We start from the raw sequence: 57,671 nt of genomic DNA, 5'->3' as shown, positions 1-57,671 counted from the left end.
AATAAAAGCTCCACCGCAGCGGTGATGCCTTTCAGCAGAGAAAATGGCAGCAAGCCCTGCAGGCTGAGCTCAAGCTGTGAAGCCTCGGCGATACCACGGGCGGCGTATACACGCTGCAGCACCGGATGCACTCCGGCTAGTTGAATGTGTTCGGGAAGAGAGCGCTGGCTGATCTGAACCATGGAGTTATCGTCTGAAAAGAAGGGCAAGAATGCGCTTGCATCGCGCAAAACATAAGAGCGGCACAGTTTACCAGTGATGGGCGTTATTGTCCGGGGCTGTACGCTTGCCGGCACGCTCAGCAGATGCTCGCACGGGCCGGCGACGGCGGACTTATTCCTGCGGTCTTACTCTGACAAAACGGGCAAAACGAGGTAAACCATGCTCGGTCAGACCGTTGTAAGAAAACGTTACCTGCGCACCGAGCGGCGGCGGAGAGAAACGTTCGTCATCACTGAAACCGGTTCCCAGACGGAATTCGCGGCCATCGGCGGTACGCACCACCAACGCCCCCAGTGCGCCACGATATTTGCCTTCACCGGCAACATAGCCCACCACTTCAGCTTCATCGTCCTGACTCAGCTTCATTTTTAATAAATCGTCGCTGCGTGCGACCTGATACAACGACTGGCTGCGGCGCAGCATTAAGCCTTCACCGCCGGCTGCGGTAATCATCTGCAGTTTTTTTTCCAGCTCCTGCTCACTGCTGACTTTGCTTTGATCGAGTACTTTGAGTTGTGGATTCGCCTGTTGTGCCACCAGCGTGCGTAATACCCACAAACGCTCGGTAAAAGGTACTGCCATTTGCGGCAGATCGAACACCATGTATTTTACTTTCATCCAGTCGGCATCATTGGGGTGGTGACGCCTGACCAGTCCGCTGACAAAAGAGAACTGACCACGGCCCGCCCATAATTCACCATCGAGAGGATTTTTCGGTAAGGAAGAAAGAAACCAGGCCGGTGCATTAATCGGTCGGCCACTGCGGGTTAAAAGCTGATGGCCATTCCAGTAGGCGCGGACGCCATCCAGTTTTTCGCTGACATAATATTGCGCAACATCGATGCCTTTGCTGTACACCTTGGCCAGCATCAGCGGTGGCGGCACGATGTCCGAAGCCATCACCAGTTGTGGCCAGAGCCCAACCAGTAAAATAATCATCAGTGTTATTACATTATCCATGGCCTGTCCTCCCTGAACTCACCATCAGTCTTTACTGCATGCAAAATCAATCAACCAACTGCCACCGTCAAATACCAGCATTCGGCGTTATTTTCAGACTTTAAGACGAGATGCCCCTGCTTTCGCCTGTCCGCATCTGCACGCTTGACAGAATAACGCTGAACGCTAATCCTTGAGACTCCTTAATGTGCGTCAGTATTATGCGATTTTATTTACTCGGCCTTGGCAGCAATATCGACCCGGAACAGCATCTGTTGAAAGCACGCGAAGCATTAGCGTCTCTCGGTGTTATTTGTGCGGAATCAGCCGTGCTGAGAAGCGCTCCGGTCGGCGATACCTTTCATTTTGAATTTAAAAATCAATTGCTGATTCTGTCATCAGAATTATTACCCGGCCCATTGAAACAACGCCTGCAACAGATTGAAGTGTCCCTTGGGCGCGAGCCGAAAAATCCGTCACGCAAAGTCAAAGACCGTACCATTGATATTGATATTTTATGCACGGCAGCGACCGAAGCCGACTGCCGCCATGCCACACTGGAAGAAAGTTATTACCGCGAATTGCAGCAATTATGGCTTCAGGAAGTAAACGTCTGATCGTAGCGGTTGGCAACAAAGCGCCCGCCATCGACACGCATCACCGAACCGGTCACCGCCTCAGCCTGCAGTAAATAATCACAGGCCCGGACAATTGCTCCATACCCCAGCTCTTCACCGATCAGCGATTGCGACAGCACTTTTTTGCGGTACGCCTCATCATGCTCCGGTAAAAACTGAATCGGCCCGGGCTGAATCACATTGACCCGCACTCTGCCGGCCAGACGCTGCGCCATGCTCAGGGCAAAATTCTGCAACCCGGCTTTGGCTGCGCAATAAGCGGAAAAACGCTGGTTGGGAATATCGGCGTAAATATCACTGATACACACCATCGACGCAGCCGGATTCCATACGCTGCTCAGCGCTTCGGTAATCATCGCCGGTGCCAGAACATGCACGCGCTGGTGCATTTCATGATGGGCAATCAGATCGCTTGCCGCAGCATCGGGTACAAAGCAGGACGCGTTATGAATAACCGCAGCAAAATTTCCCAGTGCCGGTAATTTAAGGGCCAGCTGACGGATATCTTCACTGTCGGCCAGATTCGCCTGCAGACAGGTCAGCGCAGGATGAGCGACTAATTCATTCGCGCTGTTGTAGTGCGCAACAACCTGCCAGCCCTGTGCCAGATAATGTTCGGCCAGAACTTTACCCAAACGCCGGCCGGCCCCGGTAATCAGAATACGTTTGCTCATGATTTTTCCACGCACAAAAACAACAAAGCCGGTACGTTAACCGGCTTTATTGCAGCTGTCACGGGCAGCGGAAATTACTGCGCGTGCAATACCCGTTCGTTAACAAAGTGCGCTTTAACCTTTTCCGCATCGTTCAAGGGTAAATTACGATTTTTTCGTGACAGCCACAGCTGAATACCGTCGTCGTAATGCGGCGATGCCGGATTACCGGACTGCCCACCGGCGACAATCAGATTCAGCGGTTCCGGCTGACTGAAATCGACGATCATACGCATCGCCGGAATATTCCAGACGGCATAATCCGAGCCTAAATCGTAGCCTGCCACATTCAGCGTATTACGGTTACCACCAGCCGGATACGGTCCGCGGTCGGTATATTCCGCCAGACTTTCCACCGCCGCGGCTTTCAGACCGGAGAGAAACGGCAGCATATGCGTGGTTTCAGTTTGCCAGTGATAAAACGCCAGATCTCCCCAGCGCCACTGGCTGTCATCACTACCCAATTGCTGTTGCAGATAAGGCCAGGTCGCCGCCAGTGCGCGGGCAATAATCTGCCCCGGTAATTCGGTATCAGCGGTATTTATATCATCCCAGAATGGTACCCAATTGCTGCCTTGTGTGCGCCCAAGTAAATGATCCTGATAACCAGAATAAGCACGGCCATTCATCGCCAGAAAGGCCTGCCACAGGTGGCCGTCTTCTGGCCCCAGTTCGTCCATGAAAATCGCACGGATCAGATTGTGTTCGAAACCACCCCACACCGCCGCGCTGCGCGAGCCTTCCGCCATTTCACCATCAAATTCATGAATAATCTGCAGCGCCTTATTGGCAGCCTCCTGCTGCTGTTCGGGCAGCGCATTGACGCCGTCACGGATCATGTTCTGCCACGGTTCAGTACCCCAGAGCTGCTGCACCTTGGCAACCAGAATATCGCGCCGGTCGGCCTGCATGGCTTCCATGCTGGCATAGTCGTGGCCACCGCCGTGCTGCGTCAGCATTTGCATAATGCGCTCAGAACGTTCCGGGTAATACCAGGAGCTGGTCAGACGCGGGCTGTAATCAGCTGCCACCGTGCGGTTATTACCCGTACCTGAATAACCACTTTGCGGATTACGTGAACGCGGTGTATCGGCACCGCCCCAGTACCCCTGCCAGTCGTACTCGCCGCTCCAGCCAGGGCTTGGAAAATGACCGCTTCCGGCTTTGCGTTTGGGATAATTCCCCGTCACCTGCCAGGCCACATTGTCTTTGTCACCATAAATCACGTTCAGATGAATAAAGCCGACGCCATTTAATGCCTGCTCGGCCTCATCCATGGTTTTGGCTTTACCCAGATTAAAAAAGGAATCGATGGTGTTATCCGGAAATTGCGCCGTCCAGCTTAATGCCAGACCGAATTCCGAGCTGGCCGGAATGGCGATCATTTCGTGTTTGGGTTTGCCCTTAATCGCCGCATTCAGCAATGGTCCATGGCGTGTGGACTGCACTTCAATAGTGACCGGTTTTGCACCTTTAACCTGAATGGTTTCACTGCGGCTGCTGACCGGATACCACTGTTCCTGATACAGATATTCGGTTTTGCCATCGCGCTCGCGCAATTTCTCCAGAAACACGTCCTGGGTATCCGCCATCACCATGGTTTCACCCCAGCCAATATGGCCGTTGTAGCCGGCAACCAGTGCCGGAATGCCCGGCAAGGTAATGCCCACACCGCTGTATTCCGGGCTTTTTACCCCCATCAGCATCCAGGTCGACGGATGCGATAACAACAGGTGGGTATCGTTGGCGACCAGGGTCGCACCGGCGGCGGTTTTATCTTTATGCACGCCCCAGTTATTGGAGGCGGCAATACCCTGACCGTTAATCCGCTTCAGCTTCTGCTCAACCGCGGCCAGATATTCCAGTTGCTCTTTAACAGCAGCCACCGGGCTTTCAGCGCCGGATAAATCCACACCAGCGAGCTTGTTGGCTTCTGCCAGATCAATGGGTTCATCCGGATAAATCGGCGCCAGATACGCGGCTTTTTCGACACCCAGTTTTTCTGCCAGCTGCAGAAAACCAAGCTCTTCATGCAGGTTAAAACCCACGCCCAGATTGAGCATGACAAACAATCCCAGCGTATTGGCGGGCTGCCAGGCTTCCGGCTGATAATCGTTAATCATCAGCTCCAGCGGCAGACGATCACGGTGGCTGTTAATGTAAGCGTTCACCCCGGCGGCAAAGCCTGTGAGGTGCTGTTTCAGCTGCGGGCTTAATGCGGCATAGCGCTCTTCGATAATCTGCGGAATACCCAAAGTGCGCATGTAGATATCCATATCCAGCGCGATATCCCCGGTCATCTCAGCGAGACGGCCGCGCGCCAGCAGATTCATCGACACCATCTGCGCCAGACGATCTTCTGCCATGGCATAACCAATGCCGAAGGTCAGGTCCTGCAGACTTTGCGCCTCAATAAAAGGCACGCCGTAGTCATCGCGGCGGATACTGACGTCTTCCTGCAGACCGCGAACCTGAACCACGCCAACAGAAGGATCGAGATTGCGCTCGCTGATCCAGTCAAACACCTGACCACAGCCGGTTAAGGTTAATAAGGTGGTGGTTGCCAGAAGCAGCATAAACAAGGCCTGACGCAGACCCGGGCGTTTTTTATATTTTTTATTATTCACGGTAATACCTGATGCCGCCGCAGCGGTTCATAAGAAAAGATGAGAACGCAGCAGATTATGACGGGCGGGCCAGAGAGCGAACAGGGACTTTTGTGCCAAACGGGGGCTGAACGGCGGGCAATAAAAAAGCCCAAATGCGAACATTTGGGCTTTCTCATCAATTTTGGTTGCGGGAGCAGGATGGTTATGAGCCCGACGAGCTACCAGACTGCTCCATCCCGCGACAATTGCTTCACTACTTTCTGACGTTACAACCAACAGAAGCGGTTGGTTGCGGGAGCAGGATTGGTTATGAGAATTACGACAAGAGATCATCACAACCATTCTTAAATTACACTAAACCATCAAAACCGCCGCTTTAAGCTACTTTCAAGCCCTGCCGTTTTCAGGTACAACTACATCCCAGAACGTCATTTATCGATTTTGGTGGCACACGGAACTCGCGATTCAGGCCGCCATCCAGGACCCTAGGGGTACGGAATTGGGCACAGAATCTCTCGCCAGCAGCAGCTCAGACAGACCATCAACCCGCCCCTACGCTGGGCATGCCGGGGAGCATCTGATCCCCTATTTCGAATGGGCCGATCGCCACAATCTGCTGACAGAGGCTCTGCTCGTCCATCAGCTGTTGGGACTGAACAGTACGAAAAGTGCCTCCTGTAACATGACCACTCTGGCAGCAGAGTTCACTCATCCGGGGTCACGTTCGATTCTGAATCACTGGCTCGACGAACCGGTGGTGGGCGCGCTGGTCCGATTCGCTGATGCAGCCAGCATGGACACTGCAATCCAAAAGCGATTTCCTGCGGTAGGCCATATGGGTTCAACGAAGCGCAATCGTGATGAATTCAAACATCCAACCCAACACACGCTGCTATTGCTGATCAATCCGTTGCATCACTCCACAGATCCAGACATCACGAGTCTTCGCCGTCAATTCAGGCTGTGGCTGACCGTTCAGGACGCCATTCGCCTGGTGGATCATGGGTACCATGGTGATCAGAAACTCGTTGCATTGATTAAATCATACGTTCTCGGCAGTGAGGACGGCGATAAATGGGCTGTTATTGACTCACTGCTAGCGCGTACAAGGATTGAGGCGACGCGATTCGAGAGCTCCTTTCATGGATTCAGTTTTGCTCTGAAGGCAGCCGCTGAATTCCAGCGCCGCACAGCAACCAATCATTCTGGTAAATTTGAGATGGACTTTCTCCATCGGGTGTTGGCGGTGGCTACCGGCGAACTGCATCCTCCAGAAGCAACACCCGGTTCAATCTCTACAACGCCTCCCAGCATTCTGGCCAGGTTACGCCAGCAACCCATCCTGCAATGGGTGATGACTCCCAGTAATGACGACTCTCCGGTAGAGATTCCACTGGCAGAACCGTCATCAGCCGATACGGATGCCCACGACGACGAGTCCGATCCGTTATTGCTGGTTCCGGTCGAACCTCGCGCGAGCCATGCCCGCAAAACGTTGTCGGCGAACAGTGTATTTTTGCAGACGGCAGCTGCGGCTAATTTCCTGCCATGGGAATGGGAAACACCTCTGCCAACTGAACGCGACGAGCTGCAGCAATGGATCAACACAACACTGAGCTCAACGCAGACGGTCGATGCACTGGGGGCCGCCATCTGCTGGCTGGCGTGTCACTCCGGGCGCTCATTAGCGCTGACGCTGGGGTTCAGCATTCAGGATAAACCTGACGAAGAATGGACCATCAGTCTTAGTAGTCGAAAGTTGCATAAACGGGTAACACGCCGCCAGAACGCCTGGAGGCCGACTGAGGAGCAGCGGGATCTGGTGGCGCCCTTTGTGGAGGTACTGGATTTTGAACTGCCAGCGCCGGTAACCGCTGCACTGCAACGGGCCGGGCTGCAGGAGTCTGCATCGCATCATTCGTTGCAGGATGTCTGGCTGGCACAGGCCCCTGATCTGACAGTGGAGGTGTGGTTGAACCAACAACTGCCAGCCCCCTTACAGCGTCTGACCAGCGGCAAACTGATGGGCTATAACGCTCTGAGCGTGTTTGAGCGCAGCGGCGATCATTATCTGGCCCGGTTATTGAGTGCTCACCCTCGTTCGGGTTTGCCGGGGGCCTGTGGTTATTCCGCCTGGGACATTAAAGCCATTGAACGCGGTACCGATTTAACGCCAACCGACTCATTACGCGACGCACCAACGGATACTCATGTACTCGGCAGTCTGCTTTCGGCTCAGGAGCCGCCATTGGTGAGTGCCATTGAGCAAGCCAACCAGGTGTTGCGCGAGCCTGCCGACTCACTGGCACAGGCACACAACCGCATCGCGATCTATGTGGTCACTGCGCTGTATGCTGCGACCGGCAGCCGTTATCTGAGCGATCCGTTCGAACAACCCGGCTGGCTGGATCCGGTGCGGGGTCTTGTATTTATTAACGATAAATCCGATGACGCCAGCCACGATGGCCGGATAGTACCGCTGCCCACTGGTATCTCTGCATTAGTTAAACAGTATCTGACCCATCTGGATCAGCTGGCCGCCGCACTGACGAACGTTCGTCCACGTCTGGCCAGCGCCATCCGGGGAATGCTGTCCGGCGAGGCGGCGGAACTGCCGCTGTTTTTTACGCTCAGCGAGGAGCTGTGCTGGAATAGTATGAATGCAAGCGAAGTACCTGGGGCTGATCTGTTTGACTGGCCATTGCCCAAAAATCTGTTTCGTCATCGCTATGCACAACAACTGCAGCGCTTAGATGTGCATCCAGAGGTAATTGACGGCTGGATGGGACATTCGGAGCGGCATGCACACACCTGGGGTGACCGTTCACCCCGCTGCTGGATAGATGATGCTGAACAGTACCGCGATGCCATTGAGCAGGCATTCAATGCGCTGCCGTTTTTAACCGAACTGCCAACCACGGCGATACCCGATTATTCAGCGGTGTCAGACGCTATATCCGGTGATACTCCTGAGCTCTGGACGCGTCGGCTATTTGGTGCAGAACAGCGTAAGCGACAACGCCGTATCGCACTGAACAAAGCAATTAAAACAGCGCGCGCTGAAATCGATGCAGTGGCCAAACAAAGGCCACTGTCAGAGTTGGGCGCCGATGAGATCCAGCGACTGATCGGACAAATGCTGTCGGGCAAACAGCAGATCGGCCACCATTTTGCGGCGGTGCGGTTAAATGTGCTGCGTAAGCGGCTGGCGCAAGATGGCGGTGATCATCAGTTCGTATTAAAGCGCTATCCGGTACCGGTATTGCGGGAACCTAATCCCCTGAAGCCCTTTGTCATAAAAAGCCTCGGATTATTGCCGCGACTGCAGGAATGGGCGCAGGGCATCACCAACATCAGCACAAAAACAGGCCGAAGCGATGCTGCCGTATTGGGGGGATTATTGCTGGCGATCCAGAAACGCATCGGCTATGGGCGTCTGTTGAACGATGTGATGCAGGGTTTGAATTTCCGCATCGTTCAGCATAAGCGGCGCAATTTTCTGGAATATTCTGAAGAGCTGGAACAGAACAACCTGTACGCGCCCGTGCAACGTCATGAAGTCAGTTACCAGGTGGCCAGCCTATTGGCGTGGGGCCAGGCTGGCAAAAGTCAGCCCGATCCGCTGGCGGGCGCTCAGCATCCTGCCGTTCTCGAATTAAAATCCGTGCTGGAATTGCCGGCTGACACCGAGATAACAACCGTCGTCAACGCTGTGGCAACCGTCGTTAATCAGGTCAATCTGATCACTCTGCCGGGCATGGTAGCCGCAGTTTTGAGCGGGCGAATTTTAAGCTGCGCGTTACCCATGCAGGATCAGATCCGACTGGAAGGCAAAAAGCCAGTCGCTATCCGTGCTGAGGCTAATGGTGTGGAGGATACCGATACCACGGATCCGGAATTATTCGTTCTAAGCGGGCGCTATGCGACAACCGATAACGACGCGCTGAAAGAGCACGCTAAACAATTCAAACGAGCACTTCAGGACTGCATCAGTCGCTATACGACATCTGACGCGCGCCGCATAGCCGATGAAATTCAGGGGATCATAAAATCGTTCGAGGGCAAGGTCAGTTCTGCCATGCTGCTTTTGGGCCATTGGCTATGCATTGTCATTCGGCGAGGAAAAGGACGCGGTAAGCGATTCCAGCCCCTGGCACAGTCCAGCGTTTCCACGTATTTCGGCACTCTAAATATGCCGTTTCTGGAGTTGGCATTTGATGTCGATCTGCTGTCATTGGATGAGGACGAGATCACTGATCTGTACCGCAGCATGCTGGAGTTCAAACGCATCCGGGATAATCAGATCGGTTATCTGGGAGACCGACTGTACAGTTTTCATCGGGTCGCCCGTAAGGCTGGGGTAACCGATCCCGATTGGGCTGAATTATCACTGGGCGATGAACAGCGACGGGTTCGGCCAGGGTTAATAACCGAGGCCGATTATCTGCACAGTCTGACGCTGATTAAACAGCAATACCCAAATGATGATCAGTGGTTGCTGCTGAGTTTTGTGCTGATGGCCTGCTACCGTTTTGGGCTGCGTAAAAATGAGGCATGTTTTTTATTGCGCAAAGACTGGTGCCAGAACGAAACACAACACTGGATTCTGGTGCGCAACAATCGTTATCGCCGGTTAAAAAATGACGGCAGCCGCCGGGCAATACCGCTGTTGTTTGACCTCACTCGGCCAGAAACTGAAATATTCGATCGGGTGATGGCGCGCTATGACGCCATCGCCGGCCAGGACCGTAATCAACCCATTCTGTGTGATGTGGTGAATGGCAACATTCAGCCCAGCCCGCTGATGGAACTGATGTCTCCCGCCCTGATCCGGGTGATCAGAGAGGCAACCGGCAACCCCACGCTGGTACTGCATCATGCCCGGCATGCGTTTCATAACCGCATGGCGAGTGTGCTGTTGGGACTGAGCACGCCGGCAGCGGATAAACTGATGGACGGGTTGGATGTGGAAGGAATACAACGATGCGTGTTGGGAAATCAGCATGATTTATCCCGCCGCTCCTCCATGGCGCTAGCGCGCCTGATGGGGCATCAGCACGTCACAACCGGTATGGTGAGCTACAACCATCTGTTGTTGGATTGGGCTGATCGGCTGGTACCAGCAGCATCGCTTCGGACACGAATTATTCCCGGCGCCTTGCAGACTGATGTATATGAAAGATACCAGCCACCGGTTCAGAACACGCCGCAAAGCTTGAGCTTTGAGCCGCCCACGTTGCTGAACATGTTAAAAATGCTGCGACTGGTATCGGTCGGCCGCTCGTTCACACAAGCTGGTGCGGCGTTGGGATTAAATCCAGAGATGGTCACCGCAACGGAGGCCGTATTTTTTAATGCCAACCGCAAAATGTGGTTTAACAAACGCGGGGAAGATACACGCATTACCGGTGAGGACCACCCGCATGCGTTGCTGCATTACATCAACCACGATGCCTGGACTCGAATGCTGGATAAAGCGGCCGCTGTGACGGCTGACGTTTTGTCAGAGATAGCGTGCGCGCCCAATCTGGATTCGCTGCCATCTCTGGTCGGCCGCCAACGGCAACTGCTGATGGCCTCGCAAGAGCATTATCCGCTGGTGAAAGCCGCACTCAGGATGTTTGAGGTTAATCCTCAGCACTACAGCGTGGCGGCCGCCAACGACAATGAAAAAATAACCCGGCAACTGACCGAGCAAGGCTTTACGGTAAAACCCATCGATAAGGCTTCATCCGCCAACACCCGATTAATACCGGATCCGTTCGAGATTATTGAAGACGGAGAATGCATCGGCATCCGCAGCCAATATGGGGTACTGATGATCCACAGGAATGATCAGGACTGCCTGCGCAACAGCAATGAGCTGGCGGTGGCGTTTTTGAGTGTAGGGGCTTGCATCGAATATAGGAAATAAGACATTTCATATCTGAATGAGACGTAGACTGGCAGCATAAGATCAGAGATTTAGTGCTTTATCAAACCGTCCATGAAAACGGGGTAGAACCCTTGTTTATGTTTCAAAATAAACTGGAAGGCGTTCAGTAAATCCTTGTCCTCCGTAGCCGATGCGAGATTGAGTATTTCAATCGTGCGAAACAAGGTAGATCGCTGCTTTTTGTAAAGTTGCACCATGAACGGCAAGTAGTTGTTGCCCGCAAACGCCATATATTGTTCACACATGTGCAGCAACTGATCGCTGTTCTTGCCGAGCACCGGATCAAAGGCTGTCACCGATTCGGGTTTATCCAGATACACCCTGACCGTTCCCGACAACACCGAAATCAAATGATCGGTTTGCTTTTGATGGTCACTCAGGTATTTCTCCAACAGTTTCTGCGCCGAACGATCCATCTTTAACAACAGCTTCATAAATATGTCGGCTGCGTTATCCAGCGTTCGCGCGTATTGGTGCCGGATCAGGACGATGACGAGCGCAAGCCGCTTATTGAGTTTGAGCTTCACGAGCTCAGCGTAGTCCAGGGCTTTGGCCTCATCAATGAACTGCTGGTGTTTGACTGGGGGCAACCCCAAATCCGTGGGCAGAAGCGTTTGCAGGGACGTCAACCATTCCAGGTATGGATGTTGCGAGGAGTTAATCGTTTGGGTTCACTCTTCAGAGTGCTCCAGCCAAAACCACTCAGCCCTGTACTGACGCGAAGAATATCGTTGATACGCTGCCGACTTTCGTCCGTTAAAAATCCACATAATTGATCGTAGTATCGGGTATTTACCTCCGCCCTGGCTGCCTGGCATATTCGCTCAAGCACGCTGTATGCCGGGAGTTCATAACGCTCCTTGACCAAATACTCCAAAGTAACATTGATGATGTCCGGCAGAGCTTCTTTGGTCGTCGCCGCATCCTGCGCCCAAACCTGTGCCAGCTCGGATGTTTTGATCGTATCGTAGGCTTTTATGTTGAGATGACGTCGAACCAATTTTACATGGCGATCTTTCGATCCTGAGGTGTAATAGGTTTGTAGATCGTTGAGTGTCACCCGGGAACGACACTGGTTTTTGATGTGTGCGATGATAACCTTTGGTATTTCACCCAGCGGAACAAAACGACCCAATCGCTGCGTCGTTTTTAGTTGAATCAGCAAACCCAGGAATGAGGCGCTGGTGCGCTTACAATGACGAAGAGCAAATTCCAGATCTTCGGCCGTGGGCGTGTAAACATCCCCCAATTCGTTTGGGGTGATGTCTGATTTTATGCGTGGGTAGGCTGTTTGATAAATAGCTGCCATCAGCTCATTTCTCTTCCTAATGGTTATCTAATTATGGAAACGGAACCTACGATTGAATCAACGACCACCGGTGTCTGACGAAATAAAGTGTTCTACAATGATCTTTTGATGGAGCGCCGCCATACCCACACCTAATCAAAACTTCATTCGCTGAATTCGCACCGCGTTAAAAATAGCCAGCAATGCCACGCCGACATCGGCAAAAACCGCTTCCCACATTGTGGCTAAGCCTCCAGCACCCAGTATTAATACGATGGCTTTTACACCGAACGCGAGGGAAATGTTTTGCCAAACAATGCGTTTGGTTTGTTTACCGATGGCGATGGCAGTGGGAATTTTGCTGGGTTTATCATCTTGAATAACAACATCGGCTGTTTCGATTGTTGCATCGCTGCCAAGGCCGCCCATCGCTATACCGACATCGCTCAGGGCAACGACCGGTGCGTCATTAACACCATCACCTACGAATGCAACGGTTTCATTGCGCGCTTTGATTTCTTTTACCTTGTTAACTTTATCTTCTGGCAGCAGATCACCAAAGGCATTCGCGATACCTAATTTCTGTGCGACAAATTGCACCACGGAATTTTTGTCACCGCTAAGCATGGTAATGTTGACACCGAGTTGTTTCAGCGTGTCTATCGTTAATTGCGCATCCTCTTTTATGCTGTCAGCAATGGTGATGTAACCCGCGAATTTATGGTCGTAGGCAATCGCAATGACGGTATACACAATCGAGGCCGGATCAATATCGTAGGCGACGGCGAATTTATCGAGCAGCCTGAAATTACCGACCAGTAACACTTTGCCATTCACGTCGGCTTTCAATCCATGACCCGATATTTCTTCAACATTGTTCAATGTAATGCTGCTATCGATATCGCCTACATATTGATGAATAGCGGTCGCTACCGGATGCGTACTCTGGCTTTCCAGCGCATTAACCATTTTCAGGATTTCATCGCGATTGAACTCGGGCTTCAGGTTGACCTCTTGTACTATAAAAACACCTTCCGTCATGGTACCGGTTTTATCCATCACCACGTTTTGAATGGTAGAAATGGTGTCCAAAAAGTTACTGCCTTTGAATAAAATACCGTTTCGACTGGCTGCGCCTATGCCGCCGAAATAGCCCAGTGGAATGCTAATGACCAGTGCACACGGACAGGAGATCACCAGGAAAATCAAGGCACGGTACAACCACTCACTGAATACATAAGTCTCCACAAATACGTATGGCACCACACAAATCGCAACGGCCAACGCAACTACAATAGGTGTGTATATTTTGGCGAATTTTCGGATAAATAATTCGGTAGGGGCTTTTTGTGCAGCAGCGTTTTGTACTAACTCTAAAATTCGGGACAGTTTGCTGTCGGTGTAGGCAGTGGTTACTCTGACTTGAGACACTGCATTGAGATTAATCATGCCCGCCAAAACACTATCACCTTTGGTTTTTGTGTCAGGTTTGCTCTCGCCGGTCAGCGCAGCGGTATTAAACGAGGCGGTTTCAGATAAGAGTTCACCATCCAATCCTAATTTCTCACCTGCTTTGAGTTGGATAATATCGCCAATGCTGACGGTCTCTGCTTTGAGAGTCATCGTTTGATTATTGCGTAACACGGTTACTTCGTCGGGGCGTTGATCAAGCAGGGTTTTAATATTGGTTTTTGCTCTTTTCACGGCGAGGGTCTGGAATACTTCACCGACAGAATAAAACAACATCACGGCAACACCTTCCGGATATTCACCAATAGCAAAAGCGCCGATGGTGGCAATACCCATCAATAAAAATTCAGAAAACACTTCACCTTTGACGATGCTCTCAACGGCCTCTTTCAACACGGGCAGGCCGACAGGTAAATAGGCGGCAACATACCAGCCAATACGTACCCAGCCCGTAAACCAGGTTTGTGGAAAATAATTATCCAGTGCTATTGCAATCAGCAGTGCAACGAAACTCAGTGCGGCAGGTAGAAATAGCCTGATATTGTTACCATCCTCACTGGCATGATCGTGGTCATGACTATCATCATTGGCATGCTGATCTTGATCGTCACCGGAACAACTACAGCTTTTCATGGGGCTATTTTTTATTAGCGCATCTGCTGTGTTATTGATTTTTGCTTCTTCTGTGCAACACATTTGTTTGCCCTGTTCGTCATATTGGTGTGTATGTTCCATAACGTTTCCTTTGCTTGAAAAAGCGATAAAAATTGAGGCGTCATTTCAAATCACTGATGATGATCGGCAGGCATTTAGTAATATCCCGATAGCAAAATAATTAATGTTTTAAAGCTAGTCATCGTCAATGCTCCTGTGAAAAAACCGGTTGATGACCGGGCAATCTGTGCCCCGGTCATCGGTTTTCATCTAATCGTACAATCAGCGCCAAACGTTGAGCCTTCGAAGAAAATTAATTCTTTGGCCTGGTCGCCCCAAATTTGCTATGAAGCCAGTGATATAAAACGGGTAACACAAACAACGTCAGCAGAGTCGAGGAAATAATCCCGCCGATAACAACGGTTGCCAATGGACGTTGGACTTCTGCACCGGTTCCCGTGTTCAGTGCCATTGGTACAAAACCAAGACTTGCTACCAATGCGGTCATCAGAACCGGTCGTAAGCGAAGAAGTGCGCCTTCGGTCACAGCCAACATCAAATCCCCTTTTTCGTGCCAGAGATCACGAATAAAAGCGAGCATGACGAGGCCGTTGAGTACGGCAACACCGGAAAGCGCAATAAAACCAATACCTGCCGATATGGACATGGGCATATCTCGAATGGCTAGCGCCAGCACTCCACCCGTGAGCGCCAAAGGCACGCCACTAAAAATAATTAACGCGTCTTTTAGCGAGCCAAACGCCATAACAAGAATGCCGATGATCAGCAGCAGCGTCAGTGGCACCACAAGAGACAGGCGCTTACTGGCCGATTCGAGTTGCTCAAATGTTCCGCCGTAATCCAGCCAATACCCTGCGGGCATATCCACCTTGTCGGCAATTTGCGCTTTAACATCTTGCACAAAGCCGCCCAGATCGCGTCCCCTTACATTTGCGGTCACAACCACCCGGCGCTTGCCATTTTCCCGGCTAATTTGTGCAGGCGCGGGAGAAATGTCGATGGTGGCCACTTCAGAGAGCGGAACGTAATCGCCGTTAGGCAGTGGCACCGGTAAAAACTTGAGCTTCTCGACATCGCGCCGCACAGCCTCAGGTAATCGCACGATGAGTTCAAAGCGCCGATCACCCTCATACAATATGCCCGCACTTTCACCGCCAACGGCAGCGGCGACCCAGTTTTGAAGTGTTGACACATTCAATCCATAGCGGCCCAACGCGCTTCGCTTAGGAATAATTGAAAGTGTCGGCAACCCTGTCACCTGTTCAACGCGTGCATCGGCCACACCTTCTACCTGATTCAAGGCTTCGAGTATGTCATTAGCGGTCAACACCAGTTGATCAAGGTCATCGCCAAACACCTTGATACCCAGGTCGGCTCTGACACCTGAAATGAGTTCGTTGAACCGCATTTGGATGGGTTGGGTGAACTCATAATTATTACCGGGTAATTCCTCAAGCGATTTTTCCATTTCCTCCACCAACTGCTCTTTGGTCTTATCGGGATTGGGCCATTCGGATCGAGGCTTCAAGATGACGTAGTTATCGGCAACATTCGGGGGCATTGGGTCGGTCGCAACTTCGGCAGTACCTATGCGTGCAAAGACCTTATCTACCTCGGGAAACGACTTGATACGCTGTTCGAGAATTTCCTGCATTTCGACCGCTTGTTCGAGGCCGGTACCGGGGATTCGCATGGCTTGTAACGCGATATCGCCTTCGTTAAGTTGCGGAATAAATTCGGATCCCAGCGTTGTGGCAAGCCACGTGCAAATGATGACAAGACCGGTAGCACCGCCAATCACAAACCAACGGAATTTAAATGCCAGCAACAATAAAGGCTTATACATTTGCTTCGCACTGCGAATAGCAACACCTTCTTGTTCACTGATTTTCCCGCTTAAAAAAACCGCGACCGCAGCTGGCACAACTGTGAGGGATAGAACCATTGCGGCGACAAGTGCCATCACGACCGTTGCGGCCATAGGGTGAAACATTTTGCCTTCCACACCGGTGAGGGAAAAAATCGGGATATAAACAACGGTGATGATCGCGACACCAAACAGACTGGGTCGAATCACTTCAGAGGTCGCCTCGAAAACCACGTCTAAGCGTTCGCGCAGACTTAGAGCCCCTTCGCGTTGGGCATGGGATAAACGTCGTATAGCGTTTTCCACAATGATCACGGTGCCGTCTACGATGATCCCGAAATCCAGTGCCCCAAGGCTCATTAAGTTTGCTGACACCCCGGTTTTTACCATGCCAGTTATCGTCGCCAGCATGGCCAGTGGGATCACTGCCGCCGTGATCAGTGCCGCACGCAAATTTCCAAGTAACAGGAAAAGCACCACAATCACCAATAAGGCGCCTTCCAGAAGGTTTTTACTGACCGTTGCAATGGCTTTATCAACTAAAGCCGTACGATCATAAACGGGTGTCGCAATAATGCCATCCGGGAGTGAGGCTTGAATGTCAATCAGCCGTGCTGCTACGTCTCGCGCCACCGTGCGTGAGTTTTCTCCGATGAGCATCATGGCCGTACCCAGCACGGTTTCAACACCATCCTGGGTTGCTGCACCGGTTCGAAGCTCTCTCCCGATAGCGATTTCTGCTACATCACTAATTTTGACAGGAACAGAATCCTGCTGCGCAACAATGACGTTGGCGATGTCATCCAAGGTTCCCAATTGGCCGGGCGAGCGCACCAGTAATTGTTGCCCATTGCGCTCGATGTAACCTGCACCACGGTTATCATTATTGGATTCAAGCGCTTCAACCAAATCTTCCATCGACACCCCGAAGTGCAGGAGTTTCTGTACATCTGGCGTAATGTGGTATTGCTTGTTATAGCCACCAATACTGTTTACCTCTACCACACCCTTTACCTGCGCCAACTGGGGTTTGATTATCCAGTCTTGAATTTCACGCAAGGCGGTAGAATCGTAAGGCTTACCGTCTTGTGTTCGCGCATCGGGAGCCGCTTGAACGGTATACATAAAGATTTCACCCAAACCTGTCGAGATGGGTCCCATTTCGGGTTCCATACCGGTGGGCAACACACTTTTCATCGATCCCAGTTTGGTGTTGATGAGGTTCCGGGCAAAGTAGATATCGGTACCTTCATCAAACACCACGGTAACCTGTGATAAACCATAGCGGGATAACGACCGCGTATAGGACAGGTTGGGTAACCCTGCCAACGCGGTTTCTATCGGGTAGGTAATCCGCTGTTCGGCTTCTAACGGCGAGTAACCTGGTGCAGCGGTATTAATTTGCACCTGGACATTGGTGATATCGGGCACGGCATCAATAGGGAGTTTTTGGTAACTCCAAAACCCGATGCCGACGATTAATAAAACAAAACTTAAAAACAGATAACGCCGCTCGATGGCTAAGCGTAGTAGTGAATCAATCATGCTACACCCCTTAGTGTTCGTGCTCGGCTTCAGATTTTTCGATGTCAGCTTTAATGAGATAGCTGTTTTGGGTTACGTACTCTGTATCTGGTTTCAGGCCAGATATGACCTCGGCATAGCTGTCATCTTTTCGGCCCACGATCAAGGGGATAAATTCGTATTTATTACCGTGTTTGACAAAAACCCCGGTGCGCCCTCCCAGGATTTGCAGAGCATCTATTTTTACCGCTACGTCTACGTTAAATTCATCGATAACAATACGTCCTTCTGCCATTGAACCTGGAGAGAGCATGGATAGGTCGTTGCTTAGTTTTGCGCGCGCAATGAGATACGGCTGCTCGTCACCTGCCGGGAGGAGGTGCTCAATTTTTGTTTTAACTTTTTGCTCGCCTATGCTCAGAAAAACTTCTTGCCCGATAGCAACAGAGGAACGTTGAGAGGGGAAAATACGCAACTCGGCCCACAAGTTGTCGAAGCTCGAAATTGAAAACAGTATTTGATCTCCTGTCACCTCGCCCGAATTAGCGTGCCGTTGCACAATCATCCCGGCAATGGGTGCGCGGATACTGTATTTCCTCAAACTCTCGTTGGCTTCAACTTCAGCCAGAAGATCACCGGCTGCCACCGTCTCGCCAATAGTTCCACGTACCGACGTTACAACACCGGAAAATCGTGCACGCACATGGCTGGTTTGTTCGGGAGCTGTGGTTAATCGCCCATAGGTAAGAATGGTTTGATGAAGTGTTTGTTCACCGGAGCGTTCCGTCACAATACCCACAGTTTGTGCCATGGCGTCTTCGATTTGACTGGTTCCCTCTTCATCCTCGTGCTTCTCATCGTTCCCATGGCCATGTGAACCGGACTCTTCTGTGTGTTCATCCTCTTGATGTTGGTGATCATCGCTATCCGTTGCTGCATTAGCCTTATAAATATCGGCAACGAAAAACACCAATAAAAGTGCCAGGATGAAAGCCAACGCCGGGGGGGATTTCAGCAGATTTTTGGAGAAGGGTTTTGCTAAATGTTTGTTCGATGTTTTCATGGGGTGGCCTCAATATTCTGTTCGTTCAAGGTGGAGCCAATCATTCGCTCCAGCTCTATTCGGGTTTCCTGCATGCGGGCAGCCGCTTCCACCAGCGCTTGCTGGGCATTCAGCAATTGGTTTTGCGCAAGGTTTAATTCCAGATAGCTGTAGCGTCCCCGGTCAAATGCATCAGCAGTACTGCGCATGACTTTCTTGAGGGATGGGAGGACCTGATCACGCAGCACATTCACTTCATCAACTGCTAATTGATGGGTTTCGTACGCGGCGATCAGTTGTGCTTCCAGCTGGATTCGTGTTGCATCTTTGTCCCATTCCGCTTGTTGTTGGTTGGCGGTAGCCGTAGCGATTGCCCCACGAGCTCTGCCGCTGCTCCCCAGGGGCATGCTCAGTCCAAACACTACAGCGGAGTCACCGCTTTCCTGAAGGCGGCGAACTCCCGCACTCCATTCCAGCGCCGGGCGACGTTCGCTTTGTGCCCGGCGCACTTCTGCCGAACGGACATTGATCTCAGCGGAGAGAAATGCCAGATCTGGATTGTTGGATAGTTTTTCCAACAAGGCAGGCAAGGTTGTTGTTGACGGGACGCCATATAGATCCGCTTTTGCGGCGGTAAAGTCCGGAGAGGTATCGGCCCAAAACGCACTCAGCCTGATCCGTTCCGTACTAACTCGCTGGCTAGCTTGTCGCAAGGCCAGTGTGGCGCGGGTTAGTGCGGCGTTGCCGCGCAAAAGCTCACTTTCGGCAGTGCCACCCGCTTGCACCTGCCGGGTAAGTGACGTCAGGGTCTGTTGAAGTAACTGATGGAATTCCTCCTGAAGCGTCAGTTCTTCCTGCGCAACCAGCAAACGGATGAACTGCTGTGTAACGGCAGTCACCACATCTAACGTAAGCACGCGCTGCGAGGACGCCAACTGTTGCTGGCGAGCGGTGACCAGATTGACCCTGGCATCACGTTGCCCGCCCAATTCGATGGCGGAAGAAAGGGAAATGGTTAGCTCGCTGGCTTTGGTTCCGCTCAATTCACCTGAGCCTGCCACATTCTCAAGATCAGTATTGACCCGCAGCCCGGGCCTGAGTGCAGCGGTTTGTTTTTCCCCGGCCAAAGCATTTAGCTTGAAGGTGTAACCCGCTAGTTGAGGGTTGTGTTGTAAGGTGGCGCGAACAGCCTCACCCAACGTCAGTGTGGATTCCGCAACAGCGGTTAGAGCAAAAGAACTACAAGATAAAGCAATAGCCGAAATGGCCATCGCTCGATGGAAAAGTTGCATAGAAAACTCCAGCCTAATTGGCAGTTCCAGATATCGGTGCAGGAGTCCTGAACGCGAATGGGGAACTGCAAAAACTACCCTTTTTACAAAGGGCCGTTAACGACAATCAGAATGGAGTTGCAGGAGGTGCGCGCAGCGGCGGAAGAATCCCCGCGCGACGATGGGGATGAGGAGCGTCTGTGTAAAAAAAGAATAAGGGGGTGTGCGTTACCGCAAGCAGTATAAAAATCACAGCCAAAAGTATTGGCAATGACGGGTCAAACTTAAGGAGTTTTGCCAGAACCGATTGGGATACTTCCACATCGATATCCTGATGCGATTCATCCGCTGTGTGGACTTCGTGCCCGCCTATCACATCGAGACGAGGGGAAATTGGTGGTTCCTGTCCATCAAAACAAAAGTGTGCATGCACGCCGGTCCAGCTGGTCATCAGCCAAAGCAGCAGCGTCAGAAGCACAAATGTTTTATAACCGGAACGAATTCTCACCTGTGGGGCACCTGATAGTGAAGCTCATTGAGTATATAGCAATCTGTTTGTCATAGCCACCGACCCAGTCCAGAGATACCCTGAACTGGGTCGGTGGCTATGCAATCTCACGGAATGACGATAAATTGAGTCATTTTTTCCATCAGCGTGAGCGCGGCATTATCGGAAAACTGCTGGCCCTCCTCGATGTATTCCCACACTGTTGCGTCACTTTTCCATCCGCCTTGCTTTTTGATTAACTCAAAATCTATCCGCTCCCTTGCCGCCGATGTGGACAGTCCACGCCGAAAGCTATGACTACTGAGGTCTGGAAGAAAGTCGAATTGACAAGCTTTGCCCAGATTTTTAAGCAAATCGTTAATTGCTCCTGGGTTCAGCGGCTTTGTTTGGACCTGACTCCATCGGTTGACCGGCCTGAAAAGTGGACCGTTGTTGATACCGGCAATGTCCACCCAATCCTTAATGGCTGTAGCAGGACAGCGGGTTCTACCCCGTTTTCACGGACGGTTTAATAAAGCACTAAATCTCTGATCTTGTGCTGCCAGTCTACGTCTCATTCTCGGGTTATGGAACCGTTCGATGTAGTCAAAAATATCCGATCTTGCTTCATCCTGCGTGCGGTAATTCTTCGGGTTGATCCGTTCCCGTTTCATCACACCAAAAAATCCTTCACAGGCCGCATTATCTGCACAATGACCAACCGCACTCATACTGCTTATCAGATCATGCCGCTTCAGTAATCGCTGATAGTCGCCACTGGTAAACTGCGAACCACGATCTGAATGTAAGATTGATGCACCGCCGCCCTGTTTTTGCCAAACGGCCATTTCAATCGCTCTCATCACCATTTGACGGTCCTGCCGGTGATACATCGACCAGCCAATAACCAATTTGCTGTACAGATCCAGCACCACGCACAGATACAACTTGCCTTGCTGAGTTTTGACTTCCGTAATATCAGTAACCCATTTGCTGTCAGGCTCCTGTGCCGTGAAATCCCGTTTCAGGTGATTCCGTACGCCATCAGGGCGCACGGATGAGCGGTTTGATCCACGGCCTTTCTTACGCGGCCAGCCTTGTAGCCCATGTTTAACCATCAGCCTGGCTACACGATTCAGGCTCAGCTTTTCACCTTCAGCCTCCAGGTCTTCGTGCATACGGGGAGCACCGATAACGCCGCCACTATCGGTATGCATCTCCTTCATCCGGACAGCGATACGAGCGTTCTCGATCTGCCGCTTGCTGGGTATACGCGATTCCCAGGCATAAAAACCACTGGCAGATACCTTCAGGCACCGACACATAAGGCGTATGGGAAATGAGTCGCGACAGCGTTGAATAGCCTGATATTTCAGGTCTAGCCCTTGGCGAAGTACGCCGCCGCTTCCCGCAAAAAATCGCGCTCCTTGGTGACTCGTGCGAGTTCACGTTTAAGACGCGCGACTTCTTCATCCCGTGGATTGCCACTGCCCTGGAAGGCTTTGCTGCGGATAGCTTCTGCTTCGCGCTTCCAGCGGCTCAGGAGGTTGGGGGCAACACCGATTTCGAGGGCAACTTGGCTACAACTGATACCCGGCTGCTGGGTCAGTTTGACAGCTTCTCGCTTGAACTCTGGACTGAATTTTCTTCGTTTGGTCATGAACACTCCTTACAGGCACATTATGCCTCTTTTAGATGTGTCCGTGAAAACAGGGTAGAACCCTTAACCTATTTGTGCATTTGGTGCTTTATTGGTTTATACCACAGAGCTCCGGCAGGGGCAGACAAGTCTGCCCCATTTAGTTTGGCAATATTATGCTTTCAGCGAGCGGGTGCGCCATAGGTAATACACGACGGGTAATACCAACAACGTTAAAATCACAGCACTCACCATTCCGCCCACCATAGGCGCCGCAATCCGGCTAACAACTTCCGCACCTGTTCCGGAACTGAACATAATGGGAAGCAATCCAGCGATAGTGGAGACCGTAGTCATCATTACGGGTCTTACACGAAGTCCCGCGCCCTGTGTCACAGCTTCGAGCAAATCTTCTTTTAATGGTTGCACTCCACGCTCACGACAGGTATCTATCAATTGGTGATATGCTTGGTTAAGATAAGTTAACATGATGATACCTATTTCCACCGTAACCCCCGCCAGTGCAATAAAACCAACCGCAACCGCGACAGAAAAATTATAGCCAAGCAGGTACATCAGCCAGATTGAACCAATTACCGCCAGTGGTAGTGTTCCCAGAATAATGGCTATTTCAGTGAAGTTACGAAAATTCATGTATAACAGAATGATAATGATGGCAAGCGTCAAAGGAACCACATAGGTCAGTTTCTCTTTGGCGCGCAGCATGTATTCGTACTGACCGGACCAGGCCACCGAGTAACCGGCCGGTAAATCCAATTGCTGCTCGACCGTTGCCATGGCCGCTTGTACATAGCTGCCCACGTCCACCCCATCGATATCTACAAAGGTCCAGCCATTCAGCCTGGCGTTCTCGCTCTTGATCGCTGGCGGGCCGTCCTCCACATAGACATTGGCCACATCGGCGAGCGCAATGCGTTGGCCGCTGGGCGTAACGATGGGCAGCAGCGCCAGCTGTTCTGGCGAGTCTCGATAGTCCTGCGGGTAGCGCAGATTGATCGGATAACGCTCCAGCCCCTCAATGGTCTGCGCCACATTCATTCCCCCAATGGCCGTGGCTATTACCTGCTGCACATCAGCAATATTGAGGCCATAGCGCGCCGCCTGTGCACGCTGAATATCCACCTTGATGTAACGCCCACCGGCCACCCTTTCGGAATACACCGAGGTTGTGCCGGGTACATCCTTGAGGATCTGCTCTAGTCGCTGCCCAATCTTCTGAATTTCTCGCAGATCCTCGCCCGCCACCTTGATGCCTACCGGCGTCTTGATACCGGTGGCCAGCATGTCGATGCGAGTCTTGATCGGCATCACCCAAGCGTTGGTTAGACCGGGGAATTTCACTAGCGCATCCAGCTCCTTCTTGAGCTTCTCCGTGGTCATGCCCTCGCGCCATTCCTCTTTGGGCTTGAGCTGAATAAAGGTCTCGATCATGGTCAGCGGAGCGGGATCCGTGGCTGTCTCGGCACGGCCGATTTTGCCAAACACGGTTTTTACCTCAGGCACTGTCGCGATCAGCTTGTCGGTCTGCTGCAACAATTCCCTGGCTTTGCCTATCGAGATCCCCGGATAAGTGGTCGGCATATACATCAGATCACCTTCATCCAGATCGGGGATGAATTCACTACCAATCTTGTTAACCGGCCAGATCCCAACGAGGAAAATCACAACCGCAATGGCAAGTGTAATTTTCGGAAAACGCAATACGGTTTTCAGCAGGGGCATGTACCCGGCAATCAGTAATCGATTAACGGGATTCTTGTTTTCCGCTACCACCTTGCCTCTGATGAAATATCCCATCAAAACCGGCACCACTGTGATAGCAAGCGCCGCACTGGCTGCCATGGCATAGGTTTTGGTAAAGGCCAACGGGCTGAACATCCGGCCCTCCTGGGCTTCCAGGGTGAATACTGGTACAAAGCTCACAGTGATAATAAGCAAACTGAAAAACAGCGCCGGACCGACTTCACTGGCTGACGCCGCCACGATTTTCCAACGGTTCTCTGGCGTCAAGGGCGTACGTTCCATATGCTTATGCATGTTTTCGATCATGACAATCGCGCCATCAATCATGGCGCCTATCGCAATCGCTATACCGCCTAATGACATGATATTGGCATTGAGACCTTGCCAATACATCACGGTAAAAGCCGTGAGTATACCTAGCGGCAGACTGAAGACCGCCACCAGTGAGGACCTGACATGAAATAGGAAAATGACACAGATCAACGCCACAATGGCGAGTTCTTCGGCCAGACTTTTCCACAAACTGTCAATGGCGCGAGATATCAGCCCTGAACGATCATAAACGGTTACGATCTCCACGCCATCGGGCAAACCCGCCTTGAGTTTTTCCAGCTTGGCCTTGACCCCATCAATGGTTTTCTGGGCGTTCTCACCGAAACGCATCACCACAATACCGCCCACCACTTCACCTTCGCCGTTCAACTCGGCGATGCCACGGCGCATTTGCGGCCCCAACTCGATATCCGCCACATCCTTGAGCAACAGCGGCGTACCGTTAACATCCAACCCTAACGGAATGTTGGCCAGATCATCGATACCCTGGATGTAGCCGCTGGCGCGCACCATGTACTCGGCTTCGGCCATTTCCACCACCGAGGCGCCCACTTCCTGGTTGCCGCGCTGGATAGCCATCTGGATAAGAGACAGGGGAATACCGAAGGCGCGCAGTTTCTCCGGGTTTACCTTCACTTGATACTGCTTGACCATGCCACCGAGCGCCGAGACTTCGGAAACACCCGGCACGGTTTGCAGCTCGTATTTCAGGAACCAGTCCTGCAGGCTGCGCAGCTGACTGATGTCATGCTGACCGCTGCGATCCACCAAGGCATAGAGGTAGACCCAGCCGACACCGGTGGCGTCCGGTCCCAGTTGCGGCCGGGCGCTGGGCGGTAATGTGGGCGCGACCTGAGACAGGTACTCCAGCACCCGGGAACGTGCCCAGTAGGCATCGGTATCCTCGTCGAAAATGACATACACAAAGGAATCGCCAAAAAAGGAATAACCGCGCACGGTAACCGCACCGGGTACCGACAACATGGCAGTAGTCAGTGGATACGTGACCTGGTCCTCCACCACCTGCGGCGCCTGCCCAGGAAAACTGGTCTTAATAATGACCTGTACATCGGACAGATCGGGAATGGCGTCCACCGGGGTGTTTTTCAGCGAATAGAGACCTATCCCCACCAGCATCAAAGTAGCCAGCAGCACGAAGAAACGGTTACCGACGGACCAACGGATTATCGATTCAATCATGATTGTGCTCCTTTTGATCGTGACCGCCGTGGTTCATGCCCTGGTGTTCGCTGTGCTCCAGCATCGACATATCACCGTGATCCATACCCTCGTGCTGACCGTGATCCATTCCTGCAGGCATGGCATCATTGCCTTGCTCATTGGGAATATGCACTTGGGTAATCTGGTATCCACCACTGTTGTTATTGGTGATCTGCACATGCAGGCGCATTCCCTGTTTGAGCGCATCCATGTCCACAGCCTCAGCGACGGTGAAATCCATGGTCATGGTGGGCCATTGCCAGTCCGGGATGGCCTCGTGCTCCAGGGTCACCATGCGGTGATCCGGCATCAGGCTGTCGATACGTGCGGCCACCCAGACTGAGCGGGAATCAGCGTCTGCCTTTACATCCATTGATTCGCCTTGCTGATCGCGCTTGGCCATGCGCTTGAAGTCCGACGTCTTGCTGGATTCCGAGTCGATCAGGAACTGAGCAGAGGTCACAATGCGTTCCCCTTCTTTGAGACCGGACAATATCTCTACCTGCCGCTCACCCACGCGGCCGACCTCAACGGCCACCGATTTGAATTTACCTTCACCCAGTGCCAGCACCACGCGCGCCTGGCTGCCGGTACGGATCAGCGCTTCTCGCGGGATTAACAGTGCTTCAGCCCCCGCCTGGGTCTCAATGACCATCTGCGCGAACATGCCCGGCTTGAGGAAGTCGTCCGGGTTGTCGAAATGCACCCGGATTTGCGCGGTACGTGTCTTGGCATTCAAAGACGGATAGACATAGTCCACCTGGCCCAACCAATCCCGACCGGGCAGGTAATCGAGCCGCATCCGCACCTGGTCGCCGGTCTTGACCAGGCTTGCCTGTCGTTCGAACACCTCACCGATCACCCAGATATGCTCCAGTTGGCCGATGATCATCAGACTCAAGCCAGGCTTGACGAACATGCCCTCACGCACCGCGAGATTGTCCAGTACCCCGGACTGCGGCGCGGCAACGGTGATGGTCTGGCTGACCTTGCGGGTTTTACGCAGCCGGTCGATATCTGCCCGCGGCACCTGCAATGCCAATAACCGTTCCACGGCAGCGCCGATCAACACCGGATTGTCGCGTTTCAACGCCAACAACAATTCCTCCTGGGCGTTGACCAGGGTGGGTGAATAGAGGGCGTACAGGGGGTCGCCCTGTCTGACCGGATCCCCGGCGGCCTTGACATGGAGCTTCTCGATCCAGCCTTCCACGCGCGGGCTGATATGCACCAGCCGGTTCTCATCGTATTGCACGTAACCGACGGTTTTGACATCCAGATTCAGAGACCCGGACCCAACCGTGGCGGTGCGCACGCCGAGATTGTTGACGACCTCGGGCGATATCTTGACGGTGCCGGCTTCATCCTCTCCGGCGGATTTCTCGTACACAGGGATCAGATCCATGCCCATGGGCGATTTGCCAGGCTTGTCGCGCTTGTAGTTGGGATCCATGGGCGCCACCCAGTAAAGTGGCTTGCGTTCACCGCCGGTTGCTGTCATATCCCCCTCATCGGGGTTGCCGAGTAACCAGACGCCGGATGCGCCGAGCAGCGCGCCGACGGCCGTGCCCAGCAAGGTTTTGGTGAATGTATTCATGTTGAACCCCTTTAAAACGGTTTCGCCGGCCGTGCATCGTCGAACGACGCCTGGGCGAGTAGGTAATTGATTTGGGCGATGGTCTTCTGCCGATCCACGTCAATGGCGAGCGCGTCGACCTTGGCATTCAATTCGGCAATGCGGGCACGCACGGCTTCGGCGAAGTCACCGTCGTCGTTGTTGTAGGCGGTCAGCGAAGCTTTTGCCTGCTCAGCCATTTGCGGCAGCAGCTGATCGGCGTATAACGCCTGGCGTTCATCGAGACGCGCCAGTTGCACGCTCGCGGTTTCCAGTTCCGCCATCAGCCGACGACCAAGCAAGTGCTTTTCGGTTTTGATGGCCTCGGTTCGATTGACGGCGGCGCTGACTTCCTTGTCCTGCCGGTTACCGGTGAAAATGGGCAGGTCGAAGTTCACGCCTATGGAGAGCAGATCCGCCCGGTCGCGCCCCATGGGATCGTTGTCGCGATAGCCGTATTGGGCTGTCAGGCCCCATTCGGGCTTGTATTTCTGCTTGGCCAGATCAACACCGGTTTGCGTGGCATCGATACGCTGATCCAGCGCCCGCAACGCGGGATGATGACGGATCCATTCGTAGCGCATATGCACGTTGGCGTACTCAATGGTCGGTGCCGACAACGGCCTGGAAAGAGACTGTGTCGGTAGTACCGGAGCCAGAGGGACAGTGGCAGGCGCGCCGATCCATTCGGACAGGAGCTTCTGTGCGGCTTGCTGTTGCTGCCTGAGCACCGTCAGGCGATCGGACAGTCGTGTCAGTTCTAGTTGTGCGCGGATCACGTCCTGCTGGCGCGCCCGGCCCAATGCCGAAGAATAACTGGCCTCGGCGACATCCACCAGTTGCTCAAACAGTGCGCGATCCTGTTCGATCAGCCGGATACTCTCCTGCGCCTTGAAGACCTCCAGCCACAACTGGCTGACCGTAGCGCCTACCTTGGCCCGACGATCCAGCCTTAGTAAGGGATGCTGCTCGGCTAGCTGCTGCTTTTGTCGGCGGGTGAGCGACAGACTGTCACCCCGGGGAAACATTTGGCTGATCCCCACCGACAACTGAGTCATGCCTTCCTGATTGATGTCAAAAGAATCAACAGGGAAACTGCCGGCCATCAGGCTCATTCGGGGATCCGGCAAAGTCGCCGCGGCAGTCGCTTCATCATTGAGGGCCTGCTGAGTGTACTGGCTACCGGTGAGCCAGGGATCGGTATCTATGGCGAGGGTTATCGCCTCGTCCAGCGTCAGGGTCTCGGGAAGGGATTGCGCAAAGGCTATGACACTGCCTATACCGAGCGGCAGGATAAAAAGCATGGTGACGAATATTTTCATGGCTGCGCTTCCGGTTGTTGGAGTGGCTGAACCTGTTGAGCCGCGCTCTCGACACTGGCAAACACTTCAGTGCTGCCGTCTTTTTTCATCAGCAGAACCCGGTATGGCATGAACTTGTCACCCACCTCCATACCCGGACTGCCAACGGGCATGGCGGGCACTGTCAGCCCAATCCCGTCGGCTGGCGGATTAGCCAGAAACTGATGAATATAGCGGGCCGGGATATGCCCCTCAAAGGCATAGCCTTGTGACGACACCGCTGTGTGGCAGGAACGCAGGTTGTTTGCGATTCGATAGCGATCCTTGATGGCGTCCAGATTAGCCGGGTGTTCGACACTGGCCTCAAAGCCCTCGGCTTCAAGGTGACCTATCCATTTTTTACAGCAGCCACAGGTAGGGCTTTTGTAGACGGTAAGCGTTTCAACTGCACCAGCGGATGGGTCAGATGTTTTTGGGTTTTTAGGCCCATCATTACAGGCCGCGATCAAGGGCAGCGTCAACAGCCCCAACACCAAGCCCGTTAATTTAAATCGATACATAGTTGCCTCCGAAGACAATTGAATATTTGCCGCTAATGGTGCCCGGCGTCATCGGCGTCGCGCGCGGTCAGGATCTGGTATTGCTGCGGCGACAACTCGGGTAGGCGCTGCAGGAACGCCACCATGTTCCAGATGCGCTGATCGTCATGACCCGGCCCCCAGGCCGGCATCCCGGAAGCCTTGATGCCATGTTTAATAATCCAGAATTGTCGCTTAATGGCCTCGTCATCATTATCAGTGTCACCGGCATGCTCATGCCCATGCCTATCACCCGTCAGTGTTAGATTGGGCGGCGCGGGATACAGCCCCAGGGTAAAATCACTTTCGGTCTTGCCCGGTTTGAGATGGCAGCCGGTGCACATGTCGTTGTAGTCGGCGCCGCCTGCCAGCAAGCGCTCGGACGAATTCAGGTCGGCCGGCACCTCGATGTCGTTTGATGCGCGGGCGATGGATCGCTCGCGCAGGGTTTCCAGCGTCCAATAAGTCAAGTCGTTGTGATGGTCATCGGCTCCCATTGGATAGAGACCCGAATAGAGGAACCCCACACCGGTCACAGCCGCCACGCCTGCCGCAACGGCGAGGCATTTAAAGCAGGACAAAAACTTAAAGGACGTCATGTTATCTCCTCAGGAATGGCTACCCGTTATTTTTAGTGTTGGTGTTTGGCCGGCTTTTTTTCATCGGCTTTCTCGTCATGGTTACCGTGATCGGTATGGCCTTTGTCCCCATGAGCTTCATGCGATCCTTCTTCATCCTTGTGCATGGCCTTCATGCATTTTTTCATCATGGCCTGCATAACCGGATCTTTCATGTCCATTTTGGAATGATCCATGTCTTTCATGGCCGCACAGTCCGGCGCCTGCGCCTCCTTCATGTGTTCCTTGGGATCGTGGGCCTGGGCTGACAGGGCAAGCAATAATGCCGGCAGGGCGACGAAATAGCTGAGAGATTGGCGTTTCATAATGTGACTCCTAGGTTGTGTTAAAAACATAAGCCGTTTGATTAAAACCAGAACCGGATCCCGGCGACGTACCGGGTATCCTTGGTGGCATCGCCGTTGGCCCGCGCCTGATCGGCGGTGGCGCCAAAGGTGCCGTTCCACTCGACACCGACATAAGGGGCGAACTGGCGTGAAAACTCGTAGCGCAATCGCAGTCCCAGGGCGACATCGGACAAACCGCTACCCAGTCCGTTAACCGCATCGTCTTTGCCATAGGCGGTCAGTTCAGCCCGAGGCTGTAAAATCAGGCGCTGGGTGAGTAGCAATTCGTATTCCGCTTCCTTCATAGCTAATCCATAAGCAGCTAAACCACGATGTAACCCTCCTATGGTTCTTGCCGTATTTACACAGAGTATATGGAAAATAACCTGACTTGAGCCTGACCTGAAAATGACATTTATGTCAGAGATCGGGGTTGGGCCATCCGTCACTACAAAACGCACCGAGATACTTCTGAAATAAAAGCGAAGGGTTATGTTCCTTACAGAATTGTAATGAAGATCGCCTGAACGGGGTCAGTTCATGTCGGTCGTATTTCATGTGGGCGACTCTTGAAGGAGCTCTCAAGCAACTATGTTTAACGATGGAACAACGATTCCGGAGAACGCAATGACTAATTCCATGTATCAGTCCTGTATCCAGGCATGTTGGACATGTGCTCAGGCATGCGAGCGGATGGCAGCGTAATTCCTGGCCGCTGCCCTGTGGTTGCGGAGCTCCAGGGCAGCAATGTCGTCATCTACTCCATTTTTAGAGGTAATTGAACCTCAAACGTGGTTGCCTCCGTTGTGGAGAACGCTCTGATCTTCCCGCCGTGGGCTTCGATAATCGATTTCGTGATGGCCAAGCCCAGCCCGGCACCTTCGCTGCTACGTTGGCGGGATGCGTCGAGCCTGTAGAATCGTTCAAAAATATGATTCAAATGCTCTTCAGGTATAGGTGGCCCTGGGTTCTGTATGCGGATTCTTACGCTACCGGAGTTCACTTGAAGGGTTGTGGTTACGCTCTGCCCCTCTGGCGTATGCCGGACTGCATTGGACAGCAAGTTACTCAAGGCGCGACGGATCATTAGTCGGTCGCCATGGACATGAACTTGCTCTCCGGTATTTTCTAACAGCACCTCCCGCTCTTCTGCCCAGGCGCTGAAATAATCGAACAGGTTTCTCAGCTCTGACTGAAGATCGATATCGACCAGTTCCGGTTTCAGCAGCTGATTATCAGCCTGAGCCAGAAAAAGCATGTCACCGACCATCTTGGCCATGCGATCATATTCTTCGAGGTTTGAATACAGCACTTCCCGGTACTGCTCCACGCTGCGCGCCTGGGTTAGCGCTACCTCAGTATGGGTTCTCAAATTGGTAATGGGTGTGCGCAGTTCGTGCGCGATGTCACCGGAAAAATCCGATAGGCGTCGGAATACATCTTCAAGCCTGCCAATCATTTCATTGAAGGAAATCGTCAGCTCTACCAACTCGGCGGGGACGGATCGCGGTTCAAGGCGAAAATCCATCTGATCAGACCTGATGCGTCTCATCTCTCGGCTGATACGTCGAATAGGAGCGTGTCCCTGGTAAACCGCGAACCAGGTTGCCAGAAGAACTATCAAGCACGCGGCAAGGGTGACAATCCGAAGGTGGTTCCGAAAGCCGTCCAGGTAATGCAGATGAAAGTCGATTCCTGTGGCGACCGCGAGTCTGAACCTGGCTTTGCCTTCAAGCCTGTCTGATTCAATCCACAAGACCGCACCACGAAAGGCTTCTTGATGATCATTCCAGCTCTCAACCGTATCGATAGTGATTTCTTCTACAGGTCGGGCAGTGCGGGCGAACGTGTCCAGATTGAAACCCGGTGTTGAGTAGATCAATGACCCGCTATCGGTACTGATTCGGTATTGGGCGTTACGATGGCCTGTTACCACGCTAGCGAGACGCTGATGCAGTTCGTCGGCGGGTATATCGGCCGGTACGGTCGCGAGGAGGTATTGCAACGCCTGAACTACTGAATTGAGCTCATCCACATCCTGCTGGACGAAATGATTATTGATAGAGCGCTCCATCATCCAGCCAAAGGTGAGGAGAACAGCGGTTATCACAGCGCCAATGGAGACGGTGAGTCTAACGACCAGAGATAGCGGGCGTCTTTTCATGGGCTAGCCTGGCTGTGTCACGTCAAGCATATAACCCATGCCGCGTACGGTATGAATCAGCTTTGGTTCAAAATCATCATCGATCTTCGCGCGCAGCCGCCGGATAGCAACATCGATGACATTGGTGTCACTGTCAAAATTCATGTCCCACACCTGGGAAGCGATCAATGAGCGTGGTAACACTTCCCCTTGGCGCCGCACAAGGAGTTCAAGTAGGGTGAACTCCTTGTTGGTCAAGTTGATCCTCACGCCATGTCGCTGTGCGCGACGGCGAGGTATATCCAGCATCAGGTCAGCCACCTGGAGTTGATCCTGAAAAACCGGCGCAGCACCGCGCCGTAACAATGTACGTACTCGTGCCAGCAGCTCCGAAAAAGCAAAAGGCTTGACCAGATAGTCGTCCGCTCCCAATTCCAGACCCTTGACCCGGTCTTCTACACTGTCCCTTGCGGTGAGAAATAACACAGGCGTGGTGGATCTGGCCTCTCTCAATGACTGCATAATTCGCCAGCCATCCACATCAGGCAGCATTACATCAAGGACAATCAAGTCATACGAGCCGGTAAGCGCCAGGTGGTGACCATCGAGCCCGGTCCGGGCGAGATCTACCACAAAGCCGGATTCCATGAGGCCCTGCCGGATATAATCCCCAGTTTTCACTTCATCTTCTACGATGAGAATCTTCATCGTTCCACTCCGCTCTACAGTTCAGGCCAAGGAAGCCAGTCCATTTCATTGTCGTCAATATCAATTTTATAGTCTGAAATCTGCCCACAACATGACCAGAAAATGACAAATATGTAATGTTGGTGGCCGGAAGCTAGGTTATATCGGTGAGAAAAGCGTTGTTCGCATAACATGACTAAAATGTAATGCTTGCGGGAGCAGTCTGGTCATCTTTAACTACTAAGCTTATGGCATCATGATTCATGTAATCTCCTCCTTTAAGAAGCCGCAAAAAACGCGGCGCAAACTGCCTGCTTATTTGAAAAGGTGCTTATCCATGGTTCACGATAATTCTGAGTCTCATTGTCATCACCATACACCCTCCCACACGGGCTCAGGGCTTACAGACCCGGTCTGCGGCATGGGTGTAACGGCAGACTCTGCCCAGCATGTTGAGCATGCGGGTAAAACTTACTACTTCTGCAGCACCAAATGCATGAATAGATTCCAGCATGACCCTGAGAAGTTTCTTTCACCAACCCCGCCACCTCCCTCGGAAGCGGTCAAAGGCACAATTTATACGTGCCCGATGCATCCGGAAATACGTCAGGACAACCCCGGAACCTGCCCTAAATGCGGCATGGCACTTGAACCCCTGATGCCCAGTCTGGAAGATGACAATCCCGAGCTGGACGATTTTTCCAGGCGATTCTGGTGGACATTGCCTTTTACCGTCATTGTCACGGTGCTTGCCATGTTTGGGCCACAGCTTGGCTGGTTCGAGATGGCGACGCAAACGTGGATAGAGCTTGTACTGTCGCTTCCCGTGGTGCTGTGGGCCGGACAGCCGTTCTTCGTACGGGGTTGGCAATCAGTGGTCAACCGCAGTCCCAACATGTGGACGCTCATCGGCTTGGGTACCGGTGCCGCCTTCGTCTACAGCACGCTGGCAACCGTAGCTCCCGGTATATTTCCGGAAACATTCATGTCCATGGGGCGTGTGGCGGTTTATTTCGAAGCCGCAGTGGTGATCATTTCCCTTACGCTGTTTGGTCAGGTGCTGGAGCTTCGCGCGCGTTCCCAGACATCCGCTGCCGTCCGGTCATTGCTCGGTCTGGCGCCCAAGACGGCCCGCCGTATCAATGCAGACGGAACAGAAGAAGATGTACCGCTGACGCATGTGCATGAAGGTGATCGTTTACGCGTACGTCCCGGTGAGAAAGTTCCTGTCGATGGCATTGTTGAAGAGGGTGCAAGTTCTCTCGATGAATCCATGTTGACTGGTGAATCGTTACCCATCAGCAAGCGCCCGGGTGACAAGGTCATAGGGGCAACGATGAACACCTCTGGTGCACTTGTGATCCGGGCGGAGAAAGTCGGCTCGGCCACTGTGTTGTCACAAATTGTCCAGTTGGTGGCTCAGGCCCAACGCTCTCGGGCGCCGATGCAACGGATGGCTGATTTGGTGGCGGGTTACTTTGTCATGGCGGTGGTAGCCATCGCCATCCTCACCTTGGTCGTGTGGGGCATGTTCGGCCCGCAGCCAAGCTGGGTCTATGGCCTGATCAATGCGGTCGCTGTTCTGATCATCGCTTGCCCTTGTGCGCTGGGGCTCGCAACGCCCATGTCAGTCATGGTTGCTACCGGACGAGGCGCAACCCAGGGTGTTCTGTTTCGTGATGCAGCAGCAATAGAAAATCTGCGCAAAGTCGATACGCTCATCGTAGACAAGACCGGCACCTTGACAGAAGGCCGACCCGCATTCGATCAGGCTGTTTCCGCTGGCGAGTTGGACGCCGATGAAATCTTGCGCCTGGCTGCCAGCCTCGATCAAGGCAGCGAGCATCCTTTGGCTGACGCTATTGTCAGCGCTGCGCGCGAACGTAATTTGGTGCTCAGCCCAGTGGACGACTTTGACTCGGGTAGCGGCATAGGCGTACGGGGCAAGGTTGAAGGCAAAACACTGCTGTTGGGCAACACTGCGTTCATGCAGCAGGATAACGTCAATGTTGATGGCCTGGCTGCCACCGCTGAGGGATGGAGGACAAAGGGTGCGAGTGTGATGTACCTGGCGGTTGACGGCACACTGGTCGGCCTACTCGCCGTTTCCGACCCCATCAAACAGAGCACCCCTGAAGCGGTACAGGCGCTCAAGGCCGCGGGAATCAGGGTCATCATGGCTACTGGTGACGGTATTTCAACGGCAAAAGCGGTCGCCGAACAACTAGGCATAGACGAAGTTCATGGCGAAGTGAAACCGGCCGACAAGCTGAATCTGGTTGATAAGCTTCAATCAGAAGGTTGCATCGTTGCGATGGCGGGCGACGGCATCAACGATGCCCCGGCACTGGCCAAGGCGAATGTCGGTATCGCTATGGGAACCGGGACGGACGTAGCGATGAACAGTGCGCAAATCACCTTGGTAAAAGGAGACCTGCGGGGTATCTCGATTGCCCGGGACCTGTCAAACAAGACTGTTCTCAATATGAAGCAGAACCTTGGTTTTGCGTTCATTTATAATGCGTTAGGCGTTCCACTGGCTGCTGGCGTCCTGTACCCGTTTGCCGGGTTGCTTCTATCACCCATGTTTGCAGCCCTGGCGATGAGTCTGAGTTCAGCGTCCGTTGTATTCAACTCGCTGCGGCTTCGTGGTTCGGTTTAAGCTGGATACGTCGAGGGGGTAGCGGAAAATGGCGAGTCTCTACTCGCCATTTTTCTTCGGTTTTTCTAGCTATAAGAAAGTACCCCGTATCGCACACCCTGCGTCATTGATGACGCAGGGTGGTTTGTTTCTGCGCCTGTAGAACCTCAGCTGGCCAGGTACTTTTGATGTAAGCCAGCACCGCGACAATATCTTCATCAGTCAAAATATTTCGGTATGCGGGCATATCGCTTTCGTAGTCGGGCGGTGCGGTTCTGCCGGGTACCAGGCCATTTTTCACCATATCCACCAGCATGGCATCCGAGTGGTGCCACGTGTGCCCGGTTTGATCATGGGGCGGGGCAGGTAATCTCCCATTGGGTAGACGTTGACGCCAGTTTTCCTGCCCTTGCAGCGACTCTCCATGACACACCGCGCAATGTATTGTGTAGATGGACTGGCCAAGCGTGACCTGATTCTTATCGGCTGGATCTATAAACTCGGGTCCAGACACATGTGTGGCCGTATAAAGGAAGGCGACGGCGCCAACTATCGCAACGCCGATCGCTCCGAAGACTTGATTTCTTCCAGGCATCTATCTATCTCCGATGACTTCGACTGTGCCTACCATCCCCGCCTCGGTATGGCCTGGAATGAGGCATGCAAAATCAACCTTGCCCGGCTGATCAAACTGCCACACCAGACCGCCTACCTTGCCTGATTGTAGAGTAATCATGTTCGGCTCTTCGTGTTCCATACCAGGTGCTGCCAGCATTTCAGCTGCATGCGCCTTGAGCTCTTCTATTGAGCCAATCACCATTTCATGCGGCACCTGTCCTACGTTCTTGATAAAAAAACGAACTGTTTCGCCCGCTTCAACCTGGATATTGCTGGGAGTGAAGTGCATGTGGTCATCCATGATGATGTCAATCGTCCGGGAAACGTTCGCCGGATCGCCGGGCTGACCCACTGTAGAAGTAGCGTGCGACATGGTCGGCATGTCATGTCCGTGCATGTCGTGCCCGGAGTGGTCAACTGCTGCGATAGCAAAGGCTGGCAGCAGACTGAACGCGAGAATGGTAAAAGTCTTTTTCATAGTGAATGCTCTCCAAGAGTCGATTAGTGGGATAGCTGATAGAACTACCCAGTTAAAAAGCCGTTGTCAGAAGCGGAAGCTCAGGCCAGTCACAAAGCGGGTTTCCTGTCTGGACTCTCCCGCTGCCCGGGCGTAATCCGCTGTTTTACTGAATTTGCTAGCCCATTCCACACCAACATAAGGGACCAGCTGTCGAGTTATTTCGTATTTAACGCGTAATCCAGCAGTACCATCGGTCAAACCACTGCCGATTCCCCAGCGCTCATCGTCTTTGCCATGAAAGTTCACTTCCATCCGCGATTGCAAGTAGAGCTTCTGGGTTAGTCTGATGTCGTATTCCGCTTCCAGGGCCAGGGCAGTACGTCCGCTCGGGCCGACGTAAGCGGTTGCATCTACTTCAAACCAATAGGGCGCCAGTCCTTTGAAGCCGAATGCCAGCCACTCTCGATTCGGCGCGCCGTCTGCATGGTCAAACCGAAAACCAAGCTCGGTATCCCAAAAGGTAGAAACTGCATGGCGCCATAGCAGTTGCGTCTCGGACTCCTGTAGCTTACCGCCAGCCACGTCACCTTCTGCCTTGATCACAGCGCGGTTATAGGTGCTGCCATACCAGGCCTCGCCCTCATATGCTGCCATACCAGGCCTCGCCCTCATATGCCGCCCATTCCTCGCCTCGCGCCTTGACGTACTCCAACCGGTCGAAGTAAACGGAACCGAAGTTATGCATGTCCGACATGATTAGCGCATCTGCTGGGGGTAGAGCATATTGACCCGCATTGCGCACATAGCCATCGGAGTAGGCATCGGGATCGCGAGCATCTGCCGGGGCCGAACCGCCTTGCATCTGCATATCGCCGTGATCCATTTCGCCACTGCCGTGATCCATACCTGACATTGAGCCATGGTCCATACCTGTCATGTCCATGGAACTATGATCCATATCCGACATGTTCATGGTTCCATGATTCATGCCAGCGGCCTCCGCAGGTACGCTGGACTCCGGCGCGACAGGCATGTGGTCTGCGTGTCCTGCATGTTGGGTTTGCCCATAGGCAAAAACGGGCATCACAGCTCCTGTAGCCATCACTGCGGCAAGGAGTTTCTTTTTCAAGGGATTGTTCATGATCCGGATGCCTGATGTGTTAAGCGTTGTTTTCATGCCACCACCACTTCACGGAACATCCCCGCATCCATGTGCAGCATCAGGTGGCAGTGCCACGCCCATCGCCCAAGCGCATCAGCTGTCACGAGAAAGCTGATGCGCTGAGCAGGCTGCACAGGAATTGTGTGGCGTCGTGCTAGAAACTGTCCGTCAGGCGTTTCCAGTTCACTCCACATGCCGTGCAAATGCATGGGGTGTGTCATCATGGTGTCGTTATGCAATATGATCCTGACCCGCTCGCCGTACTGAAAACGCACCGGCGTCGATTTCCCATACTCAACACCGTCGAACGACCAGCTATAGCGCTCCATATTCCCAGTCAGATGGAGTTCGATCTCACGCTCTGCACCGCGCGGATCCATCGGGCCGCCGACGGTATGCAAGTCGGCTAGCGTGAGTACACGCCGCCCATTATTGCGCAGGCCGATGCCTGGGTCGTCCAGGTTGGTACGCGGCATATCGACTCGCATATCAATACTGGCCCCGTATTCGGTCCTGGCGTGGCGTACTTCGGTACTGGCACCAGCCGCTGCCATTGCGCCATGATCCATCCCCGCCATATTGCCGTGGTTCATCCCAGCCATACTGCCATGATCCATGGCACCACCATGACTCATACCCGCCATGCCACTACCCATGGCGCCCATCATATCTCCCATGGAAAGCCATTCGACTGGATCAATCGCCGGGACTGGCGCTTCGAGACCGGCATGCGTAGCCAAGGTACCGCGCGCGTAACCTGTGCGATCCATGGCTTGGGCATAGATGGTGTACGCATCACTCTTCGGCTGCACCAGAACGTCGTAGGTTTCCCCTGGTCCAAACCGGAACTCATCAACGGTTACTGGCTCCACATTCACGCCATCGGCTTGGACTACAGTCAATTCAAGGCCAGGGATGCGGACGTCGTAGAAGGTGTTGGCGGCGCCGTTGATGAAGCGCAACCGTACACGCTCACCGGGCCGAAACAGGCCCGTCCAGTTACCTGCCGGGGTAGTACCATTCATCAGGTAAGTCAGCACATCGGCGGACAAGTCGGCCAAGTCCGTGGGACTCATCCGCATTTCATTCCACATCTTGCGCTTATCAATTGCTGCTTTCAGTCCTGTGCGCGAGGCATCCTGGAAGAACTCTACTGCGGTAGGCTGGTTGTAGTTGTAGTAGTCCCCCTGCATCTTGAGCTTGGCCAGAACCCGCATTGGGTCCTCATCAGTCCAGTCAGACAGCTGCACAACGTACTCACGGTCTGCGCATATGGGGTCGGTTTGAGCCGGATCGATAATGATCGCACCGTAGACCCCCGTCGCCTCCTGCATGCCAGAGTGCGAGTGGTACCAATACGTACCGCTTTGCTGCACTTTGAACTGGTAGGTGAAGGTCTCGCCAGGCTGAATGCCTCGAAAGCTGATGCCCGGTACGCCATCCATTTCAAATGGCAGAATGATGCCGTGCCAATGAATAGATGTGGTTTCCTTCAGCCGGTTCGTCACTCGAATGGTGATGGTATCGCCTTCACGCCAGCGTAATGTTGGAGCTGGCAGTGAGCCGTTAATGGTCGTGGCTATGCGGGGGTTGCCCGTAAAGTTGACAGCGGACTCACCTATCTCTAGATCGAACTGGGTACCGCTCAGAATATTTGCCGTACCCGTTTTCGTGCCCGCAGCTGATAGCAGGCCTGTAGCGCGCGCCAATGGAGAAAGGGCCAGCAATACACCACCGGCTGCCAGGCCTTGAACAAAACGGCGTCGAGACAAACCCGGGTTAAGAATGGGGAGTTCAGTTAAGTGTTTCACGCAATGAGAATCCTTTATCAGGTAGTTCGATGACTCAATGAGATACGCTGGGACTGGACCATCGGCAGCGGTTACTTGACTCTAGTCAAATAGAGCTGTCGCACGCGTGAAGCCTGCATTACTTTTCTGTAATCCCGGCGTCAGGAATACGGGGCGTATTCAGAGAGGAATAGCGCTGTCGAGTGAACGGATGAATTTTTTAGGTGATTGAAAACCAATCACTTGAAAATCGATTTCCATGCCTTCCCGATCATAAAAGATGATGCCAGGCGGCCCAAAAAGCCCAAAGCGTCGAAGTAATGCCTGATCCTCCGCATTATTGGCGGTCACATCTGCTTTCAACAACAATACATCTTTGAGGCGTGCTTTGACCCGCTCATCACTCAAGGTAAAGCGCTCCATCTCATGGCAGGAGACACACCAGTCCGCCCAGAAATCGAGCATGACATAGCGCCCTTCAGCCGCCTGGATTTGAGATTTAGTGCTTTATTAAACCGTCCGTGAAAACGGGGTAGAACCCCTTAACAATTATCAACTACGAAGAAAAGAGGTCTCCAGCCGGAGCCGGTACCTCATCAACCAGCTCAATGGCTGTTATGAATGGCATCATTTTATCTCTGGCATCAGGCCGAATAGTACCTGTATAGGATATGTATTTTTGGCTGACATCGTCTTTAAGGATTGGATCAAAAACAATCGCGGAGCTGACGAGAAATCGCTGCTGATTACAGACTTTTCCATTGGCTATCGGTCTTAGCAAGAGGGTCAGTTCTGAGCGAATTAGCCCATCAAATTCACCATAACCACTAATATCGATTGGTTTGCCCCGGTTAATATTTGGCTTTTTAATTTCAAACCTTGAAAAGCTGACCTCCTGGCCATTCTGATCGAATGCAATCGAAAAGTTTCCATTGATATCACGACCGCCATTGCGGGCTAAAAATTGGTTGGCACACTCATCAATGGTATGCATTTCATCATGAATGTCTGAATTGATATTTTCAGGTAAATCAAAGTCAATCTGCGACAACAAATCAGGCGCAACGATTGAATGCATTAGAGTTTTTGAGTACGTCTGAAACCGCTCAACCAGTGAGTCCGTAAGATCCTCGCCGAACAATTCAAAAATGACCATGCTGTTCAGTTTCTCACTCTGATTCCCTGAATCAACACACGGGACCTCCGGCGCATAATCAATACTGAGATCGGTTTTTTCATGATGCGATTTGATCAGATTTTTCAGCGATGAATCTAAAAATTTTATCAACGACCTAACCGAACCGTTGGCAACAGTCATTTCATTCAGCCTGACATACTGAGATGAGCCTGGTTGAAAACTAGCCGTCAAACCAGGATATCTGATAGAAAAAACCAATGATTTCTTTATTCCCGGGTTAGTAATTCTACTCACCATAAACAGCCCATCCAGTGATTGATTTCATGGGAAAGCTATTCCAGTTTTTTAATGTTGACAAGCATTTTTTTTCAAAAAATATGAAAAAAATTGTTCTTTGTCATACCTGGGTATACATACAGAAAAGTTTAATTAAGGTGCGAAAGTTTGCGTATGTATACCAATATACGGAAAAGGTTAAAAATATTATAAATATGGTTTTATGAACAAAAAGTTAATCCTTGTACTTACAATATACATTATCAATTAAATAAATTTTTACCTATATATTATTTTTTCGAGCAGGAAAATATCGGCAAGAATAAAGTCTTGTATAAAGGGTAATATATCGTAAACCTTGATTAATATTGCTCAATTGGTAACAGCAAAGAGAACTCCCTGCGTAAATTTCCGGTTGTGCGTTTTTCTGCAGGCCAGTTGCGCTGCTGCTCTAACACCCACACCTGCACTGCACGAAAATTGTTATAACGGCGACTAACACCCAGATATCGGGCCAGCCCATACCCAGGCTGAATGTTGAAGCTGCGTATCAGCCACTCAGCCAGATCGTATGTCGAGGGTTACAACCAAGGTTGGCTGGTATTTTTGATCTTGGTATTTATAGGAATTTCCTTCGCCACCGAAAAACTGACACCCTATGATCGTGCGTTTAATGAACCGCAACAAGATCAGCGACGCGATCTGCTTCACGCCTTTATGAACGAGTCACTTAATGTTATTGGCGTTGCTGTACTCCCGTTATTTGGTGGCTTGCTGGTCTTGGCACCGATATGGCCTTCCGGGTGGCCGCTGGCTTTCCAGTTACTTTTGGCGATCCTCATTTCTGATGTTGGCATCACCCTGGCGCATTTTGCCAGTCATCGCCTCTCTTCACTGTGGCGCCTTCATGCCGTTCATCACAGCGTAAAGCGGCTATACGGTTTTAATGGTCTTATGAAACATCCATTGCATCAATTGATAGAAACCGTCGCAGGAACGACACCATTGCTCTTTGTAGGAGTGCCACAAAATGTCCTGATGTTGTTGGTGGTTGCAGTAGTGCTTCAGTTACTATTGCAGCACTCGAACGTGGCGTATTTTACTGGACCGCTGAGGAGGGTTCTCGCAATCAACGCGGTGCATCGTTTCCACCACTTAAATACGGCAGAAGAAGGCGATGTGAACTTCGGGCTTTTTACCACCTTGACGGATCGCTTGTTGGGAACGGCTTATTTTGACTCTGAACGAACGATCGGTACTAAAGATCTTGGTATCGCTTCAACGCCGAATTATCCAGCTGACTATTGGCAACAGTTGATGCAGCCTTTTCGACGGGACAAGACATGAGGTTATTTAGTAATTGATAAATCCGAGAACACGCTCCACATGCCACAGCGGGAGCGTGTTCTCCACTTACCTCATTCCTTTGTTGTTTTCATGGTCGCTGTTATCGCCTTCATCATGAACTTGATGATTCCTACTACCTATGGTACTCACAATAAAAATACATACCCCTATGAATATCGCTGTATCAGCCAGATTGAATGCTGGCCAATGAGAATAGCTCCAGTGAAAATCAAGAAAGTCCACTACCGATCCACGCCATACACGATCAACCAGGTTGCCCAATGCACCACCAAGCAGCATCGAATAGCTCGCCGCTTCAAGCCGGGTTGGACGCCGCCGCATTGTCCAAACCAACCAAACCGATACGCCAGAGGCTAATGCAATAAAGAAATAGCGTTGCCAGCCACCAGCATCAGCTAGCAAGCTGAATGCAGCCCCAGGATTCATCATGTGTACGATATTAAGAATTGAGTTAATCTCCACGCGCTCACCGTACTCTATCGTACGCTCAACGGCATACTTACTCGCCTGGTCCATCAGTAATATCAAACCGGAAAGACACAGCCAACCACAAAAGGTGTTTGTCGGGTTAGAGTTCGCCATGAAGTTAATTTTCTTTTCCTCCAATCGGTAGCGCTTGCTCGACAGGGGTGACGTATACCCAACCGGATATGTTGGGTCCGATTTTCCCGGTTTTGCGTATGATAGCCGTCACCTCATCCACCTGATTGTCATCACAGACCAGAGATAATTGTACTTCTGAGATAACCACGCCAGCTTCGGCAGAATAGGCCAATTCCCGCTCCCCGAGGGGCTTCAAAGTACCCTTGATGTCGAGTAGCGATAGGTTTTTGTAACCCGCGTCACGCAGTGCGTCGATGACATCAGCGGACCGAACGTGATGTATAAAAGCGGTAATTTGTTTCATGTGAATACTCCAAAAAAGTGTCGTCATTGCTGTTGGATGGATCGCGACAATCGGTTGGGTGCCGCGATCCTGAGGGTGTCACTGAGCGATCGGATCGCCGTTGTCATCAATCTCTTTTGGCTTTCGCCAAGCCAGTCGATAAAGGCCGGGAAGTACCAATAGAGTGAGTAACGTGGATGAGATAATGCCGCCGATGACTACCGTGGCCAGTGGTCTTTGGACTTCTGCTCCAGTGCTGGTGTTGAGTGCCATCGGCAAGAAGCCTAATGCAGCCACCAGAGCGACCATCAAAATCGGCCGCAATCTCAACATGGCGCCGCCCTGAATCGCCTGCTCGACGGATTCACCCCGATTGAGCTCATCTCGAAAGGCCGACACCATCATGACCCCCGTCAGTACAGAAACCCCGCATAAGGTAATAAACCCAACGCCGGCTGTGATCGAGAGGGGAATATCTCTTAACCACAAGGCGATAACGCCACCGGTCAGCGCCAGCGGTACGCCACTGAAGACCAATGCCGCATCTTTTGCCGAACCAAAGGTCATCATCAACAGTGCAAAAATCATCACCAAAGTGACGGGGACAAGCAGGCTTAACCGCTGCGAGGCCGATTGCAGTTGCTCAAAGGTGCCTCCATACTCCAGCCAATAGCCGGGCGGCAATTTCACCTGTTGCGCAACTTTGCCCTGAACTTCAGCCACAAAACCACCCAAATCACGACCGCGAACGTTCGCGCTGACAACCAGTCGCCGCTTGCCGTTTTCGCGAGAGATCTGATTAGGTCCAGGGGCCAGCGTGAGACTGGCCACTTCCCGCAGCGGTACGTAGCCGCCCTCTGGCAGCGGTATCGGCAAACGTTCCAACGCGCGCAAGTCGCCCCTTATGCCCTCGGCCACTCGCACCACTATCGAAAACCGCTGGTCGCCCTCAAAGATCAGGCCAGCCTCCTCACCGCCCGTGGCGGCGGCGACTACGTCCTGCACATCGGCGACATTCAAGCCATAACGATACATAGCTGAACGATCAGCATTAATGGACAGAATAGGCAAACCGGATACCTGTTCGACCTTGACACCTTCGGCGCCCTCGATGCCAGTCAATACCGCCGCGATTTCGCTGCCCGATTTAAGCAGCTGGTCCAAATCATCGCCGAACACCTTGATCCCGAGGTCTGATCGCACACCAGAAATCAATTCATTGAAGCGCAGTTGGATCGGCTGGCTGATCTCATAGGCATTTCCCGGCAACAACGTCAGTTTCTCACCAATTTCTTCCAACAGCTGCGCTTTGGTTTTATCAGGATCGGGCCATTCACTGCGATCCTTGAGCATGACATAGCCATCGGAAATGTTGGGCCCCATGGGGTCACTGGCAACTTCGGCCGTGCCGACGCGCGCGAAGTAGGTTTTGACTTCAGGGATTTCCAGAACCGCTTTTTCCAGTTGAAACTGCATATCCAGGGATTGAGTGAGACTGGTGCCGGGTATTCGCAGTGCCTGGACGGCAATATCGCCCTCATCCAGATTAGGGATAAATTCCGTCCCCATCCGCGTGGCCAGTGCGCCGACCAAAACCACAAAGATCAGGGCCGCAGACAATACGAGAACGCGAAACTTTAGCGCCCACGCCAAAACCGGGGCGTAAAACCGTTTGGAGTGGCGAACAATAAAATTGTCCTTCTCCTCGATATGCCCCGTCATAAACAGCGCCACGGCGGCAGGGACGAAGGTGAGTGACAGCACCAACGCAGACAGCAAGGCCATGATCACCGCCATAGCCATGGGCGTAAACATTTTGCCTTCCACGCCCGTCAAAGCCAGGATGGGTAAGTTCACCAGAATCACCACTAACACGCTGATCAAACTCGGCGCAAAAACCTCGCGGGTGGCCGCAAACACCGTTTGAAAACGCTCATCCAGTTTTAAGGTGCGCCCAAGATGATGCTGTCGCCCAGCCAAGCGCATGATACAGTTTTCGACAATGATCACCGCACCATCCACAATCAAGCCAAAATCGAGTGCGCCCAAACTCATCAGATTGGCGCTGACCTTGGTTTGCACCATGCCCGTCATCAACATCAACATCGACAATGGAATCACCATTGCGGTGAGTAAGGCCGCCCGGACGTTGCCGAGCATGATCAGGAGCACGACGACAACCAATACCGCACCTTCGGCCAGGTTGGCCTGCACCGTGGCAATGGTTTTATCGACCAGTACCGTACGGTTATAAACCGGTTCGGCAATCACGCCCTCGGGCAGCGTCTTATTGATCTCCAACAACTTGGCCGACACATCCTGGGAAACCGTCCGACTATTACCTCCCAGCAGCATGACGGCGGTACCCAATACAGTCTCCTCACCATCGCGAGTAGCGGCACCTGTGCGCAACTCTTTGCCGAATCCGACCTCGGCCACATCAGCCACGGTAATGGGTAACCCGGCTCGACGAGCGACGATGATTTTTTCGATCGCAGGGATGTCAGCCACCTGTCCGGGGGCGCGGATTAAATATTGCTCACCATTTTTTTCAATATAGCCAGCACCGATATTAGCGTTGTTTTTCTCCAGTGCCGCTACTAAATCATCAAAGCTGAGCTGGTAGGCCAGCAGTCTTGAAGGTTCCGGGGTGACGTGGAACTGCTTTTCAAAGCCGCCAATGGTATTGACTTCGGTAACACCTGGAACCAGGCGCAATTGCGGACGTATCACCCAATCCTGCAAGGTGCGTAAGGCCGTCGCATCATACGGCTCACCATTTTCCATCAAGGCGCCCGGTTTCGCATGCACCGCATAGTGAAAGATTTCACCGAGGCCTGTGGCAACGGGTCCCATCGCCGGATCGATTCCCGAAGGCATCTCGCTTTTCGCCTGCTGCAAGCGCTCGTTGATAAGATTGCGGGCAAAGTAAATGTCCGTGCCTTTTTCAAACACCACGGTCACCTGAGACAGGGCATAGCGTGATATCGAACGGGTACTCTCAACATAGGGCAACCCCGTGATCGCCAGTTCTACCAGGTAGGTAATGCGTTGCTCCACTTCCAGCGGTGAGTAGCCTGGGGCTTCTGTATTGATTTGCACCTGGACATTGGTGATATCGGGTACCGCGTCAATGGGTAGCTGCTGATAGTTCCAGACACCCAGGGCGCCCGTTACCAGCACCAGAAACATCACCAGCCAGCGGCGTGCGATGGAAAATTGAATGAGTTTATCGATCATCACACACTCCTTCGTTGAGCGGCGATAGAATGCTGCTCCGGCCGATGGAATCCAGAATGTCTTTCAGGGAGCTATTAATCATCATCGCCAACCTCCCCTTTACCCAATTCCGCTTTCAAAATAAAACTGTTTTTGCTGACATACACTTCATCTGCGGACAGACCTGCCACCACTTCGGTTAGCTCACCGTCGGTTCGCCCCAAAGTCACTGTACGTGCTTCAAAACCTTCCTCACCCCGAACAAAAACGACAGGGTTATCCTCGACGATTTGCAAGGCTTCGTTGCGGATCACCATTGGAGCGGCTATTTCGGCGCGGGTGATTTGCGCGTTGACAAAGAGACCGGGTTTCCAAATGCCATTCGGGTTGTCGATCAAAGCGCGCGCCATAATGGCCTGATTACCAGTTTGGCCAAGCGGCGCAATATAGATGATTTTTCCCTCTGCGATATGGGTCGAATCGAGACTGAGAATGCGAACCCACTGGCCTAATTCAACCTGAGCAACATCCTTGGGAAAAACCGACAGCTCCACCCAAACCGTTGAGAAATCCTGTACTACCAACAACGGGATATCCGTAGTGTGCTCGCCAGCGTTTGCATTCCGCTGGGTAACGGCACCATTGAGTGCGGATACTATCGAATAGGTTTTCAGACTTTCATTCGCTTCCACAGTCACCAGGGGTTCGCCTTTGCGAACCGGATCACCAACACTTTTTTTAACTTCCCGAATAACGCCGTCGAAGCGTGCCGTTACCGACTGTACACGCTCTGCGTTGGTGGCGACGACGCCATATACTGGCAAAACATCGCGGATGGTGCCCGAGGTAACGGTTGCCAGCGTAATGCCGGCATGTTTTATCTGCTCCTGGGTCAGCTCGACGTGGCCTTCTTCACCGTGCTCTTCCTCTCCGCCGTGACCCGTCTCGGCGAAAGTTTGTCCAGACAACAGGGTGATCGCAAAGCAACACGTAATTAGACGGATAAATGATTTTTTTAACTGGGTATTTGATTTCATTGTGGGGTTCCTGAAAATGTGTTGTCTTCGCCATACTGTGTCAAGGCCAAGGGCTCTGCTGTTAGCTGCTCAATTTCTGCACCATAGGTTAAGGCGGCTGCGGCCGCTTCGATCTGGGTGCGCCTGGCGCTCAATAATTCCTGCCGCGCGCTGACATAGTCGAGATACCCGTAGCGACCGCGTTGATAGGCCGCCTGAGTTTCTACCAGGGCCTGCTCAAGGGCGGGAATGATGGCGGTGCGCAGTGCCTCTACCGCGACAATGGCTTGTTTGCGGTTGTGAAAAGCCCGGAACAGTTGCGTGTGTAGATCCAGCAGCATTACATCGCGCTCTGCCAACACCTGATTTTTTTCGGCCAACGCGGTCGAAACGGCGCCGACATTTCGCTTGCCGGAAAACAACGGCATGCTGAAACCCGCTACCAACGCGGTGTCATCGGTTTCCTGCAAGCGACGAACCCCCACCGACCAACTGATATCGGCACTGGATTGGGTTTGAGCAAGGCGTATTTCTGCTTCTTTGAGGCGGGACTCTGCTGCGAATACTTCTATCGCAGGATTTTTTTCAACTTTGGCGTACAACAGGTCGAATGCCACGTCCTCGCCAAACTGGAATAGATCACCTTCCACTTTGTCAAAGTCCGGTGAGGTTACCCCCCACAGGGCAGACAACGACACTTTCAAATAAGCAAGCCGTTGCTGCTCCGAAAGCAAAGCGAGCTTCGCTTGCTCGGCAGCGGCCTGTGCCCGTTTGACTTCCGCCTCGGGTGTCGCTCCCGCCGTAGCCCGCTTTTTCACAATGCGTAAGCTCTCGCTCGCCAACTGGGCGGCCTCGCCAGCCAGGGTGACCTGCTCCTGTGCCGCTAGCACATCGACGTAACGGCGGGTGACTTCGCCCAATAAGGCCAAGGATTCCACCTGTCGGCTGGCATTGAGCACCGACCGACTGTGGGAGATTACGCCTTGCCGTGCCGCGCGCTTATCCCCCATTTCGATGACCGAAGACAGCGCAATGGTGAGTTCAGCACCACCTGCGCCGCTGAAGTCCCCAGTGCCCCCGACATTTTCAGCGTCAAATCCCAGCTCATACGCCGGTCTTAACCCGGCTGTTTCGGCCTGCCCTTGAAGGGCTGCGTAGCGGTAGGGAAAAACTTTCAAAGACGGGTTTTGTGACAGGGAGCGCTGCACCGCATTGGTCAGCGTGATCGTTGAGTCCCCAGGCTCGGCGCTAAGCCCCGACGAAGAAATGAAAAATAATAAACTGAACAGAATACATCGGCTTTTGATATTCCTCCGCCCCAAAGCGCCAGAACCCGGCGCAGTACGTATTGATAGCATATGGTAGATCCTACTTATTTAAGATAATTCAAACCGCGCGTTGCAACGATAACGGCAACACAGAAAAAACATAATCGGTAAAATCAGGCGATTGGAGGGCGGTACAGCGACGAGGATGGGGCCTCGGGAATGAGGGCTTGAGAGTCGTTATGCAACGAATGTTTATGCAAAAAGTTTGGGTGAGTCAGGTTACCGGATAAATAGACATGGCAATGGCAGCCATGGTGATGGCAATGAAACAGGCAGTCAGTGGACATATTCTGATCAGTGGGATCAGTAGCGGTCGAGCTATCCAGTACTCCCGATGATGAGCCATCGATGAAATCAGAGGAATAAGGGGCTGTATCCGAATAATTAATGGGATGCACGTCAGCCATAGCTGTCACTGATTGCAGTGCAATCAAGAGTAACAGCAGATAAGACAGTGCTTTTCGACTCATAAACCGAATATAACCCCAATGAAATGGAATAGGCTGCAAAGCAGTCCACCCTTGATTACGGATTCAATCCCCGATTGTCCCAGCGCCTTTCGTTTACCTGTTATCCGCTTATCAAAGCGAGCCAGGTCGAGGATTTTTATTGGCGAGTTATCAAAAAAAGACCATTGCTTGTTGTTCATATTGTGCTCGGCTCAGGACTTGAGCTGCAAGATACGGCGCGCACCATTCAACACAATCAAACCGATGATAAGGCCAATCACCAAGTCTGGATAACGTGAGCCCGTCCAGGCCACCAATCCACCGGCAAGGATCACCCCTAGATTGGCAATCACGTCATTGGCGGAGAAAATCCAGCTGGCTTTCATATGGGCGCCGCTATCCCGGCTTTTGGCAATCAACAGCAGACAGGTCACATTGGCCGCCAAGGCAACAAGCCCGAAGCTCATCATCAAAGTGGAAACCGGTTCACTACCCAATACTAATCGCCTTACCACCTCGCCCAAAGCGCCCAAGGCGAGAATGATCTGAAGCCAACCGGAAAAATGGGCTGCACGCAACTTCATCCGCACACTGTGCCCTACGGCATACAGCGCCACGCCGTAGACGGCGGCATCAGCGAACATATCCAGGGAGTCCGCAATCAAACCAGTGGATTGCGCCCACCAGCCGACAGTAATTTCAATGACAAACATGATGCCATTGATTGCCAGTAGCCACTTGAGAATGCCAGCTTCTCTTTCTGCCTCCTGTTTTGCAGACGCCTGTGCACGGGCGATGGACTCGCTGGCGACGGGCATTGTACTGACAAGTCTCGCGCCCAGACCGACTGATTGCATTCTTTTTTCAATAAGGTCAGCGTTATCACCATGGTAGACACTCACCTTGCGCTTGGGGGTATCGAATTCCAATGTGACTTTAGGATGCACACTGTCCAACGCCATACGGATCATGCCTTCCTCTGAAGGACAGTCCATCTTGGGGACATGATACTCACTAACAAAGCCGCCATGAGAAGCGTCGTGTACTTCGGCAATTTGGGGAGTGTTCTCCGTCGCGTTATTTTGGCAATTGCCACCGCATGTGGTCGTCATAAAAAACCCTTGTTCTATCCAAGGTGGGCAGTTTAAACTCTATAGTTACTATAGAGTCAAGCACAGAGATTGAATAAATGAAGATTGGCGAGCTGGCAAAAAAGACGGATTGCTCGGTGCAAACTATCCGTTACTATGAAAAAGAACAGTTGCTGTGCACGACACAGCGTAGTGACGGCAATTTTCGACTTTACGATGAAGCTGCTGTCGAACAGCTGCTATTTATCAAGTTCTGCCGTAACCTGGATCTCAGTTTGTCCGAGATCCGCCAGCTACTCACATTAAAACGCTCACCGGGTGCGCAATGTGATCAAGTCAATCGCATGATGGATACGCACATTCAACAAGTGGAAACGCGCATTCAGGAGCTGGTTCAGCTGCGCGAGCATTTGAAAGTACTTCGCCGCAGCTGCTCCAGTGAAAGGACGATCGAACAGTGCGGCATCTTGCAAACGTTAACCACTAATCAGCATCAGAAGCGGTAACACTTACGCGCTTGAAATCGGACGCCTGTGTTATCGGCGGTGATGTTGCGCGTTTTGATTTGGATAGTATTAAAAATACCAGGTAAACCAGAAGTACCGAAAGTTGCGCAAGCACGCCTTGCCAGGTGGATTTGACGCCAATCCAGTCAATCTCAAAACTCACAGGTAATGGCGTCATACCGATGATGGCCGCCTCCTGTAATGCCGACACAGCTTTGCCCATCAGGACAAATGCGAGCGCTAGCAGCAAGTAGGTGGTGGCTGAAAAGAATTTGGCGATCGGCAGCTTGACGGAAAAGCGAATCAACACCCACGCCAATATGGCTAACAGCAACAAACCGAGCGCAAAGCCACCACCAACAGAAGAATATTGGGTTGATACCGCCTGCGTTAACAGCGATTGATAAAATAATACGGTTTCAAACACCTCCCGGTAAACCGCCACAAATGCCAACGCCACCAGCCCCCACAAGGTGCCAGACTTAAGTTGGGTATCGACATGTTGCTGAATGTAGGCTTGCCATTGTGCAGCCTGGGTTTTGCTATGCATCCAGATCCCAACATAGAGCAGTACCAACGCGGCCAATAAAGCGGCAATTCCCTCCATGATTTCACGATTGGCACCACTGATCGTGATCAACGATTGAGCGGCGATCCAGGTGGCACCACCGGCAAGTAATGCCGCAATCCAGCCTATGTGGACATATTTAAGCGCATCCCGACGCCCGGTTCTTATCAAAACCGTCGTTAAGGCAATGATAACCAGCAATGCCTCCAGGCCTTCGCGCAACAATATGACCAGACTAGCAGTGAATAAAGCTCCTTCGGACAAGGTGGACTCTGATAACAAACGTTGTGCGTCATCCAACAAATGCCGCGTCTCCGCCATTAGCGCACCCAATTCTCCGTTTACGTCGGGGCGGCTGGTCAATTGTCGTAGTGCCATCATGTTGGACTCGATGGATTGGCGCAGTGCTTTGTCATGCGCATCGAGGCTGTTTTCAATCAGTTCAAAACCGTCCAGATAAGCACTGACGGCGAGTTCACTTGCGGTTGAAAAATCTCCCTTCTGATGCGCTTTTTGGGCGGCTTGAAGTCGATTCCATGTGATTGCCAAGGGATCTTGGGATGCCTTGAATAATGCCGAGGGGTTAGCGCGTAAACTCTCCAAAGCTTGTAGGGTTATATCAGGGCGTGCTGCTGCCAGTTGCAGTGGGTTGTGATTAATCAGCTGCAGTTTGGTAATATTCAAATCATTGTGAGTAGGTTCGCTGGATTGAAAAGCGAGTCCACCGACATAGAATGCCATCGACCAACGCTCTTGCTCCGTTAGTTGTTGAAAAGATGGCATGGCGGTGTCGTCAATGCCATTGGTAATGGCGTCGTATAAACCCAAAATTGATCGATTTAATGCCCGCTCTTTATCGGTAAAGTCCGTGGGTGCGGGATCGAGTTGTGCTGCCAGCACTCCGTCACCTTGACCAGATACTCCATGGCAAGATCCGCAGTTAGTCTCAAATACCGGCCGGATTTTTTCTTGAGGTAATATCCGTTCCGGCAGGGATAAATGTGGCATCAATCCCAACAATGTGCCGCGTAGGCTGGCACTCATTTGACGGATCTCATCAACACCTTTCTTATCATGGATGGCCCTCTGCAATGCCATTGCTTGCACTGCGAGTGACTCTGCATCAGCAGTGGCGGCCAGCGAGCTCTTGCTAACAATCAGTTGTGAAAACTCCACCATCTCCTGATATTCATTGTCATTAATTACCTGACCGTTTTTCACCGCTTCGGCATAATCAACGCCTATGTATTCAGCGAGCTGTGCCAGTTGCCGGAGTTGAGTAACGTTGTCTGGGATCTCAGCTTCATTCGCCCCGGTAGATAGAGAAAGTGGCAGCATCAGAAATATGATGGCATGAAGGGTGGCTCGTTTCAGGCGTTGCAATAACAGTGGGTTCCTGCAATCAAACATCTCGGTGTTCTCTTATTCATGAATCGCTAATGATCATTGATCGCAATTGTAAACTCTATAGCCGCTATAGAGTCAAGAGAAGTATAAATTATACCAATTCCATTAACTAACTGGTCAAAATTGCCCAAGGTCTAGTACACAATTCTATCACTCTTGCTTTTTTCTCAATGAAGGTATTCCATGCGATAGAGCACTGTTCGACAATATCGTCATAACCACTAAAACAACGATTGGCCAACACATTTTGACGCAGCCATTGCCATACCTGCTCTATTGGATTCAACTCCGGTGAATAAGGTGGCAACTTGAGAAGCGTCAGATTATCAAAGTCATCGGCCAAATCCTGTTGATGCCAGCCTGCGCCGTCCATGATGACCAGCGCATGGCGCCCAAATGCGGTGGCGGTTGAAATCAGTTTTAAATGCTCGTTCATATATTCGCTATTGGCATGCGGGGCAATAATCGCTTGTGTCGCCCCCGTTGCCGGACACACGGCGCCATATAGATACGCTGATTCAAATTGTCGCTGCTTTACAGCCCTTGGACGGGTCCCTTTCTCAGCCCAAATACGGGTGGTGGTATTCTGTTGGCCAAAGCGGGCTTCATCTTGAAACCAAACGTCAATGCGATCGAGTGCAACGTGCCCAGGTGAATCGCCACCAGTTTGCTAGACACCTTTGAGTTAGAGAAAATGACTCAAACAGAGGTGAGTATGAGCAACAAACGCTATCCCGAAGAATTCAAGATCGAAGCCGTTAAGCAAGTGACCGTTGCCGGCCACAGTGTCGCTGATGTTGCTGAACGATTAGGTGAGATACACGATCTTGCGGCGGTGCTCTACCAGGTCTTCAATACATCCTCGTCATATTGGAAGAACCCCATTAACATTCGAAGGAATAACAGAAAGCTTAAAAATTAAATGCACATACTTTTAAAACTGATCATTCGGTAACAACGCAGAAAAAGCCCTACGCAACTGTCCTGTTGTGCGTTTCTCTGCAGGCCAGTTGCGCTGCTGCTCTAACACCCACACCTGCACTGCACGATAATTATTATAACGGCGACTAACACCCAGATATCGGGCCAGCCCATACCCAGGCTGAATGTTGAAGCTGCGTATCAGCCACTCGGCCAGATCGTATGTCTTAGGAGGAATCCAGATGCTGCTGTACATTTGTTGCTGAATCATAAACACCTCCTAACGGTTACCAACCAGATTTTCAAACGCTGATCCGTCCATGCGGGTCAGGTTCGGGATGTAGCGCGAATACACCTTGAACAGCATTTCCGTAGAAGAATGTCCCAATACCCGCGCCACCCACTCAGGGTTCTCCCCCGAAGCCAGAAACAAGGTGGCGGCGGTATGGCGGGTTTGGTACGGCCGGCGCTTTGCCAGGCCCAGGTAACGCAGCAGCGGATACCAGACTCTTTTGGTGACGTTGTTCTGATCCAGTGGCTCTCCGGCGGAGTTACAGAACACATAGGGGCTGATGCGTCCGGTGCTGGCACGCTGCGCCATCAGGGCATCGTAGACCGGCCCAAGCATGGGAATTTCGCGCTGAGATCCGTTGTTTTTGGTGTATTCGGTTTGGCCGGCAATTAATGTTTCACGCACCAGAATCTGCCGGCGCTCAAAATCGATGTACTGCCACTTCAATCCATCTATCTCACCGGTACGCATGCCGGTAAAAAAACGCACGGTGTAGTAGTTGCGATAATCGGCACGCACGTTTTCGAGGATCTTGTTCACCTCGACGAGTGAGAAAGGCTCGATGTGGATTTTCTTCATCTTTAAAGGACGGATGTTCCGGTATGGATTTTCAAAGCCATACCGGTCGCATGCTTCATCCATGATCATCCGCAACACTCCCATCCGGTTGTTGAGTGTCTTGGCTGACAGAGTGGCATTGCCGCAACGCCCTGGAATCGCCGCCTGCTGCAAGCGAAAGTTGAGCAGATCCTCTTTGGTGATCTGATTCAGCGGTTGATCACCAAAGGCCGGGAGTAAGGCGCTGTCGAGCAGCGAGCGTACGTTACGCAAATGCGATGCCCGCCACTCAATGGATTTCTCTGTGAACCATTGTTGGCAGAACTCAGCGAAGGTTGGTATGGCCGGGCCTTTTTTGATTCCCACAGCGGGTGCCTGCTGATAACGCTCTTCCAATGCTTCTGCCTTGGCCACATTGGGGCTGTTGGGGAAAAACTCCCGGTAATTGAATTCCCCCAGAATGATTTTGGCTTCGATACGTTGCATCAGCGTTTCCAGCTGTTTCCGATTGCGAGGGATATCATCGAGTAGCGTTTGCTCTCGGTAACGCTGCCCTTTATAGCGAAAATCCAGAAACAGCTTATTGGTTTCCGGGCGCGCTCTTACCTTAGCCATGGCATACACCTCCGCGCGCCATAGGAATGGCGACCGTATCGGCAGTGTTGTTTAGCATTTCCTGTTCAATGGCTTCCCACAAATACAGGATCTTGCGTCCACCAAACGGGCGGATGTAATGCTTACCCTCCAGCAAGACATTGTCTTTCAGTGAGTTACGAATGGTGCGCGCGTCGTACTTGATGCGTGCAGAAAGCTCTTCGGTTGTCAGATATGTCATATTCATGAGAATATTTGCTCCTGTTGCGATCATCGAATGATAACTTAAGTTATCAGATGATTATTAATATAATCACACTTGGGGGCATTTCAAGTGTTTTTTGATAATTTTTATTATCACAGGTGCATTCTATGATCCGGTTTCATCTGAAAAAGCTGATTGCGGACAAAGAGTTTGCTGAAAAGCGGCGCATCACCATTGCGGAGATTTCGGAAGAGACCGGGATCAATCGTATGACTCTGTCAAAGATTCTGAACCATCCAGGCCACAGCACGGTTACCGACAACCTCGATAAGCTGTGCACCTACTTCGACTGCAAAATCGAAGACCTCGTTACCTACATCAAAGAGTGATCCCTGGATCACTCATCCGCTCGATCTCCCCGTCTTGATCTCCTTGTGCCTTTAGTTGCCTTAAGGTCAGGTCAAAAAACAACCACATCGATGTTTGAAATTTTTGGGCACACCTTGGGCACAAAATGGGCACAGGCCCGTTTTTGCTCTTTTTTGGGCGACCGTTTGGTGGGGTAAATCTGAGTGTTTTCGGATGTATCCGGACGATGGAAAACTGGCTGGTGAACAGAGCTATCTGGACAAGAATTGACCAATCACAGCGCTGTGCCCAAAGTAGCCTTAAGGTCAGACGATTTTTTCAGGGGGAACGAAAGAGGGGGCAGCCCAACAGTGGGGCCTGAATGGCGAAACCCAGCATTCATGCGGATTTCAGGCATAAAAAAACCCAACACAAGGCTGGGTTCTTTTAAATGGTTGCGGGAGCAGGATTCGAACCTACGACCTTCGGGTTATGAGCCCGACGAGCTACCAGACTGCTCCATCCCGCGACAAATTGCTCTGCTAAGAGAGACTTAAACACTACTGCTCTGACCACAAAAAACGTTGGTTGCGGGAGCCGGATTTGAACCGACGACCTTCGGGTTATGAGCCCGACGAGCTACCAGACTGCTCCATCCCGCGTCAGAGGCTGCGAATAATACGGATACCCCCGTACCCTGTCAACCCTAACATTTTGTTTTTTAGGTATTTTTCCCGCAACGACCAGGAATTTACAGAAAAGTTGCTTCACCGTCTGGCGTGTGTGGAATACAGGTGGTACGTTATCTGAACAAAAAATAACAACAATAAAAACGAGCATATGAGTTCGCATCCGACCAATACTTTGACGACGGCGGCTTTGCAGCCATTGTTGCGTTTGTTGGAAAGCAAAGGTTTCTCCGGCATGGATTTGCTGTCACCAGGCCAGGAGGCCAGAACCGAGCATGTTTCCAGCCAGCGCATGTCCATCAGCCAGTTTGACCGGCTGCTGGAACAGGCCAGCAAACTGCTGAACGAACCTGCCATCGGCCTTGCCGCCGGACAGCACCTCGACCTGCCCAGTTTTTACCTGCTGGGATTCCTGTTGAGCAGCTGTCAGACCGGCCGCGAAGCCCTGACCATTCTGCGCCGCTATTATTCGCTGATCAGTGATACCCGCTCGCCCGATCTGTTTGTCGGCCATGAAAGCATTAAGGTGGTGTATTACGTTGCAGACGGCAGCGCCTTTGGCAGCCATGCCCGCAGTGAGTTTATTGCCACCAGCATTCATACAGCAGGCAAGGCGTTTGGCGGTAATTACTATCAGGTTCAGGGGGTTGGCTTTCGCTTTCCACCCCCTTCTTACCGCGACCGGCTTGAGCAGTTTTTCGGTATACCGATTCTCTACAATCAGCCGCATAACTGGATTTCGTTTTCCGGCAAACTGCTGGATAAACCGCTGGCTCAGGCCAATCCGGAACTGTTTAATGCGCTGCGCCGCCAGGCGGAACTGTCGACCACCCGCTTCAGCCAGCTGCAGGCCTTCAGCCGTAAGGTCATGCATATTCTGTATCAGTGGCCGGACTCCATCCCGATCACCAAAGAGGCAGTAGCCGACCTGCTGAGCACCAGCAGCCGTACCCTGACCCGCCGCCTGCAGGAAGAAAACTGCCAGTTCTCATCATTATTGCGCGACGTGCGTCTGGAAAAAGCCAAACAAGCGCTGGAGCGCGGTCACACCGATGTGCAGCAACTGGCCATCGAGCTGGGCTTTTCTGATCGCCGGGGCTTTGAGCGGGCCTTTAAACAGTGGACCGGTGAAACTCCGGCGGCCTACCGGCGCAATTGTCGTTCACGCAGCGAAGCGGTGACCGAAATGGCCGAAGCCGATTAACGGCTGAGCTAC

Annotated in this window: 44 protein-coding genes, 2 tRNA genes and 4 pseudogenes (1 of these 50 only partly in view); 8 read left to right on the top strand and 42 right to left on the bottom strand. The window is 52.2% G+C overall.

All coding sequences use genetic code 11. From position 1 onward, the window contains the following. Positions 1-182, bottom strand: the beginning of a protein-coding gene (recJ, locus tag NYR02_RS05510; protein WP_260975383.1) for a single-stranded-DNA-specific exonuclease RecJ. It extends 1,531 nt beyond the left edge of the window; only the first 182 of its 1,713 coding nucleotides appear in the window; it begins with the start codon at positions 180-182; its stop codon lies beyond the left edge, outside the window. A gap of 151 nt (positions 183-333) precedes the next feature. Next, a complete protein-coding gene (locus NYR02_RS05505) occupies positions 334-1,182 on the bottom strand; it encodes a DNA ligase (RefSeq protein WP_260975382.1) in 849 nt (282 codons plus the stop codon). Between the two features lie 200 nt (positions 1,183-1,382). Between NYR02_RS05505 and folK the strand changes: the two genes are divergently transcribed. After that, positions 1,383-1,778: a 2-amino-4-hydroxy-6-hydroxymethyldihydropteridine diphosphokinase gene (folK, locus tag NYR02_RS05500; protein WP_260975381.1), complete on the top strand. Its 396-nt coding sequence runs from the start codon at positions 1,383-1,385 to the stop codon at positions 1,776-1,778. Here folK and NYR02_RS05495 read toward each other — a convergent pair. After that, positions 1,760-2,473 (bottom strand): SDR family oxidoreductase, encoded by a 714-nt coding sequence (locus tag NYR02_RS05495; RefSeq protein WP_260975380.1) that lies wholly within the window; start codon positions 2,471-2,473, stop codon positions 1,760-1,762. The genes folK and NYR02_RS05495 overlap by 19 nt on opposite strands. A 74-nt stretch (positions 2,474-2,547) precedes the next feature. Continuing rightward, positions 2,548-5,139, bottom strand: a complete 2,592-nt coding sequence (locus NYR02_RS05490; RefSeq protein ID WP_260975379.1) for a penicillin acylase family protein — start codon at positions 5,137-5,139, stop codon at positions 2,548-2,550. Positions 5,140-6,340: 1,201 nt separating this feature from the next. Here NYR02_RS05490 and NYR02_RS05485 point away from each other — a divergent pair. Beyond that, positions 6,341-11,035: a hypothetical protein gene (locus NYR02_RS05485; protein ID WP_260975378.1), complete on the top strand. Its 4,695-nt coding sequence runs from the start codon at positions 6,341-6,343 to the stop codon at positions 11,033-11,035. Positions 11,036-11,085: 50 nt separating this feature from the next. Here the strand turns inward: NYR02_RS05485 and NYR02_RS19645 are convergent, their stop codons facing one another. From NYR02_RS19645 to NYR02_RS05395, 18 genes and pseudogenes are all read right to left on the bottom strand, one after another. Continuing rightward, a complete protein-coding gene (locus NYR02_RS19645; RefSeq protein WP_260975377.1) occupies positions 11,086-11,685 on the bottom strand; it encodes a hypothetical protein in 600 nt (199 codons plus the stop codon). After that, positions 11,682-12,365 (bottom strand): DUF4158 domain-containing protein, encoded by a 684-nt coding sequence (locus tag NYR02_RS19640; RefSeq protein WP_230331914.1) that lies wholly within the window; start codon positions 12,363-12,365, stop codon positions 11,682-11,684. Before NYR02_RS19640 ends, NYR02_RS19645 begins: the two co-directional genes overlap by 4 nt. Positions 12,366-12,500: 135 nt before the next feature. Beyond that, the gene (locus NYR02_RS05470; protein WP_260975376.1) at positions 12,501-14,549 is read right to left on the bottom strand and encodes a heavy metal translocating P-type ATPase; all 2,049 of its coding nucleotides are present in this window, start codon (positions 14,547-14,549) and stop codon (positions 12,501-12,503) included. Between the two features lie 232 nt (positions 14,550-14,781). After that, complete coding sequence (locus NYR02_RS05465; RefSeq protein WP_260975375.1) at positions 14,782-17,901, bottom strand: efflux RND transporter permease subunit; 3,120 nt, start codon at positions 17,899-17,901, stop codon at positions 14,782-14,784. A gap of 10 nt (positions 17,902-17,911) precedes the next feature. Next, positions 17,912-18,943, bottom strand: a complete 1,032-nt coding sequence (locus tag NYR02_RS05460; RefSeq protein ID WP_260975374.1) for an efflux RND transporter periplasmic adaptor subunit — start codon at positions 18,941-18,943, stop codon at positions 17,912-17,914. Further along, the gene (locus tag NYR02_RS05455; RefSeq protein ID WP_260975373.1) at positions 18,940-20,214 is read right to left on the bottom strand and encodes a TolC family protein; all 1,275 of its coding nucleotides are present in this window, start codon (positions 20,212-20,214) and stop codon (positions 18,940-18,942) included. Before NYR02_RS05455 ends, NYR02_RS05460 begins: the two co-directional genes overlap by 4 nt. Before the next feature lie 106 nt (positions 20,215-20,320). Beyond that, positions 20,321-20,701: a hypothetical protein gene (locus NYR02_RS05450; RefSeq protein WP_260975372.1), complete on the bottom strand. Its 381-nt coding sequence runs from the start codon at positions 20,699-20,701 to the stop codon at positions 20,321-20,323. 107 nt (positions 20,702-20,808) lie between these two features. Continuing rightward, entirely contained in the window at positions 20,809-21,153 is a 345-nt protein-coding gene (locus NYR02_RS05445; RefSeq protein WP_228346313.1) for a tyrosine-type recombinase/integrase, read from the bottom strand. 34 nt (positions 21,154-21,187) lie between these two features. Beyond that, positions 21,188-22,340: pseudogene (locus tag NYR02_RS05440) on the bottom strand (IS3 family transposase). Between the two features lie 153 nt (positions 22,341-22,493). After that, entirely contained in the window at positions 22,494-25,616 is a 3,123-nt protein-coding gene (locus NYR02_RS05435) for an efflux RND transporter permease subunit (RefSeq protein ID WP_260975370.1), read from the bottom strand. Next, a complete protein-coding gene (locus NYR02_RS05430) occupies positions 25,609-27,234 on the bottom strand; it encodes an efflux RND transporter periplasmic adaptor subunit (RefSeq protein ID WP_260975369.1) in 1,626 nt (541 codons plus the stop codon). The genes NYR02_RS05435 and NYR02_RS05430 overlap by 8 nt, the downstream gene beginning before the upstream one ends. Positions 27,235-27,272: 38 nt before the next feature. Then, positions 27,273-27,836, bottom strand: a pseudogene (locus NYR02_RS19595) (TolC family protein); the annotation flags it as partial. 734 nt (positions 27,837-28,570) lie between these two features. Next, positions 28,571-29,113, bottom strand: a complete 543-nt coding sequence (locus NYR02_RS05420; protein WP_260975367.1) for a DUF411 domain-containing protein — start codon at positions 29,111-29,113, stop codon at positions 28,571-28,573. A 32-nt stretch (positions 29,114-29,145) separates the two neighbouring features. Then, the gene (locus NYR02_RS05415; RefSeq protein WP_260975366.1) at positions 29,146-29,730 is read right to left on the bottom strand and encodes a c-type cytochrome; all 585 of its coding nucleotides are present in this window, start codon (positions 29,728-29,730) and stop codon (positions 29,146-29,148) included. 32 nt (positions 29,731-29,762) lie between these two features. Then, positions 29,763-30,074: a hypothetical protein gene (locus tag NYR02_RS05410; RefSeq protein WP_260975365.1), complete on the bottom strand. Its 312-nt coding sequence runs from the start codon at positions 30,072-30,074 to the stop codon at positions 29,763-29,765. A 41-nt stretch (positions 30,075-30,115) separates the two neighbouring features. Further along, positions 30,116-30,400, bottom strand: coding sequence for a copper resistance protein B (locus NYR02_RS05405; protein WP_260975364.1), 285 nt, complete (start codon positions 30,398-30,400; stop codon positions 30,116-30,118). Positions 30,401-30,852: 452 nt separating this feature from the next. After that, positions 30,853-32,259, bottom strand: coding sequence for an Imm58 family immunity protein (locus NYR02_RS05400; RefSeq protein WP_260975363.1), 1,407 nt, complete (start codon positions 32,257-32,259; stop codon positions 30,853-30,855). 3 nt (positions 32,260-32,262) lie between these two features. After that, positions 32,263-32,946 carry a heavy metal response regulator transcription factor gene (locus NYR02_RS05395; RefSeq protein ID WP_228346303.1) on the bottom strand — a complete coding sequence of 228 codons (684 nt, stop codon included), beginning with the start codon at positions 32,944-32,946 and terminating at the stop codon, positions 32,263-32,265. Between the two features lie 316 nt (positions 32,947-33,262). On the opposite strand from NYR02_RS05395, the gene NYR02_RS05390 reads away from it, so the two are divergent. Then, positions 33,263-35,587 (top strand): heavy metal translocating P-type ATPase, encoded by a 2,325-nt coding sequence (locus NYR02_RS05390; protein ID WP_228346302.1) that lies wholly within the window; start codon positions 33,263-33,265, stop codon positions 35,585-35,587. A 103-nt stretch (positions 35,588-35,690) separates the two neighbouring features. Here the strand turns inward: NYR02_RS05390 and NYR02_RS05385 are convergent, their stop codons facing one another. The 7 genes from NYR02_RS05385 to NYR02_RS05355 form a co-directional block, all read right to left on the bottom strand. Next, positions 35,691-36,161 (bottom strand): c-type cytochrome, encoded by a 471-nt coding sequence (locus NYR02_RS05385; protein ID WP_260975362.1) that lies wholly within the window; start codon positions 36,159-36,161, stop codon positions 35,691-35,693. Continuing rightward, positions 36,162-36,662, bottom strand: a complete 501-nt coding sequence (locus NYR02_RS05380) for a cupredoxin domain-containing protein (protein ID WP_260975361.1) — start codon at positions 36,660-36,662, stop codon at positions 36,162-36,164. It lies immediately after the preceding gene. A 66-nt stretch (positions 36,663-36,728) separates the two neighbouring features. Continuing rightward, complete coding sequence (locus tag NYR02_RS05375; RefSeq protein ID WP_260975360.1) at positions 36,729-37,298, bottom strand: copper resistance protein B; 570 nt, start codon at positions 37,296-37,298, stop codon at positions 36,729-36,731. Continuing rightward, positions 37,285-37,821 carry a hypothetical protein gene (locus NYR02_RS05370; protein WP_260975702.1) on the bottom strand — a complete coding sequence of 179 codons (537 nt, stop codon included), beginning with the start codon at positions 37,819-37,821 and terminating at the stop codon, positions 37,285-37,287. The genes NYR02_RS05375 and NYR02_RS05370 overlap by 14 nt, the downstream gene beginning before the upstream one ends. Beyond that, positions 37,818-39,617 carry a copper resistance system multicopper oxidase gene (locus NYR02_RS05365; RefSeq protein WP_260975359.1) on the bottom strand — a complete coding sequence of 600 codons (1,800 nt, stop codon included), beginning with the start codon at positions 39,615-39,617 and terminating at the stop codon, positions 37,818-37,820. Before NYR02_RS05365 ends, NYR02_RS05370 begins: the two co-directional genes overlap by 4 nt. A 159-nt stretch (positions 39,618-39,776) precedes the next feature. Further along, on the bottom strand, positions 39,777-40,088 hold the full coding sequence (locus tag NYR02_RS05360; RefSeq protein ID WP_260975686.1) for a thioredoxin fold domain-containing protein: 312 nt from the start codon (positions 40,086-40,088) through the stop codon (positions 39,777-39,779). 64 nt (positions 40,089-40,152) lie between these two features. Beyond that, positions 40,153-40,914: a hypothetical protein gene (locus tag NYR02_RS05355; RefSeq protein ID WP_260975358.1), complete on the bottom strand. Its 762-nt coding sequence runs from the start codon at positions 40,912-40,914 to the stop codon at positions 40,153-40,155. A gap of 630 nt (positions 40,915-41,544) precedes the next feature. Between NYR02_RS05355 and NYR02_RS05350 the strand changes: the two genes are divergently transcribed. After that, a complete protein-coding gene (locus tag NYR02_RS05350) occupies positions 41,545-42,357 on the top strand; it encodes a sterol desaturase family protein (protein WP_260975357.1) in 813 nt (270 codons plus the stop codon). Positions 42,358-42,423: 66 nt separating this feature from the next. On the opposite strand, the gene lspA is transcribed toward NYR02_RS05350, so the two are convergent. From lspA to NYR02_RS05320, 6 genes are all read right to left on the bottom strand, one after another. Beyond that, complete coding sequence (gene lspA, locus NYR02_RS05345; RefSeq protein WP_140907663.1) at positions 42,424-42,960, bottom strand: signal peptidase II; 537 nt, start codon at positions 42,958-42,960, stop codon at positions 42,424-42,426. A gap of 4 nt (positions 42,961-42,964) precedes the next feature. Continuing rightward, entirely contained in the window at positions 42,965-43,285 is a 321-nt protein-coding gene (locus NYR02_RS05340; RefSeq protein WP_105934546.1) for a P-II family nitrogen regulator, read from the bottom strand. A gap of 78 nt (positions 43,286-43,363) precedes the next feature. Beyond that, positions 43,364-46,504 carry an efflux RND transporter permease subunit gene (locus NYR02_RS05335; protein WP_260975356.1) on the bottom strand — a complete coding sequence of 1,047 codons (3,141 nt, stop codon included), beginning with the start codon at positions 46,502-46,504 and terminating at the stop codon, positions 43,364-43,366. A 74-nt stretch (positions 46,505-46,578) separates the two neighbouring features. Beyond that, positions 46,579-47,520, bottom strand: a complete 942-nt coding sequence (locus tag NYR02_RS05330; protein WP_260975355.1) for an efflux RND transporter periplasmic adaptor subunit — start codon at positions 47,518-47,520, stop codon at positions 46,579-46,581. Next, positions 47,517-48,857, bottom strand: coding sequence for a TolC family protein (locus NYR02_RS05325; RefSeq protein WP_140907667.1), 1,341 nt, complete (start codon positions 48,855-48,857; stop codon positions 47,517-47,519). Before NYR02_RS05325 ends, NYR02_RS05330 begins: the two co-directional genes overlap by 4 nt. Before the next feature lie 631 nt (positions 48,858-49,488). Further along, the gene (locus NYR02_RS05320; RefSeq protein WP_260975354.1) at positions 49,489-50,388 is read right to left on the bottom strand and encodes a cation efflux transmembrane domain-containing protein; all 900 of its coding nucleotides are present in this window, start codon (positions 50,386-50,388) and stop codon (positions 49,489-49,491) included. Between the two features lie 77 nt (positions 50,389-50,465). On the opposite strand from NYR02_RS05320, the gene cadR reads away from it, so the two are divergent. Continuing rightward, positions 50,466-50,873: a Cd(II)/Pb(II)-responsive transcriptional regulator gene (cadR, locus tag NYR02_RS05315; RefSeq protein WP_260975353.1), complete on the top strand. Its 408-nt coding sequence runs from the start codon at positions 50,466-50,468 to the stop codon at positions 50,871-50,873. On the opposite strand, the gene NYR02_RS05310 is transcribed toward cadR, so the two are convergent. Together NYR02_RS05310 and NYR02_RS05305 are read right to left on the bottom strand one after the other, a co-directional pair. Beyond that, on the bottom strand, positions 50,851-52,824 hold the full coding sequence (locus NYR02_RS05310) for a cytochrome c/FTR1 family iron permease (RefSeq protein WP_260975352.1): 1,974 nt from the start codon (positions 52,822-52,824) through the stop codon (positions 50,851-50,853). The genes cadR and NYR02_RS05310 overlap by 23 nt on opposite strands. A gap of 133 nt (positions 52,825-52,957) precedes the next feature. Continuing rightward, positions 52,958-53,506 (bottom strand): annotated as a pseudogene (locus NYR02_RS05305) (IS630 family transposase); the annotation flags it as partial. A 57-nt stretch (positions 53,507-53,563) separates the two neighbouring features. Here NYR02_RS05305 and NYR02_RS05300 point away from each other — a divergent pair. Continuing rightward, positions 53,564-53,672, top strand: a pseudogene (locus NYR02_RS05300) (transposase); the annotation flags it as partial. Positions 53,673-53,782: 110 nt separating this feature from the next. On the opposite strand, the gene NYR02_RS05295 reads toward NYR02_RS05300, so the two are convergent. Genes NYR02_RS05295 through NYR02_RS05285 form a run of 3 tightly spaced genes read right to left on the bottom strand, consistent with a single transcriptional unit; the run spans position 53,783 to position 55,460 of the window. Next, a complete protein-coding gene (locus NYR02_RS05295) occupies positions 53,783-54,040 on the bottom strand; it encodes a hypothetical protein (protein WP_260975351.1) in 258 nt (85 codons plus the stop codon). Between the two features lie 9 nt (positions 54,041-54,049). Further along, positions 54,050-55,234 (bottom strand): site-specific integrase, encoded by a 1,185-nt coding sequence (locus tag NYR02_RS05290; RefSeq protein ID WP_260975350.1) that lies wholly within the window; start codon positions 55,232-55,234, stop codon positions 54,050-54,052. Beyond that, positions 55,227-55,460, bottom strand: a complete 234-nt coding sequence (locus NYR02_RS05285) for a hypothetical protein (protein ID WP_260975349.1) — start codon at positions 55,458-55,460, stop codon at positions 55,227-55,229. Before NYR02_RS05285 ends, NYR02_RS05290 begins: the two co-directional genes overlap by 8 nt. A 125-nt stretch (positions 55,461-55,585) precedes the next feature. On the opposite strand from NYR02_RS05285, the gene NYR02_RS05280 reads away from it, so the two are divergent. Then, entirely contained in the window at positions 55,586-55,807 is a 222-nt protein-coding gene (locus tag NYR02_RS05280) for a helix-turn-helix domain-containing protein (RefSeq protein ID WP_260975348.1), read from the top strand. 411 nt (positions 55,808-56,218) lie between these two features. Here NYR02_RS05280 and NYR02_RS05275 read toward each other — a convergent pair. Both NYR02_RS05275 and NYR02_RS05270 read right to left on the bottom strand, forming a co-directional pair. Further along, a tRNA-Met gene (locus tag NYR02_RS05275) sits at positions 56,219-56,295 on the bottom strand. A gap of 56 nt (positions 56,296-56,351) precedes the next feature. Then, a tRNA-Met gene (locus tag NYR02_RS05270) sits at positions 56,352-56,428 on the bottom strand. A gap of 178 nt (positions 56,429-56,606) precedes the next feature. Between NYR02_RS05270 and NYR02_RS05265 the strand changes: the two genes are divergently transcribed. Next, entirely contained in the window at positions 56,607-57,659 is a 1,053-nt protein-coding gene (locus NYR02_RS05265; protein WP_260975347.1) for an AraC family transcriptional regulator, read from the top strand. Positions 57,660-57,671: the final 12 nt, after the last annotated feature.

The sequence above is a fragment of the Thalassolituus pacificus genome (assembly GCF_025318105.1).
Taxonomy (GTDB): domain Bacteria; phylum Pseudomonadota; class Gammaproteobacteria; order Pseudomonadales; family Oceanobacteraceae; genus Venatoribacter; species Venatoribacter pacificus.
Note: the sequence above shows the minus strand (reverse complement) of the source record. Positions and strands in the feature narration are given on the sequence as shown.

Bases quoted from the DNA above. Each gene is read 5' to 3' on its own strand.
- NYR02_RS05395 (WP_228346303.1), bottom strand. From the start codon at position 32,946: ATGAAGATTCTCATCGTAGAAGATGAAGTGAAAACTGGGGATTATATC.
- NYR02_RS05380 (WP_260975361.1), bottom strand. From the start codon at position 36,662: ATGAAAAAGACTTTTACCATTCTCGCGTTCAGTCTGCTGCCAGCCTTT.
- NYR02_RS05370 (WP_260975702.1), bottom strand. From the start codon at position 37,821: ATGAAAACAACGCTTAACACATCAGGCATCCGGATCATGAACAATCCC.
- NYR02_RS05460 (WP_260975374.1), bottom strand. From the start codon at position 18,943: ATGAAAACATCGAACAAACATTTAGCAAAACCCTTCTCCAAAAATCTG.
- NYR02_RS05355 (WP_260975358.1), bottom strand. From the start codon at position 40,914: ATGACTGTTGCCAACGGTTCGGTTAGGTCGTTGATAAAATTTTTAGAT.
- NYR02_RS05340 (WP_105934546.1), bottom strand. From the start codon at position 43,285: ATGAAACAAATTACCGCTTTTATACATCACGTTCGGTCCGCTGATGTC.
- NYR02_RS05350 (WP_260975357.1), top strand. From the start codon at position 41,545: ATGTTGAAGCTGCGTATCAGCCACTCAGCCAGATCGTATGTCGAGGGT.
- NYR02_RS05410 (WP_260975365.1), bottom strand. From the start codon at position 30,074: ATGAAACGCCAATCTCTCAGCTATTTCGTCGCCCTGCCGGCATTATTG.
- NYR02_RS05265 (WP_260975347.1), top strand. From the start codon at position 56,607: ATGAGTTCGCATCCGACCAATACTTTGACGACGGCGGCTTTGCAGCCA.
- NYR02_RS05280 (WP_260975348.1), top strand. From the start codon at position 55,586: ATGATCCGGTTTCATCTGAAAAAGCTGATTGCGGACAAAGAGTTTGCT.
- NYR02_RS05330 (WP_260975355.1), bottom strand. From the start codon at position 47,520: ATGAAATCAAATACCCAGTTAAAAAAATCATTTATCCGTCTAATTACG.
- NYR02_RS05485 (WP_260975378.1), top strand. From the start codon at position 6,341: ATGGACTTTCTCCATCGGGTGTTGGCGGTGGCTACCGGCGAACTGCAT.
- NYR02_RS05400 (WP_260975363.1), bottom strand. From the start codon at position 32,259: ATGAAAAGACGCCCGCTATCTCTGGTCGTTAGACTCACCGTCTCCATT.
- NYR02_RS05415 (WP_260975366.1), bottom strand. From the start codon at position 29,730: ATGACGTCCTTTAAGTTTTTGTCCTGCTTTAAATGCCTCGCCGTTGCG.
- NYR02_RS05435 (WP_260975370.1), bottom strand. From the start codon at position 25,616: ATGATTGAATCGATAATCCGTTGGTCCGTCGGTAACCGTTTCTTCGTG.
- lspA (WP_140907663.1), bottom strand. From the start codon at position 42,960: ATGGCGAACTCTAACCCGACAAACACCTTTTGTGGTTGGCTGTGTCTT.
- NYR02_RS05420 (WP_260975367.1), bottom strand. From the start codon at position 29,113: ATGTATCGATTTAAATTAACGGGCTTGGTGTTGGGGCTGTTGACGCTG.
- NYR02_RS05290 (WP_260975350.1), bottom strand. From the start codon at position 55,234: ATGGCTAAGGTAAGAGCGCGCCCGGAAACCAATAAGCTGTTTCTGGAT.
- NYR02_RS05375 (WP_260975360.1), bottom strand. From the start codon at position 37,298: ATGGCAGCATATGAGGGCGAGGCCTGGTATGGCAGCACCTATAACCGC.
- NYR02_RS05470 (WP_260975376.1), bottom strand. From the start codon at position 14,549: ATGGAACATACACACCAATATGACGAACAGGGCAAACAAATGTGTTGC.
- NYR02_RS05430 (WP_260975369.1), bottom strand. From the start codon at position 27,234: ATGAATACATTCACCAAAACCTTGCTGGGCACGGCCGTCGGCGCGCTG.
- NYR02_RS05385 (WP_260975362.1), bottom strand. From the start codon at position 36,161: ATGCCTGGAAGAAATCAAGTCTTCGGAGCGATCGGCGTTGCGATAGTT.
- NYR02_RS05465 (WP_260975375.1), bottom strand. From the start codon at position 17,901: ATGATTGATTCACTACTACGCTTAGCCATCGAGCGGCGTTATCTGTTT.
- NYR02_RS05505 (WP_260975382.1), bottom strand. From the start codon at position 1,182: ATGGATAATGTAATAACACTGATGATTATTTTACTGGTTGGGCTCTGG.
- NYR02_RS19640 (WP_230331914.1), bottom strand. From the start codon at position 12,365: ATGGCAGCTATTTATCAAACAGCCTACCCACGCATAAAATCAGACATC.
- NYR02_RS05390 (WP_228346302.1), top strand. From the start codon at position 33,263: ATGGTTCACGATAATTCTGAGTCTCATTGTCATCACCATACACCCTCC.
- NYR02_RS05405 (WP_260975364.1), bottom strand. From the start codon at position 30,400: ATGAAGGAAGCGGAATACGAATTGCTACTCACCCAGCGCCTGATTTTA.
- folK (WP_260975381.1), top strand. From the start codon at position 1,383: ATGCGATTTTATTTACTCGGCCTTGGCAGCAATATCGACCCGGAACAG.
- NYR02_RS05325 (WP_140907667.1), bottom strand. From the start codon at position 48,857: ATGCTATCAATACGTACTGCGCCGGGTTCTGGCGCTTTGGGGCGGAGG.
- NYR02_RS05320 (WP_260975354.1), bottom strand. From the start codon at position 50,388: ATGACGACCACATGCGGTGGCAATTGCCAAAATAACGCGACGGAGAAC.
- cadR (WP_260975353.1), top strand. From the start codon at position 50,466: ATGAAGATTGGCGAGCTGGCAAAAAAGACGGATTGCTCGGTGCAAACT.
- NYR02_RS05285 (WP_260975349.1), bottom strand. From the start codon at position 55,460: ATGAATATGACATATCTGACAACCGAAGAGCTTTCTGCACGCATCAAG.
- NYR02_RS05455 (WP_260975373.1), bottom strand. From the start codon at position 20,214: ATGCAACTTTTCCATCGAGCGATGGCCATTTCGGCTATTGCTTTATCT.
- NYR02_RS05335 (WP_260975356.1), bottom strand. From the start codon at position 46,504: ATGATCGATAAACTCATTCAATTTTCCATCGCACGCCGCTGGCTGGTG.
- NYR02_RS05495 (WP_260975380.1), bottom strand. From the start codon at position 2,473: ATGAGCAAACGTATTCTGATTACCGGGGCCGGCCGGCGTTTGGGTAAA.
- NYR02_RS05295 (WP_260975351.1), bottom strand. From the start codon at position 54,040: ATGATTCAGCAACAAATGTACAGCAGCATCTGGATTCCTCCTAAGACA.